This window comes from Massilia sp. MS-15 (genome assembly GCF_020176695.1).
In the GTDB taxonomy this organism is placed as follows: Bacteria; Pseudomonadota; Gammaproteobacteria; order Burkholderiales; family Burkholderiaceae_D; genus Telluria; species Telluria hydrophila.
Genome location: NZ_JAIWIA010000034.1, coordinates 55604 through 112612, shown reverse-complemented (window position 1 = coordinate 112612; position 57009 = coordinate 55604). Strand labels below are relative to the sequence as shown.

49 protein-coding genes, 1 tRNA gene and 1 pseudogene (2 of these 51 only partly in view) are annotated in these 57009 nt (G+C 68.1%); 23 read left to right on the top strand and 28 right to left on the bottom strand.

Going from position 1 to position 57009, the window contains the following annotated elements:
* The 3 genes from LCI23_RS14105 to LCI23_RS14095 form a co-directional block, all read right to left on the bottom strand.
* Positions 1-2033, bottom strand: partial view of a TonB-dependent receptor domain-containing protein gene (locus tag LCI23_RS14105; RefSeq protein WP_224947079.1) — the 5' portion only. It extends 817 nt beyond the left edge of the window; the window shows 2033 of its 2850 coding nt (coding positions 1-2033); its start codon is at positions 2031-2033; the stop codon falls past the left edge of the window.
* A 178-nt stretch (positions 2034-2211) separates the two neighbouring features.
* Positions 2212-4050, bottom strand: a complete 1839-nt coding sequence (locus tag LCI23_RS14100) for an ABC transporter substrate-binding protein (protein ID WP_224947078.1) — start codon at positions 4048-4050, stop codon at positions 2212-2214.
* Between the two features lie 28 nt (positions 4051-4078).
* Positions 4079-5638: a serine hydrolase gene (locus tag LCI23_RS14095; RefSeq protein ID WP_224947077.1), complete on the bottom strand. Its 1560-nt coding sequence runs from the start codon at positions 5636-5638 to the stop codon at positions 4079-4081.
* Between the two features lie 236 nt (positions 5639-5874).
* Here LCI23_RS14095 and LCI23_RS14090 point away from each other — a divergent pair, with 236 nt between their 5' ends.
* The 3 genes from LCI23_RS14090 to LCI23_RS14080 all read left to right on the top strand — a co-directional run bounded on the left by LCI23_RS14090 (position 5875) and on the right by LCI23_RS14080 (position 9275).
* Complete coding sequence (locus LCI23_RS14090; protein ID WP_224947076.1) at positions 5875-7113, top strand: nucleoside recognition domain-containing protein; 1239 nt, start codon at positions 5875-5877, stop codon at positions 7111-7113.
* Between the two features lie 9 nt (positions 7114-7122).
* Positions 7123-8640 carry a D-alanyl-D-alanine carboxypeptidase/D-alanyl-D-alanine-endopeptidase gene (dacB, locus tag LCI23_RS14085; protein WP_224947075.1) on the top strand — a complete coding sequence of 506 codons (1518 nt, stop codon included), beginning with the start codon at positions 7123-7125 and terminating at the stop codon, positions 8638-8640.
* Positions 8641-8801: 161 nt separating this feature from the next.
* A complete protein-coding gene (locus LCI23_RS14080) occupies positions 8802-9275 on the top strand; it encodes a cache domain-containing protein (protein WP_224947074.1) in 474 nt (157 codons plus the stop codon).
* Positions 9276-9307: 32 nt separating this feature from the next.
* On the opposite strand, the gene LCI23_RS14075 is transcribed toward LCI23_RS14080, so the two are convergent.
* From LCI23_RS14075 to LCI23_RS14030, 10 genes and pseudogenes are all read right to left on the bottom strand, one after another.
* Entirely contained in the window at positions 9308-10303 is a 996-nt protein-coding gene (locus LCI23_RS14075; protein ID WP_224947073.1) for an OmpA family protein, read from the bottom strand.
* A gap of 96 nt (positions 10304-10399) precedes the next feature.
* Positions 10400-11011, bottom strand: a complete 612-nt coding sequence (locus tag LCI23_RS14070; protein ID WP_224947072.1) for a M15 family metallopeptidase — start codon at positions 11009-11011, stop codon at positions 10400-10402.
* Positions 11012-11025: 14 nt separating this feature from the next.
* Entirely contained in the window at positions 11026-11925 is a 900-nt protein-coding gene (locus tag LCI23_RS14065; protein ID WP_224947071.1) for a LysR family transcriptional regulator, read from the bottom strand.
* A 339-nt stretch (positions 11926-12264) separates the two neighbouring features.
* Positions 12265-13059 (bottom strand): annotated as a pseudogene (locus tag LCI23_RS14060) (N-acetylmuramoyl-L-alanine amidase); the annotation flags it as partial.
* Positions 13060-13078: 19 nt separating this feature from the next.
* Positions 13079-14011: an N-acetylglucosamine kinase gene (locus LCI23_RS14055; RefSeq protein ID WP_224947069.1), complete on the bottom strand. Its 933-nt coding sequence runs from the start codon at positions 14009-14011 to the stop codon at positions 13079-13081.
* 9 nt (positions 14012-14020) lie between these two features.
* Positions 14021-15619: a family 10 glycosylhydrolase gene (locus LCI23_RS14050; RefSeq protein ID WP_224947068.1), complete on the bottom strand. Its 1599-nt coding sequence runs from the start codon at positions 15617-15619 to the stop codon at positions 14021-14023.
* A gap of 19 nt (positions 15620-15638) precedes the next feature.
* On the bottom strand, positions 15639-16781 hold the full coding sequence (locus LCI23_RS14045) for an acyltransferase family protein (protein ID WP_224947067.1): 1143 nt from the start codon (positions 16779-16781) through the stop codon (positions 15639-15641).
* A 26-nt stretch (positions 16782-16807) separates the two neighbouring features.
* A complete protein-coding gene (locus tag LCI23_RS14040; protein WP_224947066.1) occupies positions 16808-18085 on the bottom strand; it encodes an MFS transporter in 1278 nt (425 codons plus the stop codon).
* A 53-nt stretch (positions 18086-18138) separates the two neighbouring features.
* Complete coding sequence (locus LCI23_RS14035; RefSeq protein WP_224947065.1) at positions 18139-19017, bottom strand: N-acetylmuramic acid 6-phosphate etherase; 879 nt, start codon at positions 19015-19017, stop codon at positions 18139-18141.
* A 97-nt stretch (positions 19018-19114) separates the two neighbouring features.
* A complete protein-coding gene (locus tag LCI23_RS14030) occupies positions 19115-19852 on the bottom strand; it encodes a GntR family transcriptional regulator (RefSeq protein ID WP_224947064.1) in 738 nt (245 codons plus the stop codon).
* A gap of 150 nt (positions 19853-20002) precedes the next feature.
* Here LCI23_RS14030 and LCI23_RS14025 point away from each other — a divergent pair, with 150 nt between their 5' ends.
* From LCI23_RS14025 to LCI23_RS13970, 12 genes are all read left to right on the top strand, one after another.
* A complete protein-coding gene (locus LCI23_RS14025; protein WP_224947063.1) occupies positions 20003-21391 on the top strand; it encodes a serine hydrolase in 1389 nt (462 codons plus the stop codon).
* A gap of 120 nt (positions 21392-21511) precedes the next feature.
* On the top strand, positions 21512-22747 hold the full coding sequence (locus LCI23_RS14020; protein ID WP_235584442.1) for a D-amino acid dehydrogenase: 1236 nt from the start codon (positions 21512-21514) through the stop codon (positions 22745-22747).
* A gap of 59 nt (positions 22748-22806) precedes the next feature.
* Positions 22807-23247 carry a YchJ family protein gene (locus LCI23_RS14015; RefSeq protein ID WP_224947062.1) on the top strand — a complete coding sequence of 147 codons (441 nt, stop codon included), beginning with the start codon at positions 22807-22809 and terminating at the stop codon, positions 23245-23247.
* A 30-nt stretch (positions 23248-23277) separates the two neighbouring features.
* On the top strand, positions 23278-24900 hold the full coding sequence (locus tag LCI23_RS14010; protein WP_224947061.1) for a carboxyl transferase domain-containing protein: 1623 nt from the start codon (positions 23278-23280) through the stop codon (positions 24898-24900).
* A 25-nt stretch (positions 24901-24925) separates the two neighbouring features.
* On the top strand, positions 24926-25711 hold the full coding sequence (locus LCI23_RS14005; RefSeq protein ID WP_224947060.1) for an enoyl-CoA hydratase/isomerase family protein: 786 nt from the start codon (positions 24926-24928) through the stop codon (positions 25709-25711).
* 9 nt (positions 25712-25720) lie between these two features.
* Positions 25721-27064, top strand: coding sequence for an adenosylmethionine--8-amino-7-oxononanoate transaminase (gene bioA, locus LCI23_RS14000; RefSeq protein ID WP_224947059.1), 1344 nt, complete (start codon positions 25721-25723; stop codon positions 27062-27064).
* Between the two features lies 1 nt (position 27065).
* A complete protein-coding gene (gene bioF, locus LCI23_RS13995) occupies positions 27066-28253 on the top strand; it encodes an 8-amino-7-oxononanoate synthase (RefSeq protein ID WP_224947058.1) in 1188 nt (395 codons plus the stop codon).
* Positions 28250-29086: a dethiobiotin synthase gene (gene bioD / locus LCI23_RS13990; RefSeq protein WP_374041173.1), complete on the top strand. Its 837-nt coding sequence runs from the start codon at positions 28250-28252 to the stop codon at positions 29084-29086. The genes bioF and bioD overlap by 4 nt, the downstream gene beginning before the upstream one ends.
* A gap of 12 nt (positions 29087-29098) precedes the next feature.
* The gene (gene bioB, locus LCI23_RS13985) at positions 29099-30145 is read left to right on the top strand and encodes a biotin synthase BioB (RefSeq protein ID WP_224947057.1); all 1047 of its coding nucleotides are present in this window, start codon (positions 29099-29101) and stop codon (positions 30143-30145) included.
* 42 nt (positions 30146-30187) lie between these two features.
* Positions 30188-32221, top strand: coding sequence for an acetyl/propionyl/methylcrotonyl-CoA carboxylase subunit alpha (locus LCI23_RS13980; protein ID WP_224947056.1), 2034 nt, complete (start codon positions 30188-30190; stop codon positions 32219-32221).
* A gap of 25 nt (positions 32222-32246) precedes the next feature.
* Positions 32247-33176 carry a glyoxylate/hydroxypyruvate reductase A gene (locus LCI23_RS13975; protein WP_224947055.1) on the top strand — a complete coding sequence of 310 codons (930 nt, stop codon included), beginning with the start codon at positions 32247-32249 and terminating at the stop codon, positions 33174-33176.
* Positions 33177-33181: 5 nt separating this feature from the next.
* Complete coding sequence (locus tag LCI23_RS13970) at positions 33182-34102, top strand: hydroxymethylglutaryl-CoA lyase (RefSeq protein WP_224947054.1); 921 nt, start codon at positions 33182-33184, stop codon at positions 34100-34102.
* An 84-nt stretch (positions 34103-34186) separates the two neighbouring features.
* Here LCI23_RS13970 and LCI23_RS13965 read toward each other — a convergent pair.
* A tRNA-Pro gene (locus tag LCI23_RS13965) sits at positions 34187-34263 on the bottom strand.
* A gap of 132 nt (positions 34264-34395) precedes the next feature.
* Between LCI23_RS13965 and LCI23_RS13960 the strand changes: the two genes are divergently transcribed.
* Complete coding sequence (locus tag LCI23_RS13960) at positions 34396-34593, top strand: hypothetical protein (RefSeq protein WP_224947053.1); 198 nt, start codon at positions 34396-34398, stop codon at positions 34591-34593.
* Positions 34594-34611: 18 nt separating this feature from the next.
* Here the strand turns inward: LCI23_RS13960 and LCI23_RS13955 are convergent, their stop codons facing one another.
* The 4 genes from LCI23_RS13955 to rsmI all read right to left on the bottom strand — a co-directional run bounded on the left by LCI23_RS13955 (position 34612) and on the right by rsmI (position 42312).
* Positions 34612-36231 carry a methyl-accepting chemotaxis protein gene (locus tag LCI23_RS13955; RefSeq protein ID WP_224947052.1) on the bottom strand — a complete coding sequence of 540 codons (1620 nt, stop codon included), beginning with the start codon at positions 36229-36231 and terminating at the stop codon, positions 34612-34614.
* 12 nt (positions 36232-36243) lie between these two features.
* A complete protein-coding gene (locus LCI23_RS13950; RefSeq protein WP_224947051.1) occupies positions 36244-38391 on the bottom strand; it encodes an EAL domain-containing protein in 2148 nt (715 codons plus the stop codon).
* Positions 38388-41012, bottom strand: a complete 2625-nt coding sequence (locus LCI23_RS13945; RefSeq protein ID WP_224947050.1) for an EAL domain-containing protein — start codon at positions 41010-41012, stop codon at positions 38388-38390. The genes LCI23_RS13950 and LCI23_RS13945 overlap by 4 nt, the downstream gene beginning before the upstream one ends.
* A gap of 394 nt (positions 41013-41406) precedes the next feature.
* Complete coding sequence (gene rsmI / locus LCI23_RS13940) at positions 41407-42312, bottom strand: 16S rRNA (cytidine(1402)-2'-O)-methyltransferase (protein WP_224947049.1); 906 nt, start codon at positions 42310-42312, stop codon at positions 41407-41409.
* Positions 42313-42410: 98 nt separating this feature from the next.
* On the opposite strand from rsmI, the gene LCI23_RS13935 reads away from it, so the two are divergent.
* From LCI23_RS13935 to LCI23_RS13915, 5 genes are read left to right on the top strand one after another with little or no spacing between them, the layout of a single operon-like run.
* Positions 42411-43601, top strand: coding sequence for a penicillin-binding protein activator (locus tag LCI23_RS13935; protein WP_224947048.1), 1191 nt, complete (start codon positions 42411-42413; stop codon positions 43599-43601).
* A 1-nt stretch (position 43602) separates the two neighbouring features.
* Positions 43603-43962 carry a YraN family protein gene (locus LCI23_RS13930; protein WP_224947047.1) on the top strand — a complete coding sequence of 120 codons (360 nt, stop codon included), beginning with the start codon at positions 43603-43605 and terminating at the stop codon, positions 43960-43962.
* A 56-nt stretch (positions 43963-44018) separates the two neighbouring features.
* Positions 44019-44612, top strand: coding sequence for a phosphoheptose isomerase (locus LCI23_RS13925; protein ID WP_224947046.1), 594 nt, complete (start codon positions 44019-44021; stop codon positions 44610-44612).
* Positions 44609-45241, top strand: coding sequence for a BON domain-containing protein (locus LCI23_RS13920; RefSeq protein WP_224947045.1), 633 nt, complete (start codon positions 44609-44611; stop codon positions 45239-45241). Before LCI23_RS13925 ends, LCI23_RS13920 begins: the two co-directional genes overlap by 4 nt.
* A 48-nt stretch (positions 45242-45289) precedes the next feature.
* On the top strand, positions 45290-45817 hold the full coding sequence (locus LCI23_RS13915) for a TlpA disulfide reductase family protein (protein ID WP_224947044.1): 528 nt from the start codon (positions 45290-45292) through the stop codon (positions 45815-45817).
* 6 nt (positions 45818-45823) lie between these two features.
* Here the strand turns inward: LCI23_RS13915 and LCI23_RS13910 are convergent, their stop codons facing one another.
* The 9 genes from LCI23_RS13910 to LCI23_RS13870 form a co-directional block, all read right to left on the bottom strand.
* A complete protein-coding gene (locus LCI23_RS13910) occupies positions 45824-46276 on the bottom strand; it encodes a PaaI family thioesterase (protein ID WP_374041172.1) in 453 nt (150 codons plus the stop codon).
* 39 nt (positions 46277-46315) lie between these two features.
* Entirely contained in the window at positions 46316-48310 is a 1995-nt protein-coding gene (locus LCI23_RS13905; protein ID WP_224947042.1) for a helicase-related protein, read from the bottom strand.
* A gap of 122 nt (positions 48311-48432) precedes the next feature.
* Positions 48433-49419 carry a lipoyl synthase gene (gene lipA / locus LCI23_RS13900; RefSeq protein WP_224947041.1) on the bottom strand — a complete coding sequence of 329 codons (987 nt, stop codon included), beginning with the start codon at positions 49417-49419 and terminating at the stop codon, positions 48433-48435.
* 26 nt (positions 49420-49445) lie between these two features.
* Entirely contained in the window at positions 49446-50135 is a 690-nt protein-coding gene (lipB, locus tag LCI23_RS13895; protein WP_224947040.1) for a lipoyl(octanoyl) transferase LipB, read from the bottom strand.
* 78 nt (positions 50136-50213) lie between these two features.
* Positions 50214-50480 carry a DUF493 family protein gene (locus LCI23_RS13890; protein ID WP_224947039.1) on the bottom strand — a complete coding sequence of 89 codons (267 nt, stop codon included), beginning with the start codon at positions 50478-50480 and terminating at the stop codon, positions 50214-50216.
* Positions 50481-50810: 330 nt separating this feature from the next.
* Positions 50811-53039: a DUF6600 domain-containing protein gene (locus LCI23_RS13885; protein ID WP_224947038.1), complete on the bottom strand. Its 2229-nt coding sequence runs from the start codon at positions 53037-53039 to the stop codon at positions 50811-50813.
* 166 nt (positions 53040-53205) lie between these two features.
* Positions 53206-53853, bottom strand: coding sequence for a LysE family transporter (locus tag LCI23_RS13880; protein WP_224947037.1), 648 nt, complete (start codon positions 53851-53853; stop codon positions 53206-53208).
* 125 nt (positions 53854-53978) lie between these two features.
* The gene (locus LCI23_RS13875; protein ID WP_224947036.1) at positions 53979-54263 is read right to left on the bottom strand and encodes an HU family DNA-binding protein; all 285 of its coding nucleotides are present in this window, start codon (positions 54261-54263) and stop codon (positions 53979-53981) included.
* A 109-nt stretch (positions 54264-54372) separates the two neighbouring features.
* The gene (locus LCI23_RS13870) at positions 54373-54594 is read right to left on the bottom strand and encodes a BrnA antitoxin family protein (RefSeq protein ID WP_224947035.1); all 222 of its coding nucleotides are present in this window, start codon (positions 54592-54594) and stop codon (positions 54373-54375) included.
* A 199-nt stretch (positions 54595-54793) separates the two neighbouring features.
* Here LCI23_RS13870 and LCI23_RS13865 point away from each other — a divergent pair, with 199 nt between their 5' ends.
* Positions 54794-55729: a DUF808 domain-containing protein gene (locus LCI23_RS13865; protein ID WP_224947034.1), complete on the top strand. Its 936-nt coding sequence runs from the start codon at positions 54794-54796 to the stop codon at positions 55727-55729.
* Between the two features lie 87 nt (positions 55730-55816).
* Here LCI23_RS13865 and LCI23_RS13860 read toward each other — a convergent pair whose 3' ends face one another.
* Positions 55817-56284, bottom strand: coding sequence for a hypothetical protein (locus LCI23_RS13860; RefSeq protein ID WP_224947033.1), 468 nt, complete (start codon positions 56282-56284; stop codon positions 55817-55819).
* A gap of 43 nt (positions 56285-56327) precedes the next feature.
* Between LCI23_RS13860 and LCI23_RS13855 the strand changes: the two genes are divergently transcribed.
* Positions 56328-57009 carry the 5' portion of an SDR family oxidoreductase gene (locus LCI23_RS13855; RefSeq protein ID WP_224947032.1) on the top strand. 608 nt of this gene lie beyond the right edge of the window, so the window shows 682 of its 1290 coding nt (coding positions 1-682); its start codon is at positions 56328-56330; its stop codon lies off the right edge, out of view.

Genomic DNA, 57009 nt, shown 5'->3' with positions numbered 1-57009 from the left:
GTCGCGTCGACCAGGCCGGTCGGGCAGCGTGCCGGATCGACCAGGTCCTTGCCGGCATACGGCGATTCGGTGATGCCGTTGTACAGCTGGTTGAACGACGGGGCGCGGAAGCCTTCGTTGTACGAACCGCGCAGCAGCAGTTCAGGAATCGGCTGGTAGCGGAACGAGATCTTCGGGTTGGTGGTGCTGCCGATGCCGCTGTAGTGGTCGCGGCGGATTGCCAGCGTCACGTCCAGGTTCTTGACCACCGGGATCAGGAGTTCGGCATAGACCGCCTTGATATCGCGGTGCACGTTGTCCAGCGCGTTGGCGTCGTCGAACGGCGCGTTCAGGATCACCGGACGGGCGGCCGCGGCGCGCTTGTCGCCGTTGAACTTGTATTCCTCGCGACGCAGGTCGAAGCCGGCCGCGCCCATCACGACGCCGGCGGGCAGGCTGAACAGCTCGCCCGACAGCGCACCGTCGACCTGGGTCAGCACGGTCTTGCCGCCGTACAGGGTGACACCCGCGGCCGAGGTGCTGTTGATCAGGGCGATCGCTTCCGCCGACTGGGTCTGGCCCGGCAGCAGGAAGGGGTTGATCTTGCCGCTGCCGAGGGCGCTGGCGAGGGCGGCGGTGTAGTTGTAGCCGGTGCCCAGGCGCGATTCCGACTCGCTGAAGGCGCGCGAGGCGCCGACGCGGTAGTCGAAGCTGCGGCCGAACAGGTTGACCGGGCCATCGGCGCCGATCAGCAGGCGCGCGGCCTTCGATTCGGTCACGATCTCGCGGTTGCCGCACTCCATGCAGCGCCAGCGGTAGGCGATCGGCAGGCCATAGTTGGCGGCCACGGTCGGGAATACCTTGACCAGCGCGTTGTACACGGTGTCATAGGCCGCGCCGGTGCTCGGGTAGAAGGAAGTGGCGTTGAAGGTGCTGGTGCCCGGCGAGATCTGGTTCGGCGAGAAGCGCTTGGACACTTCGACGTTCGAGGCCACACCTTCGATGAAGAACTGGTGGTCGCCCGACTGGAAGGTGGCGCGCGCCAGCGCGTTGTTGTTCTCGACCGGCTGCTGCAGCACGGCCGCGCGGCCGGTATCCCAGGCGCAGCCATAGGCGGCGCCGGCGCTGTTCCACAGTTTCTCGTCGTACGGCCCCATGCCGTCGATGCTGGTGCAGCCAGCGCCGCCCGGCAGGTCGAGGATGCTGATGCCGCTATAGGTGGTGGTGCCGCCGCCCGGCAGGGTCGGGCCGGTGCCGGTGCGCGACAGCAGGGTCGGCGCGATGCTGGTGGCGAACACGTTCGCGTGCGGCGAGCCGCGGGTATCCACCGAGACGCCGCGGTCCGGCTGGAAGGTGTTCACGAAGTCGCGCTGGTCGCCGCGCAGGGCCTTGTTCTCGCTGCGCGCGAAGGTGGCCAGCACGTTCCAGCCGTCGGTCTGCAGGTCGCCCCAGCCGCCGGTGATCGAAGCGCGGCCGATCTCGCTGCCGCCCGCTTCGGTCACGTCGATGAAGGCCTGGGTTTCCAGACCCTTGTAGTTCTTCTTCAGGATGAAGTTGATCACGCCGCCAATCGCGTCGGTGCCGTAGATCGCGGAAGCGCCGTCCTTCAGCACTTCGACGCGCTCGACCGCCGCCATCGGGATCGAGTTCAGGTCGACCGCCGAACCCTTCATGCCGTGGGTCGCCACGCGGCGGCCGTTGAGCAGCACCAGGGTCGAATCCGAGCCCTGGCCGCGCAGGTTGGCCGAGGAAGCGCCGTTGTTGCCGCGCTGGGCGCCGGAAGTCACGTCGGCGTTCGAGGCCAGGTTGTCGGAACCGTTGCCATTCACGTTCAGGGTCGCGATCAGCTGCTCGGCGGTGACGATGCCCTGGTCCTGCAACTGCTTGGCCGTGATGGTCTCGACCGGCAGCGCGCCTTCCTTGGCAATGCGCTTGATGCTACTGCCGGTGATCTCGACACGCTGTATCTTGCCGGTGACAGGCAGGTCCTGTGCGACGACCGGGCCGACCGCTCCCATCAGGGCGATCAAATGGGCGAGCTTCTTTAACTTCACGCGTTTCTCCTAACGTTTTCCCTTGGCGGCCGGGGAAGTCCTGGCCGACTGCTCTTGTCGTAATGTGTAGCCATTACTTCATTTTTATGATTTCAGGGTATGCGCAGCCTTGTGCTGCTTTCCAATGAAATATCCGGAGGCAAGTATAACTAAGGGGAATGTTTAAATTAGGAAAAACTCACGGAAGCTCACGTGTCCCTCTGCCAGAGCGTGCCCTTTGCGCAACATCGATATCCAGATAGCGCCAGGTCGTGAATTCGACCGGGTGCCGTTTGTAGTTTTTCAGCCACGGATGACGCAGGTCACCCGACAGCACATGGGTCAAGGGCACCCAGGGGTTATAGGCATGGATCAGCTGGTTCAGCTCGAAGTACAGCTGCTGGCGCGCGGGTCCGTCGGCCAGTTGGCGCGCCTGCTCGTAGCGCACGTTATACGCCGGCAGGTTGAAGCGCGCATAGTTGGCGCGGCCGGCATTCGGGCCATACAGCAGCTGGTAGAAATTGTCGCCGTCCGGGAAGTCGGCAATCCAGTTACTCTCGAACATCTGCACCGTGCCAAGGCGCGAAGCCTTGATGATCTCGGTCTTCTTGTCCGACCTGAACACGACGCGCAGGCCGATCGCGTTCAGGCACTTGCGCCACAATTCGTCGCGCAGGCGGCCGCCCACCGTGGCCTCGCTATGCATGGTCAGGGTCAGGGGCACGGTGTCGCCGGGGCGCCCCGGCGCCGGCTGGCGCCGGAAGCCATCCGGGTCGCGCTTGCCGTAACCGTAGCGGTCCAGCAGGGCGTTGGCCAGCGCGGGGTCGTAGGGCACCGGGCTGCGGTAGGCCGGGTCGTAGCCCAGCACATTCGGCGGCAGCGGCGACTCGGCCCTGATCGCGAAGCCCTTCTTCAGGAGCGCGATGTCCTCGGCATTGTTGTAGGCGAGCGCGATCGCGCGGCGCAGCGCGACCCGCTCCTTGCCGTAGCCGCCCAGCACCGGATCCTCCATGTTCATCCACATGTAGTAGGTCTGCAGCACCGGGAAGCGCGACAGCACGATGCCGCGCGCCGCCAGTTCGGGTTTCAGCTGGCCGTCCCGCACCACCATGTCGGTCATCGATTCCGGGATCTGCTCCAGGTAATCGTATTCGCCGTTCAGGAAGCCCAGCATGCGGCCCTGGAATTCCTCGGCGATGCGCACCTCGACCCGGTCCACGCGCGGCAGGCGCTTGCCCGCCAGGGCGGCGGCGATGGCGCGGTCTTGCGCGCTGTAGCGCGCCTGCGCCTCGGGCGCGGCCTCGAACACGGCGCTCGAATCAGGATTCGCCAGCAGCACGATGCGGTCGCTGCGCTTCCACTCGCCTACCATGAAGGGACCGGTGCCGACCGGGTGGTTGCCGGCCTGGCCCGGATGGGCCTCGATCACTTCACGCGCTACCACGCCGCTGGCGGGAATGGCCAGGTAGAACAGGAAGTTCCGGTCCGGCGCGGTCAGGCGGATGCGCAGCGTATAGCGGTCGGGCGCCTGCAGGCCGGCCACCGGGCGGTCCACATCGTAGTCCTTCCTGAGCACCTCGTCGCCTGCGATCTTCCCTTCGAACATATAGGCCCAGGGCGACTTGAGGGCCGGGTCGTACAGGCGCTTGATGCTGTAGACGTAGTCCTGGGCCGTCATCTCGCGCCCCTTGCCAGTCCCGCTTCCGAAGGCCGGATGCGGCGTGAAGCGGATGCCGGGACGGATGCGGAAGGTGTAGGTCAGGCCGTCCGCGCTCACTTCCGGCATGGCGCTGGCGGTGTTCGGGCGCAGCTTCGCCGGGCGCGCCAGGTAGTCGTAGCGCAGCAGCGGGTCGAACAGGTTTTCCAGCAGCGACAGCGTGGCGTTGTCCGAGGCCACGGCCGGATCGAGCCCGGTTTCGCTGGTGGACAGGAACATGCGCAGGACTTTTTCCGGCGCCCTGGCCGGCGGCTGCGCGCTGGCGCTGGCGGCGCACAGCAGCGGGAACAGGAGTGACAAGGCGGTCAGGCGGAACAGCATAATCTCTTGAAAAAAACGGTGGACGGCCTCATTGCTTGACCGGCTGCAGCTCGAGCTCCTGCAGCTTCGGCTCGCGCTCGGGGGTGAGGGTAAAGCGGACCTTCACCGTGCCGCGCTCGCCGACCAGCGGGAAGCTGCCGCGCAGGGCATTCTCGGCCGTGATCGGACCGACCGAGCGGACCTTGCCGATCGGCGCCAGGGTTTCGCGCGCCTGCGCGATCCAGTCCTCGCGCGAGCGGTCGAGGAAGAAGTTGTCGGCCACGAGCGTGCTGCCCAGCGCTGCATCCCAGGACTGGACCAGCCGCGCCACCTGCTGCTGGCGCGCCGCCAGCACCGGCGACACCGCCACCGGCCGCGGGCCGAGATCGGCGCGCTCGGTCAGCATGATGAGCGTACGGTTGGTCAGCCCGTAGACGTTCCCGTAGCGCAGGTTGGAAAAGGCAAAGGTGCCGACCCCGTGTTCCGGCGCGAACCGGTACTGGCTGCCGAAGCCGGGCAGCCCACCCGCATGGCCCACGGTGACCAGGTCGCGGCTGTCGCGGGTCCAGTCCAGTCCGTAGTTGTAGAAGTGGACGCGCGGATTCAGCGTCTTGCGGTCGCTCATGGTGGCCTTCGCCGCCAGGCTCGCAAACGCCTGCGGCAGGTGCATTTCGCGCACCGAGGCGCGGCGCAGCGGTCCCTGGTCCGGGTCGTTGCGGGCCGGCCAGGCGTCCAGGTGGAAGGCGATATAGCGCGCAAAGTCGTCCGCCGTCGTGATCAGCCCGCCCATCGCGGCGCCGTCGCCGTCGGGCAGGATCGGTTCCGGCGCCCAGTGCCCGCGCTCCCGGCGGTAGCCGAGCGCGAGCTTGCCGGGAGCGGCCTGACGGTATTCCCAGCGCGTGTTGTGCATGCCCAGCGGCCGCAGGATCCGGTCGGTGACATAGTCCTGGAAGCGCATGCCCGCGGCCTTGCTCACTACCTTGCCCAGCAGGATGTAGCCGAGGTTGCTGTATTCGAAGGACTGCCCGGGCGCGCTCGAGAAGGACAGCCCGGCGCCGGCCAGCTGCTCGAACCAGGCGTTGGAACGCGCCATCTGGCGATCGCCCCAGGGATTGTCCTCGGGCAGGCCGCTCGACATGGTCATCAGGTGGCGGATCGTCAGCGCGGGCGAATCGGTGGTCGGCAGCTGTAGCTGGCGCAGTTCGGGCAGGTAGTCCGCAACCGGGTCGTCGAGGCGCAGCCTGCCTTCGTCGCGCAGCTTCAGCGCCGCCATCGCCACGAAGCTCTTGGTCATCGAGGCGATGCGGAATTCCGTGGAGCTGTCCACCGGGATCTTGCGCTCCACGTCGGCCAGGCCGAGCGAACGGACGTGCACCAGCTTGCCATCGAGGACCACGCCGTACACCAGCCCGGGCAGGTGTTCCTTGGCGGCAAGCTCCGCGTAGGACTTGTCGATCTCGGGCACCAGGGCGGCGACCCGTTCGGCGCGGCTGGCAGCCGGGGCTTGCTGCGCAGCCGGGGCCGGGGCGTCGGCATGGGCCTGGAGGGCGGCAAGGCTGCCCAGCACGTACACGAGGCTGCACAGGCTGGAACGGGATGGACGCTGCATGCTGGTCTCCGGTAAGCGTGGCGATAGGAAAAGATTATGCCCTGATTCTTCCTGCCATTAAAAGAATGAAGTCCCGCTCCGGCTCCGGGCGGCGCCCTGCCGGAAGCATCCTGCCCTATGAGAACCCATGCGCTCATAACTTTTGAACATGGCGCCGTTGCATTCTTTCATCCTTGCAGCTTATTCCCGGCCTATACTCTCGCTGCACAATCGTAGGACTCAGCGGCGGCAATCACATGGCACTCAATTACATCTGGACCGGTTTTTTCCTCGTCGGCTTCGTGGCGGCACTCGCGCAGTGGCTGTTCCTGGGCGACTCTGAAATCTTCAAGCGCATCATCGACGGCACCTTCTCGTCAGCCAAGATGGCGGTGATGGACATCGCCCTGCCGCTGGCCGGCGTCATGACGCTCTGGCTCGGCATCATGAACGTGGGTGAAAAGGCAGGCGCCATCAACCTGTTCGCGCGCGTCATCGCGCCCTTCTTCTCGCGCATCTTCCCCGGCGTGCCGAAGGACCACCCGGCCAACGGCCACATGGTGATGAACTTCTCGGCCAACATGCTGGGACTGGACAATGCCGCCACGCCGTTCGGCTTGAAGGCGATGGAAAGCCTGCAGACGCTCAACCCCAACAAGGATGAAGCCAGCGACGCCCAGATCATGTTCCTGGTGATTCAGACTTCCGGGCTGACCATCATCCCGCTGGCGATCATGGCCCAGCGCGCCATCTTGGGGGCGGCCAATCCCGCCGACGTTTTCATCCCGACCCTGATCGCCACCTACTGCTCGACCATGACCGGCATCATCGCGGTCAGCCTGCGCCAGCGCATCAACCTGCTGCACCCGGCCGTATTCGGCTGGATCGGCGGCCTGACGGCGCTGATCGGCGTGCTGGTCTGGTACTTCACGGTCTTCCTCGACAAGGCGCAGATCCAGCTGGTGTCGGTGGTCGCCGCCAACCTGATCCTGTTCTCGATCATCGCCGCCTTCATGGTCGGCGCGCTGGCAAAGAGGGTGAACGTGTTCGAGGCCTTCATCGAAGGCGCCAAGGGCGGCATCGAGACCTCGCTGCGCATCATCCCCTACCTGGTCGGGATGCTGGTGGCGATCAGCGTGGTACGCAACTCGGGCATCCTGGGGATCATCGTCAGCGGCTTCGCCTGGATCTGCACCGCGCTCGGCCTGCCCACCGACTTCGTCGGCGCGCTGCCGACCGCGCTCATGAAGCCGCTGTCGGGCAGCGGTTCGCGCGCCATGATGATCGATGCCATGACCACCTACGGAGTCGACTCCTTCGTCGGCCGCCTGGCCAGTATCCTGCAGGGCGCGGCCGACACCACCTTCTACGTCGTGGCCCTGTATTTCGGCTCGGTCGGCATCCGCAAGACGCGCTATGCGATCGGCTATGGTTTGCTGGCCGACCTGGCCGGCGTGATCGGGGCGATCTTCGTCGCCTACCTGTTCTTCGGTTAAGGAGTGTCCATGCTGCGCCGCCTCATTCTCGCCTCCCTGCTGTGCGCCGCGTTCGGCGCGGCCCATGCCCAGCTGCCGGCACCGGTAGCGCAGATGCTGGCCCAGCAGGGCTTGCCGGATGACGCCCTCGGGGTGCTGGTGCTCAAGGGCGACAGTGTGCTGCTGTCGCACGGGGCCGACCGGCCGATGCAGCCGGCATCGACCATGAAGCTGGTGACCACGCTGGTGAGCCTGGAACGCCTGGGCCCGGCCTTTCGCGCCCGCACCGAGCTGCGCACCAGCGGCCAGGTCGATGGCAGCGTGCTGCGCGGCGACCTGTTCCTGAAGGGCGGCGCCGACGCCGATTTTTCCGGCGAGGCCCTGGAAACCATGCTGCGCTCGCTGCGCTACCGGGGCATCCGCCGTATCGAGGGCAGGCTGGTACTGGACCGCAGCCTGTGGCAGCCGGCCCGCATGGATCTCGGCCAGCCCCCCTTCGACGAGTCGCCCGAGGCCTATTACAACGTGATCCCGGACGCGCTGCTGGTGAACAAGAACATGCTGCAGATCGACCTGCGCTCCACGGCCAAGCGCCTGCAGCTGCAGATGCAGCCGGCGCTGGACCGGGTCTCGATCGGATCGAGCATGACCCTGGTCGACGCCGACTGCGCCAAGTGGGAAGACGGCTGGAAGCTGCCGGAAGCGGTGCGCCAGCAGGATGGCCGGATCAAGGTGCTGCTGCACGGCACCTTCCCGAAGGACTGCGCGCGCAGCTACAGCATCAATGTGCTGGACCGCGACGACTACCTCGAGCGCCTGTTCCGCCAACAGTGGAAGGAGCTGGGTGGGAAGTTCAGCGGCACGGTGGTGGCCGGCAGTACGCCGGCGGATGCGACCCTGCTGGCCGAGCACAGCTCGCGCCTGCTGCCGGAGCTGGTGCGCGACACCAACAAGCCGTCCGACAACCTGCTGGCGCGCACCCTGTTCCTGAGCCTGGGCAACCTGGCGCCGGAAGCGCCGGCGGGCAGCGCCGTCCTGCCCGCGGAGGGCGAGACGAGCTTCGCGCGCGCCGACGCCGCGGTGCGCGGCTGGATGCGCGCCCAGCGCATCGACGATACCGGCTTCGTCATCGAAAACGGTTCGGGCCTGTCGCGCCTCGAGCGCATCACGCCCCAGCAGATGGCCTACCTGCTGCAGGCCGGCCTGCGCAGCCCGTGGATGCCGGAATTCCTGGCCAGCATGCCGATCGCGGGCATCGACGGCACCCTGCGCCGCCGCCTGCAGGGCGGCCCGGCGTCCGGACGCGCGCGCCTGAAGACCGGCACGCTGCGCAACGTGGTGGCGCTGGCCGGCTACGTGCCGGACGCGAACGGCGTGCAGAACGTGTTCGTTGCGATGGTCAACAGCGAGCAGGCCGGCAACGGACGCGGCCGCGCGGTGCTCGATGCGCTGGTGGACTGGGTGGCGCGTTCCGGCGCCGCGCCAGGGGCGGACGCGGTGCCTGTGTCCGCCATGCCTGCCGTACCAGCCACGGCCGCGGGGCGCTAACGAGCGAAAAACGAGCGAGAAGCGAGCGAGCACCTTCTCTCTATCCCGCGGCTCGCTGTCGAGCGGGTTATTGAAGTAACGCAACATTTTCTGATTTTGGTGTCATTGAGCAAGCATTCGACTGCACACTTGTCTTCCCGGAGAACGACACAGGAGCACACATGAAGCTTGCCAAGACTGCAGTACTGTTGGGACTGGTCCTTGCCGCGCATGCGGCCGGAACCGCGGCTGCGGCTGCCCAGGCAACCAAGAAAGAGGCGGTGGCGCTGGTCGAGAAAGGCGCCGCCGTGCTGCGCACCGAAGGCAAGGCGCGCATGATCGAGCGGATCAACGCCAAGGACCCGGCCTTTTATCTGAATGACGGCGCACTCTACCTGCACATGCGCGATGCGAAGACCGCGGTCATGCTGGCGCACCCGGCCAACCCGGCCCTGATCGGCAAGGACCTGCTCGACGCGCCCGACACCAACGGCAAGTACTACCGGCGCGAGATCGTCGAACTGGCCGCCACCAAGGGCAAGGGATGGGTCGACTACACCTACAAGAACCCGGCCTCCGGCAAGATCGAGCCAAAGACGACGTATATCCTGCGGGTGGGCGACGTGACGCTGGAAGCGGGAATCTACAAGAACTAGGCGTACATTGCCGGGCGGCCGCCCGCACGCCGCTATTGCTTCACCAGTTCGACGCGCCGGTTCTTCTCGCGGCCAGCTTCGTCATCGTTCGACGCGACGGGCGCATAGGCGCCCACGCCCTTGGCGCTCAGCCGCTTCGCGTCGATCCGGTATTCCGAGGCCAGGATGGCGACCACCGCTTCGGCACGCTTTTGCGACAGCTCGATGTTGTGCGCCGGCGCGCCCTGGTTGTCGGTATGGCCGACGATGTGCACCTTCAGCTTGCCGTCCTGCTGCAGCAGTCTGGCCATCTCGCCGAGCGCTTCCTTCGATGCCGGTTTCACCGCCGCCCGGTTGGTGTCGAAATACACGCCATACACGGCCGCCCGCCCTTGCGAGGCGATGCTGCGCGCCATCTCGTCCGCGCTCAGGGTGGCGGCTACCTTGCCGGTCTCCATCGGCTTGCCTTCGACGATCTGCAGCGACACGCCACCCAGGTCGCCACGCAGCGGCGGCGCGACCAGCAGCGCCACGTGAACGGTGGTTCCGTCGGGTTTCGCGCCTTTCGCCACCAGGTAGCGCGGTTCGGACAGGCCGGAATGGAAGGCATTGCGGAAGGTCGAGCTGTTCAGGAAGCCATCCCTCAGCAGATAGCTACCGTTGTAGTACGACCCCAGGTAGCCGCAGGCTTCCTTTTCACAGGTGTACACCACTTTCATGCCGGCCTTCGCCAGCGCTGCCTGGTAATTGCGGAACACCTCCAGGCCGGAACGGTCCGTTGGAAACACGTAAGCGATGCGCGTGTATTTTCCTTCGAGTTTCAGGGCCTGGTCGAGCAGCAGCTTGTTGCTCCTGAAGTAGGGGCGACCAGTGGGAAGCTCCGCCTCCTCGTACTGCATCTCGTTGTACCCCACCATGACCGATCCGCTGAAACGCGAGAGCAGCGGATGGTCCTTCCCGCCTTTCACGTCCTGGAACGCCAGCTGGGCAAGAGCGCCCGGCGCAATGGCGGCACTGCACAACAGGACCAGCAAGGGATGCATGCGCATAGTGATCTCCTATCAGTGAAAGAAATGGATTCTATTCACAAAGATGCAATATTTGCAATTCCCGGCGGGTAGGGGAATGATCGGGATTGTCGTGGATCAGAGCACGCGGCGGTAGGTGGCGCGCACCAGCTCCCGGTCGCCGCAATCGAAGTGCCACCATTCGGTATTGATGCCGACGAAGCCGGCCTGCAGCATCGCGCTGCGCAGCAGGCGCCGGTTGGCCAGCTGTTCATCGCTCAGTTCGCCAGTCAGGAGGAAACCTTCCTCCAGCGCCGGGTGCGACAGGTTGGTCATGTCGTCGAAACCGGTGCCCATGTCGAGCTCGCGGCCCGCCTCGTCCAGCAGGGTGATGTCGAGCGCCATGCCATACGAGTGGATCGAGCCGCGCGCCGGATTGGCCAGGTACATCTGCAGACCGGTGCCGGCCAGTGTGTCCCACAGCTGCTGCTGCACGCGCTGCGGGCGCAGGGCGTCCAGCACCAATGCCTTGACTCCGGGCCGGTGCCCGGCCAGCCAGGCCACCACCCGTTCCAGCGCGGCCGCCGCATCGCGGTGCAGCCAGGCGCAGTCGAAGGGGGAATACAGGTCGCGGCCGACGAAGTTGTTGCTGCTGGCGTAGCGCAGGTCGATCGCGATACCGGCGATGCTGGTGAGGTGGCGGAATTCAGGGCTGCCGGCGATGTCCTCGCTGGCGACGGTCAGGCTCATATGCAATCTTCGGTTCAGGCTTTGTCGAGACAGGCGCGCGCGGTCGCGCCGATGCAGTTGGCCAGCTCGCGCGCCCCGTGCGACAGGGGGGAATGGCTGGCGCTCAGCAGGTACAGGTGGACCGGCATGGTCGGCGACCAGGTGCGGCACTGGACCTTGCCCGGGTCGGCCGAGGCGGCCGTGAACGGATCGAGCACGGCCAGGCCGGCCCCGGCTTCCACCAGCGAGCGCGCGATCTGGTAGGTCTGCACCACCGTGTGGTAGACCGGCTGCACGCCTTGCGCTTCGCAGGCCGCCACCACGATCTCGCCCAGCGGGTCGCCGTCGTTCAGGCCGATCAGTTCCCCCCGCAGGCCGTCGGCGGTGAAGGGTTTGGCCAGTTCTTCCGCGCTCCAGGTGCCGGCGGGCGCCATCACGGTAAGGTTGCCGTGCGCAATCGGCTCGGCCACGATGCCCGGGTGGCGCGGATCCTGCAGCGACAGCGCCAGGTCGGCTTCGCCCAGGCGCAACGCGTTCACGATCTCGCTGGTGTGGTGGGTCGCCAGCTCGCAGCGCGCCTGCGGGAAGTCGCGCCGCCACACCGTCATCGCCTGCGGCAGCACGCTGATGGCGATGGTCGGTGTCGACACCAGGCGCACGGTCTCGACCGCGCGCCCCTTCAGGCTGGCGGCCAGGCGGCGGATGCCCTGCAGGTCGCGGTTCAGCTTCTCGGTTTCGGCGAACAGGCGGTGCGCCTCGGGCTTCGGATACAGCTTGCCGCGCACGCGCTCGAACAGCGGCATGCCCAGCTGCAGCTCGGCGTGCTGCAGCACCTTGGTCACCGCGGGCTGCGAGATGTGGAGAACCTGGGCGGCACCGCTGATGGTGCCGACCTGCATGATGGCGTGGAACACTTCGATATGACGCAGGCGCATCGCTTTATCCTTCAGTAGAGACTCCGCGCGCACGGCGCGGATTTTCCGAAGGATACAGGGAAAACACGGACGCGGCGACCGTCATGGGGTGTTCACGGCAGCCGGCGTGGCTGGCACGACGGCCGGCGCCGGGACTGGCGGCGTGGCCGGGGCCGGCACAGGCGCGGGTACAGGCGCGGGTGCGGGCAGGACCGCGGGCGGCACCGGCAGCGGCGCGGCCGGCGCCGGCGCCGTTTCGGGCACCACCGGCACTGGCGGCGTGGCGGGCGGCAGCGGCGGCACCGGCGCGGTGGTCACCGGCGTCGGCACCACCGGCAGCGGCGCATTGGCCGGCGTGGTCAGCACTTCGAGCAGGGCCGCGGTCTCGGCATCCGGATTGCCGGCGAAGTCGGAAGGCCGGTACTTCATCTGAAACGCGGACAGCACGGTGCGGGTCTGCTGGTCCAGCATCCCGGTCTGCTGGATCGCGAAGCCGTGGGTGGCCAGCTTGCGCTGGAACCAGAACAGGTCGGGCAGCGTCGCCTCAAAGATCGGGCGCACGGTGGCGACGCGGTTCGCGTCCGGCCACAGCACCAGGCCTTCCTGGGCCAGGCGCTGCCAGGGGAACAGCGGCCCCGGGTCCTGCTTGCGCAGCGGCGCGATGTCGCTGTGTCCGAGCACGTTCTCGGGCGCGATGCCGTGGCGCTGGACGATGTCCTTCAGCAGCGGCAACAGCACATCCATCTGCTCCTGCGGGAACGGATAGAACAGGCGCCCGCCTTCGGGCGTGCTGGTCCAGCCGGGGTTCACGATCTCGATGCCAATCGAGCTGTTGTTGAGCTGCGTGTAGTTCTTCCAGCTCGACACGCCGGCGTGGTAGGCGGCACGGTTCTCGTCCACCAGGCGATAGATCACCGGCTGCGGTCCGTTCGTGACCAGGTAGTGGGCGCTGACCTGCTGCTCGGTCAGGATCTTGATCGAGCTCGGGTTGTCCGACACCGTGTAGTGCAGCACCAGGAAGCGCGCGCGGCTCGACTGGCCCTTGGCCGTGTAGGTGGTGTCGATCTTCGGGCCGGGCGGCGCGAGCGGCGTCGGTGGCGTGGTGGCGCAGCCGGCCAGCAGGGCCAGGAGGGCGGGGACGAGCAGCTGTTTCATCGGATGAAATCCTGTGGGTTCATGGGTTCAGGGTGATGGATTCGGCCGCCAGGCGCGCGGCGGCGTAGTGGGCGCGCAGGCTGGCCTGTTCCAGCACCGTGTCGGGCGGCAGCGCCGCCCGCATGGTGGTGGCGATCAGCGGGTGCAGTTCGGCGGCGCGTCCGGCCAGCGCCACCGGGCGCGGGCCGAAACGCCCGATCAGGGCCTGCGCCAGGCGCGCCAGTTCGCGTCCCGCTTCCTGCAGGATGGCGGCGGCGGCCGGGTCGCGTCCGGCGGTGGCGGCCACCGCGATGGCCAGCTTGCCGACTTCGCCGCGCGCGCGGCCATAGATGAACTGGCGCGAGAACGACCAGTCGGCGCCGCCCACGTGCTGGAACACGGCATGCGCCATCGGCGAGGCTTCCCAGGCACCCGGGCATTCGTCCTCACGGCGCCAGATGTGGCGTAGCGCTTCGCGCGCGATCCAGAAGCCGCCGCCGCCATCGTCCAGCACCACCCCGCGCCCGCCGGCGCGATGAAAGCCATGGTGCTCGTCGATGTAGGCGCCGATCGAGCCGGTCCCGGCGTACACCAGGTAGCCCTGGCCGGGCCGGAAGCTGGCCAGGTAGGCGATCTCGATGTCGTTGCTCAGCACCACCGCGCCTGGCGCCAGGCCGAGCAGCTCGCCCAGGCAGCGCTGCAGCGCGCCGCCGTCCTCGCCAAAGCCGGTGATGCCGGCGCGCACCGCGGCCGGACGGCCGTGGGCCAGCACCGCGCGCGCGATCGTCTCGAACACGGTGCGCACGGCTTCGCGTCCCTCGGCACTGCCCATCTGCAGGGCCGACAGGCCGGACGCCGTGCCCTCGGCGCGGATGCGCCCGTCCGGGCCGGCCAGGGCCCAGCGGGTCTGGGTGCCGCCGGCATCGATGCCGAGGCCGAGGGGACTGTCTTGCTGCTGGTCGGGTGGATGCATGGCCAGATCTTACGACGGCTTGCGCCACGCGTGCACGCGCGCGCCCTCGTTGCCGAGGCGGTCGATGGCGCTCACCACCACCTGCTCGGCGGGACCGAGGCGGGCGTCGTCCGGCACCGTCCAGTCCACGCGCGCGGCCGGCACCACCGTGAAGCGCCATTGTCCGCCGTGGCGCGCCCAGACCGCATAGCGGGCCGTGGCCTTGCCGGCCTTGAGCCTGAGCGCGATGCCGTCCTTGCCGCGCGTGGCCGCGACCAGGGGCGTGCCGGGTCCCTCGGACTTGAGCCAGGGCGTGGCCGGCACCAGGGCCTGGCCCTGGTAGATATTGGCGCGCAGCTGGTCGCTGATGCCCTTGCGGTTCTGGCTCAAGGCCACCATGCTGAAGTGGACGTGGCCGCCCGCCCGCGGGCGCTGGCGCGTCAGCGCGATCTGTTCCACGATCTCCTGCGGCTCGTAGTTCACGGTCGGCGCCGGCGCGCCGATGCGGCTGGTGAACAGGCCCGGCCACATGTGGCGACCCAGCGGGTTCTGGGCGATCCAGTAGTCGAGCAGCACCGGATAGGACTGGGCGGTCTGGCGCACCGGCCAGTACAGCTGGGGCGTGAAGTAGTCCAGCCAGCCCTTCTCCAGCCACAGCTCGGCGTCCGCATACAGCTTGTCGTACTGCGAGAAGCCGGCGATGCCGGGCGGGCGCCGGTCCGGGCGGCCCAGGCCGAAGGGACTGATGCCGAAGCGCACCCAGCTCTTCTCGCGGTGGATGCCCTTGTACATGGCTTCGATCAGGCGGTTGACGTTGTCGCGCCGCCAGGACGCGCGATCGAGCTTGCCACCCCCTAGCAGGTAGCGTTCCCAGGCCGGGCCGTCCGGGAAATCGAGTTCCGCTTTTGCTGTGGGCTTGCCATCCAGCGCCTGGGCGTTGCCCGCCACGTCCGGCGCCTCGATCGGGTAGGGATAGAAGTAGTCGTCGATGTGCACGCCGTCGATGTCGTAGCGGCGCACCACGTCGAGGATCACGTCCATGGTCTGCTTCGAGGCCGCTTCCTCGCCCGGGTCCATCCACATGAACTTGCCGTAGCGCTTGACCGCGGACGGGTTGGTGTTGGTGATGTGGTTCGGCGCCGCCGGCGAACGCGCGTTGTCGTGACGCGCGCGGTAGGGGTTGAACCAGGCGTGCAGCTCGAGGCCGCGGGCATGCGCTTCCTTGACCCAGAACGCCAGCGGGTCGTACATCGGCACCGGCGGCTTGCCCTGGGCGCCGGTCAGGTATTCGGTCCAGGGTTCGATCTTCGACGGGTAGATGGCGTCGGCGGCCGGACGCACCTGCAGCACGATCGCGTTCAGGTTCAGCGCCAGCGCGCGGTCGAGGATGGCGAGCGCTTCCTGCTGCTGGACGGCGGCGGGCAGGCCCGGCTTGCTCGGCCAGTCGATATTCGCCACCGTGGAGACCCAGGCGGCGCGGAATTCGCGCGGCGCCGGCGGCGGCAGCTCGGCGGGGACCGGTTCGGACACGGTCGGCTGGGTGGTGCAGGCGCTGAGGAATCCGGCCAGCGCCAGCGCGCCACCGAGGGCGCCGAGCGTGAACGCGCGTTTGTTCAGGTTGGGCTTCACATGCGTTCCTTTGTACGTTCTAGACTTTGACGAACCACCGCTTGCGCCACATGGCATACGCGATCGCGAACATGCAGGCGTTGAAGACGATGGCATATAACAGGGAAGTATTGGCGGCGCCCAGCGGCAGCGCCTTGAGCGGCGCGTACAGCACCCGCCCCAGCGACAGCTGGCTGCCGTCCGGCTGCGCCAGCTTGATAAAGCCGAGCATCTTGGCGACGAAGCCGGAGAAGGCGAAGATGAACAGCGCATTCATGCCATAGATGACGAAGGGCCAGGCCCAGGCGGCAGCGCGGGCGCGCACGGCCGCATGCGGGTTGGCGTCGAGCAGCCAGTAGAACAGGCCGAAGGCGAGCAGCGCCCAGCCGTTCATCCACAGGCAGTAGGACACCGTCCACAGGCTTTTATTGATCGGCATGAGCAGCGCATCGAGGGTCGAGCCCAGCGCCAGGAACACCAGGCCGGCGCACAGCATCCACGCCGTCTGCTCGCTGCGCGGCAGCGGCGCCGCCAGCACCCGACCGGCCAGCACGCCCAACAGCTGGCTGCACAGGGCCGGCAAGGTGCTGACCAGGCCTTCCGGGTCCCAGGTTTTACTCTGCACCCACAAGTGGCCATCGAGCAGCAGCCGGTCGACCCAGGCGCCGAAGTCCTGGCCCGGCTCCAGCACGCCGGCCCCGATGCCGGGTACCGGCACCCATAGCATCAGTACCGAATACAGCGCCAGCAGCAGGGCGATCACGGCCAGCTGCGCGCGCCAGCCGAGGTAGACCACGATCGGCGCGGCCAATAGCGTGCACAGGGCGATGCGCTGCAGCACGCCCGGAATGCGCACGTGCTCGAAGTCGAAGCGCGGGACCAGGTTGAGCAGGAAGCCGATCAGGAAGATCAGGGCGGCGCGTTTCGCCAGCTTGGCCAGCAGGCGCGGCTTGTCGGCGCCGGCGGCGGCCAGGCGCCCCAGCGAAAGCGTCATGGCGACGCCGCCGATGAACAGGAAGAAGGGGAAGATGCAGTCGGTGAAGGTCCAGCCATGCCACCTGGCGTGGGCCAGCTGCGGGTGCAGATTGCCCCAGTCGCCCGGATTATTCACGAGCACCATGGCGGCGATGGTGAAGCCGCGGAAGGCGTCGAGCGAGGTCAGGCGCACAGGTGCGTCGGGCATTGCTGGGGCATCGCTTTCGTTCAAGCCTACTTCTTGCCGAATTCAGGGTCGATCTTCACCAGCGCGGCCATGATGAAGGCGGGGATGGTCGACAGGCAGGCCCAGATGAAGAAGTTCTTGTAGCCGAGGTATTCCTGCAGGTCGCCGCTCCACATGCCCGGCACCATCATGCCAAGCGCCATCAGGCCGGTGCAGATCGCGTAGTGGGCCGTCTTGTGCTCGCCCTCGCAGACCATGATCATGTACAGCATCATGGCGGTGAAGCCGAAGCCGTAGCCGAACTGCTCGACCGCGAGCGAGGCGCAGACCACGGCGAAGCTGGTCGGCTGCGCCTGCGACAGGTAGACGAAGACCAGGTCCGGCAGGTGCACCGCGAACACCATCAGCCACAGGCAGCGCTTCAGGCCCAGGCGCGAGATCAGGTAGCCGCCGGCCAGTCCGCCCATGGTCAGGAAGGCGATGCCGATGGTGCCGTAGGCGATGCCGTACTGCTCGGTGGTGAGGCCCAGCCCGCCCTCGACGAGGGGGTCCTTCAGGAAGGGTGCCACCAGCTTGAGCAGCTGGGCCTCGCCCAGGCGAAAGGTGAGAATGAAACCGAGGATCAGCCAGATGTCGCGCTTGCGGAAGAACAGCGCGAAGGTGACGAAGAAGTCGCGCAGCGGGTTGCTGCTCCCGCGCACCTTGTGGTCGCTGTCCGGCCGCGGCAGGACCAGGCCGTGCCACAGGAAGGCGGCGAAGAACAGCGCGGCCAGCACGAAGAACACGATAGACCAGGCCTGGTTGACGTCGCCCAGCTGGGTAGCCAGGTAGCCGGCCAGCACCACCAGCGGCCCCTGGCCGGCCAGCGTGGCCAGGCGATAGAAGGTGGAGCGCACGCCGACGAAGGCCGCCTGCTGCTGCTGGCGCAAGCCGAGCATGTAGAAGCCGTCGGCCGAGATGTCGTGGGTGGCGGAGCTGAAGGCCATCAGCCACATCACGGCCAGGCTGGCGACGAAGAAGTTCGGCAGGTGCAGCGACAGGCCCACCGCGACCAGCGCGGCCGCCACCGCCAGCTGCAGCAGCACGGTCCAGCGGCGCTTGGTGCCGAACATGTCGACCACGGGCGACCACAGGGGCTTGATCACCCAGGGCAGGTACAGCAGGCTGGTATAGAAGGCGATGTCGGCGTTCGACACCCCCATGTCCTTGTACATGACGACAGACAGGCTCATCACCACCACATAGGGGATGGCCTGGGCGAAGTACAGGGACGGCACCCACATCCAGGGCCTGGCGGCATGCGTCGGGCTTTTCGAAGTCTGCATAGTTCTTTCGTGGCCGGCAGGTGCGCTGCAAGGACGTCAGCGCAGGCGGATGCTTACGCGATGGCGTCGCGCACGCTGCCGTGCGCCGCCTCCAGGAGGGCCTGTGCCTGCTCGACACTGGTTTGTTTGGCCAAGGCCACCACCGCCGTCTTGACGTGGTAGCCGCACTGTTCCAGCACCGCCTGGGCCGCTGCTTCCTCGGCACCGGTGGCGAACACGGTCAGTCGGATGGCGCGCCGCACCAGCTTGGCGTTGGTAGCCTTCAAGTCTACCATCAGGTTGCCGTAGACTTTGTTCAAACGCACCATCAGCGCGCTGGAAAAAGTGTTCAGCGCGATCTTCTGCGAGGTGCCGGCCTTCAGGCGGGTCGAGCCGGAGATGACTTCCGGGCCGGTGTCGAGCGTGATGCCGATCTCGGCGTCGGTGGCCACCGGCGCGCCGGGATTGTTGGCGAAGCCGATCGTCAGCGCGCCGATCTCGCGCGCCGCGCCCAGCGCGCCCAGCACGTAGGGCGTGTGGCCGGAAGCCGCGACCAGCAGCACCACGTCATGGGCGTCCACGCCCGCCCCCTTGAGGTCGGCCGCGCCCTGCGCGAAATCGTCCTCGGCGCCTTCGACCGCGACGAACATCGCATCCTGGCCGCCGGCCAGCAGCGCCAGCGCGCGCTCGTGCGGCCAGGAGAAGGTCGGGTACAGCTCGACGCTGTCGAGCACGCCGAGGCGGCCCGAGGTGCCGGCGCCGACATAGACCAGGCGTCCGCCCGCCTGCACGCGCGGCAGCGCGGCGCCGACGGCGGCCGCGATGGCGGGCGCGGCGGCGCGCACCGCGTTGACCGCGCCCAGCTGGTCGTCGACCAGGACATTGACCAGCTCCGCGGTCGGATACTGGTCGAGGGAAGCATGGTCCCCGGCCGGGGTTTCGGTTTTCAGCATTGCCGTATCTTCTAATGCAAAGTCATCGATAAAACCAGTGTAATACCAATTGCGGCAGCCGGCTCATGAAAGCTGCACCCGTCATCATGCCGAAAAGTTATGCAGGGCGGCGCAGTTCTGCGACGAAGTCGTAGTGGTCGCTCAGGCAGTAGGAATGGGTCAGCTCCACCGGCTCGCCCGATTCCAGGTAGCCGACGCGGGTAATGAACAGCACCGCCCGTCCTTCCGGCACGGCCAGGTAGGCCGCCAGCCAGGCCGGCGCGTTCATTGCGCGCAGGTGCTGCAGCGCGCGCACCGGCTGGTGTCCGCTCCTGGCCAGGTGGGCGTACAGCGAGCCGCCGACCTGCTCGGGGCGCGCCAGCACGCTGGCGGGAATCACGCTCACCTCATAGGCCATCACCACGCCGTCGGCCAGGCGCAGGCGCTCCAGGCGCGCCACCCGGCTGTTGGGCGACAGGCCGAGCGAGAGCTGCTCGTCGGCGTCGGCCAGCACGATCTCGCGCCGCAGCCAGTGGCTGCCCGGCGTGTAGCCGCGCTGCTGCAGCTGTTCGGAAAAGCTCGACAGGTCGGACAGCGGCTGCTCGATGCGCGGCGCGATGTAGTTGCCGGAGCCGCGCCGGCGCACCACCAGGCCCTGCTCGACCAGCTGGTCGATGGCCTTGCGCGCGGTCACGCGCGAGACGTCGAGCTGCTCGGACAGCGTGCGTTCGGAGGGCAGGGCCTGGTCGGCCTGGTAGCGCCCGTCGCGCACGTCCTGCGCGAGCTTGCGCGCCAGCTGCATGTACAGGGGCGAATTGTCGTCCAGGTCGACCTGGAAGGCGGGGCGGCTTGTCATGCGCGTGAGCATACCACTTGATACCAATATCAATGGGTTATGCCACGAGCACCGCTATTCATTTGGCAAGCCTTCCGCTCACTCCGTATGCTGGTCCGGGTGCGACCTATTTTTACCTATCACCAGCCACCGGGCGACGAGGAGACCGCGATGAACGAGCGCAGGCGCAGCCTGCTGGGCATGGCCCTGCTGGGCACGGTCCAGCCACTGTTCGCGGCTGCCCACTCTTGCGCAGCTTCCTCCGCCGCGGCCTCGACCGGTCCGGGCCGCGGCACGTACGGGGCGCTCGATGCCGAACTGGCCGCCATCGTGGACGATCCGTCCATGCAGCTGGCCAGCCTGTCGGTGCTGGCCGTGCGCGGCGGCCAGCCGGTCTATGAACAGGCCTTCGGACGGCGCTGGATCGGCAATGGCGCCCTGCCCGACCAGCCGGCCACGCCGGACACCCTGTTCCGCATCGCCTCGGTATCGAAGATGGTCACCACGCTGGGCCTGATGCGCCTGGTGGAAGCGGGCCGGCTGGCGCTCGACGCCGACGTCTCGGACTACCTCGGCTTCACCCTGCGCAACCCGCACTTCCCGGACCATGCCATCACGCTGCGCAGCCTGCTCACCCATACCTCCTCGCTGCGCGACGAGGGTGGCTACTCCTGGCCGCTGGAGACGGCGCTGCGCGACGTGCTGGTGCCGGGCGCTCCGCTGTACGGCAATGGCGCGATGTGGTCGCCGCGCGCCGCGCCGGGCGCCTATTTCACCTACTGTAATCTCGGCTGGGGCGTGATCGGCACCTTGATGGAGCGCGCCGGCGGCGAACGCTTCGACCTCCTGATGCAGCGCCTGCTGCTGCTGCCGCTCGGCCTGGCGGCCGGCTACCTGCCCGCGGCACTGCCGCCGGCGGCGCTGGCGCGGCTGGCCACCCTGTACCGCAAGCGCAGCACCGACACCGAGGTCTGGAACGCCGCCGGTCCCTGGGTCGCCCAGGTCGACGACTACCATACCCGGCCGCCCGTCGCGCCGGCCGGCCTGGAACGCTACGTCCCCGGCACCAACGCCACGCCCTTCAGCCCGACCGGCGGCCTGCGCATCTCGGCGCGCGACCTGGGCGTCATCATGCGCATGCTGATCAACGGCGGCGTCCACGCGGGCACCCGCCTGTTCGGGCGCGCGACGCTGGAACACATGTTTGCGCGCCACTGGAGCCTGGATGCCGGCGGCACCGGCGGCGCCAATGGCGACTCGCTGGGCGGCTTCTTCAATGCCTGGGGCCTGGGCAACGCCCAGTTCCCGGACCGTCCGGGCATGGCGCTGGTGGACGGCGGAGGATTCGAAGCGGTGGGCCACCTGGGCGACGCCTATGGCCTGCGTTCCGTGTTCGCAACCGACCTCGCGCGCGGCGACGGCATGATCGTGCTGGCCGGCGGCAGCGCGGCCGACCCGGCACAGCAGAAGGGACGCTATTCGGCCCTGGCGCGCTACGAGGAGCGCATCCTCACGGCGCTGTACCGCCACGCCATTGTCGGCCAACGCCCGGCAACATGAAGCCAACGGACACCTATACCTGCGCATATACCTCGGTTATGGCGTGCGGCGCGACTTTCATTGGCCCCCATGCGGGCCTGCGCCTAAGCTCCATCCATCCTACAAGAAGAAGAGTTTAGAATGCAGCAAATCATCGTCATCGGTGGCGGCGTGGTCGGCCTGACCTCCGCCTGGTGGCTGGCGCAGGCCGGCTACCGCGTCACCGTCCTCGAACGCGCCGCGCAAGTCGGTAGCGGGGCGAGCTATGGCAATGGCGGACAGCTCAGCTACCGCTACGTATCGCCGCTGGCCGACCAGGGCGTGCCCCTGAAGGCCCTGCAATGGATGTTCCAGGAAACCGGGCCGCTGCATTTCCGTCCCGAGGCCGACCTGCGCCAGTACCGCTGGCTCCTCAGTTTTCTCGCGCACTGCCGCGCCGATGTCAACCGCAAGACCACGGCCAAGCTGCTGGAGCTGGGCGAACTGTCGCGCCAGGCCATGAAGCAGCTCGAAGTGACGGTGCCGCTCGAGGACTTCGACTGGCGCGATGCCGGCAAGCTGGTGGTGTACCGCTCGCGCGACCTGTTCCAGAAGGCGGCCGGCAAGGCCGGCGCCGGCGAGATCTGGTCGGCCGCCGAATGCGCCGCGCGCGAGCCGGCCCTGGCCGCGGCCGAGCCCCTGCTGGCCGGCGGCATCTACAACAGCGGCGAGGCAGTGGCCGACTGTCACGCCTTCTGCCTGGCGCTGGCCGCGCGCCTGCGCGAGCACCCGAACTTCCAGGGCTTCGTGCAGGGCGAGGCACGCCGCCTGCTGGCGGACAAGCGCGGCATCACCGGTGTCGAGCTCGATACGGGCCTGCTCCAGGCCGACAGCTACGTGCTGGCCGCCGGCATCCAGAGCCGCAGCCTGTCCGACAGCGTCGGCATCAGGCTGCCGCTGTATCCGCTCAAGGGCTACAGCCTGACCGCGCCGATCCGCGCCGACGACGTGGCGCCCGAGATCAGCGTCACCGACTTCGAGCGCAAGGTGCTGTACGCGCGCATTGGCGACAAGCTGCGGGTGGCGGCCATGGTCGACATGGTGGGAGAAGACCTGCGCCACGACGCAAAGCGGGTCGACGGCCTGACGCGCCAGGTGAGGGAAACCATGCCGCGCGCGGCCGACTATTCGCAGGTCTCGGTGTGGGCCGGCCTGCGCCCGGCCACCCCGAGCAGCGCCCCGATCATCGGCGCCACGCCCTACCGCAACCTGTGGCTGAACGTGGGCCACGGGCCGCTCGGCTTCACCTTCGCCTGCGGCAGCGCGAGCCTGCTGGCCGGTGCCATGCGCGGTGAAGCGCCGCCCTTCAGCCTGGACGGCCTGACGCTGCGCACCTGAATCCGCGCAGCTTACCCGCTACGCATTATCCGTCCGCCGAAATGGCGGATAATGCCGGCATGTCCAAAATGACCACCCCCGACGCCTGCCCCTGCGGCGGCCCGTCGCTGGCCGCCTGCTGCGGCCCCTTTATCGCAGGCAGCGCCCTGCCGCCCACGGCCGAGGCGCTGATGCGCTCGCGCTACACGGCCTATACGCAGAAGAACGGCGCCTACCTGCTGGCTACCTGGCACCCCAGCACCCGCCCGGCCGAGCCCATCCTCGATGAAAAAGAGCCGATCCGCTGGCTCGGACTTGAGGTAAAATCTGCTTTACGTTTACGTCAACGTAAAGTAGATTTGCCGGATGATCCAGATAGCGATACCGTCGAATTCGTCGCCCGATTCAAGCTGGGCGGACGTGCGCACCGGCTGCACGAAGTGAGCCGCTTCCGGCGCGAGCCCGACCCGGCCACCGGGGCGCCGCGCTGGTACTACGTGGACGGAAGTTTCCCGGAATAAACAAAAGTCAAGAGACCATAGAGGACGGCAATGCCCCAGATCGAGAGCAAACTCAACCCGCGCGGCGAGGATTTCAAGGCAAACGCGGCGGCCATGCAGCTGATCGTGGACGACCTGCGCGCCAAGGTGGCGCAGATGGCGCAAGGCGGCGGCGAAGCCGCGTCCAGCAAGCACGTCGCGCGCGGCAAGCTGCTGCCGCGCGACCGCGTGCAAATGCTGCTCGATCCGGGCACGCCCTTCCTCGAGTTCTCCCAACTGGCCGCCTACGAGATGTACGAGGGCGCGGCGCCGAGCGCCGGCATCATCACCGGCATCGGCAGGGTGAGCGGTCAGGAGTGCGTGATCGTCTGTAACGACGCCACCGTCAAGGGCGGCACCTACTACCCGATGACGGTGAAGAAGCACCTGCGCGCCCAGGAGATCGCCGAGCAGAACCACCTGCCCTGCATCTATCTGGTCGATTCGGGCGGCGCCAACCTGCCGAACCAGGACGACGTGTTCCCCGACCGCGACCACTTCGGACGCATCTTCTATAACCAGGCGAATCTTTCGGCAAAAGGCATCCCGCAGATCGCGGTGGTGATGGGTTCCTGCACCGCCGGCGGCGCCTACGTGCCCGCCATGAGCGACGAATCGATCATCGTCAAGGAACAGGGCACCATCTTCCTGGGCGGCCCGCCCCTGGTGAAGGCAGCCACCGGCGAAGTCGTCACCGCCGAGGACCTGGGCGGCGGCGACGTCCACACCCGCCTGTCGGGCGTGGCCGACCACCTGGCCAAGGACGACCTGCATGCGCTGTCGCTGGCGCGCACCATCGTCTCGAACCTGAACCGCGTGAAACCGGTGCAGGGCGCGCTGCGCGAAAGCGCCTCTCGTGGCCCGGTCGAGCCGAAGTACGCACCGGAAGAACTGTACGGCGTGATCCCGGTCGACACCCGCAAACCCTTCGACGTGCGCGAAGTGATCGCGCGCGTGGTCGATGGCAGCGAGTTCGACGAGTTCAAGGCGAGATACGGCACGACCCTGGTGTGCGGCTTCGCCCACATCTACGGCATGAAGGTCGGCATCATCGCCAACAACGGCATCCTGTTCTCGGAGTCGGCGCTGAAGGGCGCCCACTTCATCGAACTGTGCTGCCAGCGCAAGATCCCGCTGGTGTTCCTGCAGAACATCACCGGCTTCATGGTCGGGCGCAAGTACGAGAACGAAGGCATCGCCCGCAACGGCGCCAAGATGGTGACGGCAGTCGCCACCGCCTCGGTGCCGAAGTTCACCGTGATCATCGGCGGCTCTTTCGGCGCCGGCAACTACGGCATGTGCGGCCGCGCCTTCTCGCCGCGCTTCCTGTGGATGTGGCCGAACGCGCGCATTTCCGTGATGGGCGGCGACCAGGCCGCCTCGGTGCTGGCGACCGTCAAGCGCGACGGCATCGAAGCGCGCGGCGGCCAGTGGTCGCCCGAGGAAGAAGCCGCCTTCAAGCAGCCGATCAAGGAACAGTACGAGCACCAGGGCCACCCGTATTACGCCAGCGCGCGCCTGTGGGACGACGGCGTGATCGACCCGGCCGATACCCGCACCGTGCTGGGCCTGGGTTTATCAAGCGCGCTGAACGCGCCGATCGAAGAAACGAAGTTCGGCGTATTCCGCATGTAAGCGCGGATGTAAAGGATACTTGACAATGGAATACCAGACCCTCACCGTCTCCATCGACGACAAGGTGGCCGCCGTCACCCTGAACCGTCCGGACCTGCGCAATGCCTTCAACGAGCATGCCATCGCCGAACTGGCCCTGGCGTTCGAAGAACTCGGCCGCATGGAGACCGTGCGCGCCATCGTGCTGGCCGCGAACGGCCCGGCCTTCTGCGCCGGGGCCGACCTGAACTGGATGAAGAAGATGGCCGGCTATTCGCACAGCGAGAACCAGCAGGACGCCGCGCGCCTGGCCGACATGCTGCGCACCATCTACCTGTGCCCGAAGCCGGTCGTGGCCAAGGTGCAGGGCGACTGCTACGCCGGCGGCATGGGCCTGGTGGCGGCCTGCGACATCGTGGTCGCCAGCGAGCTGGCGCACTTCTGCCTGTCCGAAGTGAAGCTGGGCCTGATCCCGGCCACGATCTCTCCCTACGTCATCAAGGCGATGGGCGAGCAGGCGTCGCGCCGCTACTTCCTCACGGCCGAGCGCTTCGACGCGATCGAGGCGCGCCGCATCGGCTTCGCCCACGAAGTCGTGGCGCCGGAAGCGCTGGACGCCACCGTGGCCGGCATCGTCAAGGCCCTGGTGGGCAACAGCCCGAACGCCGTGCGCGAGGCGAAAAAGCTGGTGCGCGAGGTCGTGGGCCAGCCGGTGGACGACGCGCTGCTGCTTGACACCGCCGGCCGCATCGCGGAAATCCGCGCCTCGCTGGAGGGCCGCGAAGGCGTCGCTTCCTTCCTCGAGAAGCGCAAGCCGGGCTGGCTGAACTAGGACCGTACCATGCACAAGCCGCAGAGCTCTTCCGACTGGATCGCACGCAGCCTGCGCAGCGTGTGGCACCCGTGCACCCAGATGCAGCACCACGAAGAGGTGCCGCTGATCGCGGTCAGCCATGGCAAGGGCCCGTGGCTATACGACCATGAAGGCCGGCGCTACCTGGACGGCATCAGCTCCTGGTGGGTGAACCTGTTCGGCCACGCCAACCCGCGCATCAACGCGGCCCTGAAGGACCAGCTGGACAGGCTGGAGCACGCGATGCTGGCCGGCTTCACCCACGAGCCGGTGATCGCATTGTCGGAAAAGCTGGCCGCCCTCACCGGCTACAATCTCGGCCACGCCTTCTACGCCTCGGACGGCGCCTCGGCGGTCGAGATCGCGATGAAGATGAGCTTTCACTTCTGGCGCAACGGCGGCTATTCGGCCAAGCAGGAATTCGTCTGCCTGCAGGGCAGCTACCACGGCGAGACGATCGGCGCGCTGTCGGTCACCGACGTGCCCCTGTTCAAGGACGCCTATGGTCCGCTGCTGCGCGCCGCGCACGTGGTGCCGGCGCCGGACGCGCGCAATGCCCAGGAAGGCGAATCGGCCCAGGACGTGGCGCGCCGCGCGATCGGGGACGTGCGCAGCCTGTTCGAGCAGCGCGGCGACAGGATCGCGGCGATCATCGTCGAGCCGCTGGTGCAGTGCGCCACCGGCATGGCCATGTACGATCCGCTCTACCTGGAACTGCTGCGCGAACTGTGCGACCAGCATCACGTGCACCTGATCGCCGACGAGATCGCGGTCGGCTGCGGACGCACCGGCACCTTCTTCGCCTGCGAGCAGGCGGCCATCTGGCCCGACTTCCTGTGCCTGTCGAAAGGCATCAGCGGCGGCTACCTGCCACTGTCGCTGGTCTTGAGCAGCGACGCCGTCTACCAGGCGTTCTACAGCGAAGACATCACGCGCGGCTTCCTGCATTCGCACTCGTACACGGGCAATCCGCTGGCCTGCCGCGCGGCCCTGGCCACGCTCGACATCTTCGAGCAGGACGACGTCTTGAACCGCAACCGCGAGCTGGCCACGAAGCTGACCATCGCGCTGGCGCCGCTGGCCGAGCATGAGCGCGTCCGCCACTTCCGCCAGCGCGGCATGATCTTCGCGTTCGATGCGGTCGAGCCCGATGCCGCGCGCGCCTCCAGCTTCGCGCGGCGCTTCTTCACGGCCGCGGTGGAGCACGAACTGCTGCTGCGCCCGATCGGACGCACCGTCTACCTGATGCCGCCCTATGTGCTGGACGAGGAAGAAGTGGCCGGCCTGGCGGCGCGCACGCAAAAGGTGTTCGACACCGTGATCGCGCACTGAGATGAACCTGATCGACGCCGTCAACCGCAAGCTCGACACCCTGGCCGCGCACAGCCTCACGCGGCGCCGGCGCGTGGCCGACAGTCCCTGCGCGCCGCGCCAGGTGGTGGACGGCCGCCCGCTGCTGGCCTTCTGCAGCAACGACTACCTGGGCCTGGCTGCCCATCCGGCGGTGGTCGAGGCACTGCGCGAGGGTGCCGCGCGCTATGGCGCCGGCAGCGGCGCCTCGCACCTGGTGAGCGGCCATAGCCGCGCGCACGCGCTGCTGGAAGCGCGCTTCGGCGACTGGATGGCGCCCTACATCGAGCAGGCGCGCGCGCTCTACCTGTGCACCGGCTACATGGCCAACCTGGCCGTGTTGACCGCGCTCGGCGCGGACGCCGACGCGATGATCTTCTCGGAAGCGCTGAACCACGCCTCGCTGATCGACGGCGCGCGCCTGGCACGGGCCGGCGTCAGCATCTACCCGCACGGCGACCTGGACGCGCTCGATGCGCAGCTGGCCGCCAGCAGCGCCGCCACCAGAATCGTCGTCACCGACAGCGTGTTCAGCATGGACGGCAACCTGGCGCCGCTGCCGGCCCTGCTGGCCCTGTGCGAGCGCCACGGCGCCTGGCTGGTGGTGGACGACGCGCATGGCTTCGGCGTGCTGGGCGCAACCGGGCGCGGCGCCCTCGAGCACTTCGGCCTGCATTCACCGCAGCTGGTCTACATCGGCACCCTCGGCAAGGCGGCCGGCGTGGGCGGCGCTTTTGTTGCCGCGCATGCCAGCGTGATCGGACTGCTGGTGCAGCGCGCCCGCCCCTACATCTACACCACCGCCGCGCCGCCGGCGCTGGCGCATGCGCTGCAGGCCAGCCTCGACATCATCGGCGGTGCGGAAGGCGCGCAGCGCCGCGCCCACCTGGCGGCGCTGGTGGCGCACCTGCAGGACGCCCTGCGCCCGCGGCGCTGGCGGCTGCTGGCATCGGGCACCGCGATCCAGCCGCTCATCATCGGCGGCAACGACGATGCCTTGCGCGTGGCGGCCGGCCTGTACGAGCAGGGCCTGTGGGTGCCCGCGATCCGTCCGCCTACCGTGGCGGCGGGCACGGCGCGCCTGCGCGTGACCCTGTGCGCGGCGCATACCCACGACGAGGTCGCGCAGCTGGCGCGCGCGCTGAACGAACTGGAAAGGGCCACCGCATGAACAACCTGAACGAACCAGACCAGCCGGTCGCGCTGACGCCGATCGTGACGGCTCCGGCCACGACCGGCCCCGCGGACGCAGCGGCCACGGCGCCGCAGCCGGAGGCGCTGGCGGCCGATGGCATGCCCACGCGCTTCTGCTGTTTTGTCACCGGCACCGATACCGAGATCGGCAAGACCCTGGTCTCGGCCGCGATCCTGCACAAGCTGGCCGCCAGCGGCCGCCGCGCCTGCGGCATGAAGCCGGTCGCGGCCGGCGCCGCGCTGGTCGATGGCGAATTGCACAACGAGGACGCCGACCTGCTGCGCGCGGCCGGCAACGTGCACCTGCCCTCCAGCATCACCACGCCCTTCATGCTGAAGGAAGCGGCCGCGCCCCACATCGCCGCCGCGCTCGAGGGCGTGACCATCGAGCCGGTGCCGATCCTGGCCGCCTACACCGAGATCCAGGCGGCCTCGGATGCCGTCGTGGTCGAGGGCGTGGGGGGCTTTCGCGTGCCTTTCAACGACGACTTCGACAGCGCCGACCTGGCCGCGCAGCTGAACCTGCCGGTGATCCTGGTGGTGGGCCTGCGCCTGGGCTGCATCAGCCACGCGCTGCTGACCGTCGAGGCCATCGTGGCGCGCGGCCTGGTGCTGGCCGGCTGGGTCGCGAATACCGCCGATCCGGACATGCGCTTCGCGCGCGAAAACATCGAGGCGCTGGAACAACGCATTCCGGCGCCGCTGCTGGGCCATGTGCCCCGCCTGGAAAACCCGACGGCGCAAGCCGCCGCAGAATACATCGACCTCGCGGGATTGCCGGGCTGGCATTCTCCGCGCGTCCAGACCTGAGGAAGAACCGAGATGTCCCACACCAATACCGCCGCCCAGAACACGATCGCACTACATCGCCCGGTGAGCATCAAACAGCCCGACAACGCCACCTGGCCGTTGGCCGATGTGCTGGCCCTGTTCGAGCTGCCTTTCAATGAACTGATGCACCGCGCCCAGGAAGCGCACCGCGCCAGCTTCCCGGACGGCGACGTCGAACTGGCCACCCTGTTGTCGATCAAGACCGGCGGCTGCGAAGAGGACTGCGGCTACTGCCCGCAGGCCGCGCGCTACGACACCGGCGTGGAAGCGAAAAAAATCCTCGACCTGGACACCGTGCTGGACGCGGCGCGCCAGGCGAAAGCCAGCGGCGCCACCCGCTTCTGCATGGGCGCGGCCTGGCGCAGCCCGAAGGAGCGCGACATGGAGAAGGTCGAAACCATGGTGCGCGAAGTGAAGGCGCTGGGCATGGAAACCTGCGCCACCCTGGGCATGCTGGAAGAAGGCCAGGCCGAGCAGCTGAAGAACGCGGGCCTGGACTACTACAACCACAACATCGACACCGCGCCCGATTTCTACGACAACGTGATCTCGACCCGCGAATACCAGGACCGCCTGGATACCCTGGGCCGCGTGCGCAGCGCCGGCCTGAAGGTCTGCTGCGGCGGCATCGTCGGCATGGGCGAGACGCGCACCCAGCGCGCCGGCCTGATCGCCCAGCTGGCCAACCTGAACCCGTATCCGGAATCGGTCCCGGTGAACCACCTGGTGCAGGTGGAAGGCACGCCGCTGCACGGCATCGAGAAGCTCGACCCGATCGAATTCGTGCGCACCATCGCGGTGGCCCGCATCACCATGCCGCAGGCGCGGGTGCGCCTGTCGGCCGGCCGCCGCGAACTGGGCGAGGCGGTGCAGGCGATGTGCTTCATGGCCGGCGCCAATTCCATTTTCTACGGCGACAAGCTGCTCACCACCGGCAACCCGGAGGCGGACGACGACCGCGTGCTGCTCGAGAAGCTGGGCCTTAAGACGCGCGCCGCCACGCTCGACGCTGCGCCGAAGGCGGCCTGCGGCTGCTGATCACGCAAACCATTCGAACAACCAGAAGCGAAAGACCAACGCATGTTCACCAAGATCCTCATCGCCAACCGTGGCGAAATCGCCTGCCGTGTCGCCGCCACCGCGCGCCGCATGGGTATCCGCACCGTCGCCGTGTATTCGGAAGCCGACGCGGACTCGAAACACGTGGCGGTCTGTGATGAGGCGGTCCTGATCGGCCCGGCCGCCGCCAAGGACAGCTATTTGCGCGGGCAGAAGATCATCGCGGTGGCGCTGGCCACGGGCGCCCAGGCGATCCACCCGGGCTACGGTTTCCTGTCGGAGAACGCGGAGTTTGCGGAAGCCGTGCAGGCGGCCGGCCTGGTCTTCATCGGCCCGCCGGGTTCCTCGATGCGCGCGATGGGTTCGAAGTCGGCCGCCAAGCAGCTGATGGAAGGCGCCAACGTTCCCCTGGTGCCGGGCTACCACGGCGACAGGCAGGAACCCGCTTTCCTGCGCGAACAGGCCGACCGCATCGGCTATCCGGTGCTGCTCAAGGCCAGCGCCGGCGGCGGCGGCAAGGGCATGCGCGTGGTGGAGCGGTCGGAAGACTTCGAGGCCGCGCTGGCGTCCTGCAAGCGCGAAGCGATCAGCTCCTTCGGCGACGACAAGGTGCTGGTCGAGAAATACCTGATCCGCCCGCGCCACATCGAGATCCAGGTATTCGCCGACAGCCACGGCAACTGCGTCTACCTGCACGAGCGCGACTGCTCGGTGCAGCGCCGCCACCAGAAGGTGCTGGAAGAAGCGCCGGCGCCCGGCATGCCGCCGGAGCGCCGCGCCGCCATGGGCGAAGCGGCCGTGAACGCGGCGCGCGCGGTTGGCTACGTGGGCGCCGGCACCGTGGAATTCATCGCCAACCAGGACGGCTCCTTCTACTTCATGGAGATGAATACCCGCCTGCAGGTGGAACACCCGGTCACCGAAATGATCACCGGCACCGACCTGGTCGAGTGGCAGCTGCGCGTGGCCTTTGGCGAGCCGCTGCCGAAGCGGCAGCACGAGCTGGCGATCCACGGCCATGCGATCGAGGCGCGGGTGTACGCCGAAAATCCGGAAAAAGGCTTCCTGCCCTCGATCGGTACGCTGCGCCACATGGACGCGCCGCACGCGGTCGAGTTCGAGCTCGGTGCCGACGGCAGCCATCCCGCCGCCGTGCGGGTCGATTCCGGCGTGCGCGAAGGCGATGCGATTTCCCCTTTCTACGACCCCATGATCGCCAAGCTGATCGTCTGGGGCGCGGACCGCACCCAGGCCCTGGCGCGCCTGTCGCAGGCCCTGAGCGAGTTCCAGATCGTCGGCCTGGCCACCAACATCGCCTTCCTGAAGCGCCTGGTGGAAGGCGAGGCGTTTTCCAGCGCCGACCTGGACACCGGCCTGATCGAGCGCCATGGCGCCACCCTGTGCCCGGCGCCGAGTGCCGCCCCGCTGGGCGCGCTGGCGCTGGCCGCGCTGGCGCTGGCCAGCGCGGAAGCGGCGCCAGTCTCGGGCAACCCGGCCGATCCATGGGCCCGGGCCAGCGGCTGGCGCATGAACAGCGCCTACCGCCGCAGCCTGTCCTTCACCGATGAGTTCAGCGGCGCGCAGGGCTACCAGGTGGGCCTGGTGTACGGCGGCGCGGGCGCGCACGGCTGGCAGATCGACGTCAATGGCGAGCGCCAGCCGGTCACGCTGGTACGCCGCGCCGGCGCCGAACTGAGCATCCGGCTGGGCGAGACCGCGCTGCACGGCAGCGTGCGCCGCGACGGCGAGCTGTTCCACGTGTTCACGGGCGGCCGTCATTACACGCTGGCGTACAATGACCCGATGGCCCACGCCGGCGAGCTGGAAACGGCCGGCGGACGCCTGACCGCGCCGATGCCGGGCAAGGTGGTGGCGGTGCTGGCCTCGTCCGGCCAGGAGGTCAGGAAGGGCGAGCCGCTGGTGATCATGGAAGCGATGAAGATGGAGCACACGATTGCCGCGCCGAGCGACGGGCTGGTGGAAGACGTGCTGTACCAGGTCGGCGACCAGGTCGCGGACGGCGCGCCGCTGCTGGCGTTCAAGGCGGCGGCATAACAGCAACCGACAACAAGGGGGAGACATGCGCATACTCCTGTACCGCGGCGACGGCGTGATCGAGCCCTGGGCGCGCGAGTTCGCCGCCGCCATGCCGCAGGTCGACACCGTCGCCTGGCATGAAGGCGACAGCCTGCCGCGCTGCGACTACGCGGTGTTGTGGAGCCCCACCCCGGCCCTGCTCGACCAGCTGGCGCACGTGCGGGCGATCTTCCTGATGGGCGCCGGCGTCGATGCCCTGCTCAAGCTGGGCGATGCCCTGCCCCCGGTGCCGATCGTGCGCCTGGGCGACGCCGGCATGGGCGTGCAGATGGCGGAATACGTGGCGCACGCGGTACTGCGCTACTACCGCCACTTCGACGACTACGAGCAGCAGGCGCGCCACGGCGTGTGGGATCCGCTGCCGCTCACGCCCAAGCAGGATTTTTCGGTGGGAATCATGGGCCTGGGCCGGCTCGGCCTGCCGGTGGTCGAGGCGATGCGCCTGTTCGGCTTCCCGGTGCGCGGCTGGAGCCGCACGCCCAAGGACATCCCGGGCGTCGACTGCTTCCACGGCAACGACGGGCTGGATCCCTTCCTGCGCGCCACCCGGGTGCTGGTCTGCATGCTGCCGCTCACCCCCGAGACGGCCAACCTGCTCGACCGCCACAATCTGGGCAAGCTGCAGCCGGGCGCCTACCTGATCAACGTCTCGCGCGGGGCCATCCTGGCCGAGCCCGACCTGATGACCCTGATCCGCTCCGGCCACATCGCCGGCGCCACCCTGGACGTGTTCCGCCACGAACCGCTGCCGGCCCCGCATCCGTTCTGGAACGAGCCGCGCATCAGCATCACCCCGCACATCTCAGCGCTCACCGTGCGCCACGACGCCGTGCGCCAGATCCTGGACAAGATCAGGAAACTGGAGAGCGGCCAACCCATCGACGACGTCGTCGACCGCGACCTAGGATATTGAAAGCAATGACACAGCAAGCCAGCCTGCCGCAGCGGGTCAAGATCGTCGAAGTGGGGCCGCGCGACGGCCTGCAGAACGAGAAAGAGGCCTTGTCGGCCGATGTGAAAATCGAACTGGTGAACCGCCTGGCGCGCGCCGGCATGCCGAATGTCGAGGCGGCCTCGTTCGTGTCGCCCAAGTGGGTGCCGCAGATGGCCACCAGCCGCGAGGTCATGGCCGGCATCGAGCGCCTGCCGGGCACGATCTACTCGGCACTGACGCCGAACATGCAGGGCTTCGAGGCGGCACTGGCGGCGAAAGCCGACGAAGTCGTGATCTTCGGCTCGGCCTCGGAAGCCTTCTCGCAAAAGAACATCAACTGCTCGATCGCGGAATCGATCGCGCGCTTCGCGCCGGTGGCGCAGGCGGCCAAGGCCAGTGGCCTGCGCCTGCGCGGCTCGATCAGCACCGCCTTCGGCTGCCCCTACCAGGGCGAGGTGCCGCTCGATGCCGTGGCCGACGTGGTCAGCCGCATGCGCGAACTCGGTTGCGACGAGATCGACATCGCCGACACCATCGGCGTGGCGACCCCGCGCCAGACCCAGGCCGTGATGCTGCGCGCGGCGCAGGAATTCCCGCTGGCGCAGCTGTCGGGCCACTTCCACGACACCTATGGCCAGGCACTGGCGAACATCTACGCGGCGCTGGAAGTTGGCGTGGCGATCTTCCACTCCTCGGTATCGGGCCTGGGCGGCTGCCCGTATGCCAAGGGCGCGACCGGCAATGTCGCCACCGAGGACGTGCTGTACATGCTGAATGGCCTGGGCATCGAGACCGGCGTCGATCTCGACCAGGTGGTGGATGCGGGACAGTTCATTGCGCAGGCGCTGGGTCGCAAGGGCGCGAGCCGCGCCGGCAACGCATTGCTGGCCAAGCGCGCCGGCTGAACAGGGTGGACGGCTGGCGCCGTCCATGCACCTTCCACAAACGAAAAAAGCCGACAGCGTGGCTGTCGGCTTTTTCCTTGAAGCTGGTCGGAGTACAAGGATTCGAACCTTGGACCCTCTGGTCCCAAACCAGATGCGCTACCGGGCTGCGCTACACTCCGAGAAGAAAGATCATACCCTGCCGGGGTGACGCGGTCAAGGCTTACCGGCAAAATAAGCCCGGACGCCGCATTCTTCGGCACACACCGGGCGGCGGCTATAATCGCCACTACCCGCAACCACCAGGAACCCAGATGGCAAAGAAAGAAGAACTGGACGAAGAAACGCTGGCCTTCATCCAGTGGTGCACCGAAGTAGAAGGCTTCCTGGTCGCCGGCGGCGCCACCGTGCGCCAGGCCCAGGACCACATCGAGGAACAGGTCGAGTGGTTCATGGACCAGTTCTACGATGGCCTGACGCCCGAACAGGCCGCCAAGGAGGCGCTCGCCTGAGCCCTCCCCGGCGCGGGCTCAGGCCGGCGCCAGCAGCCTGACCGGGTTCTCGTTCGCTGCACCCTCGCCGGCCGCCGCCATCGTTCCCGGCACCCGCAGGCGGAACGTGCCTACCGCCTGCGCCAGGCTGTCCGCCTCTTCGCGCAGGGCCTGGGCCGCGGCCGAAGCCTGCTCGACCAGGGCCGCGTTCTGCTGGGTGGCGTGGTCCATCTGGATGATGGCCCGGTTCACCTGCTCGATGCCGGCGCTCTGTTCCTGGCTGGCCGCCAGGATCTCGCCCATGATGTCGGTGACGCGGCCGACGCTGCCCACGATCTCTTCCATGGTGGCGCCGGCCTGCTCGACCAGGGCCGAACCTTCGCCCACGGTGCGCACCGACGCGTCGACCAGCGCCTTGATTTCCTTGGCCGCGGCGGCGCTGCGCTGCGCCAGGCTGCGCACCTCGCTCGCCACCACCGCGAAGCCGCGCCCCTGCTCACCCGCGCGCGCGGCTTCCACCGCCGCGTTCAGGGCCAGGATATTGGTCTGGAACGCGATGCTGTCGATCACTCCCGTGATGTCGCCGATGCGCCCGGCCGAGGCATCGATCGCGGCCATGGTGTGCACCACCTGCGCCACCACCTGCCCGCCCTTGTCGGCCACCGCCGACGCCGACTGCGCCAGTTCGTTGGCCTGGCGCGCATTGTCGGCGTTCTGGCGCACGGTCGTGGTCAGCTCCTCCATCGACGCCGCGGTCTCTTCCAGCGAGGCGGCCTGCTGCTCGGTGCGCGCCGACAGGTCCAGGTTACCCGCCGCGATCTGGCTGGAAGCGGTGGCGATGGTGTCGGTGCCGCCGCGCACCCGGCCGACAATGGCCGCCAGGCCCGCGTTCATGTCGCTCAGGGCCTGCATCAGGCGGCCGGTTTCGTCGCTGCCGCCTATCCGGATCTCACGCGTCAGGTCGCCGTCGGCCACGGCGCCGGCGATGCGCACCGCCTGTTCCAGCGGCGCCACGATGCCGCGCACCAGCACGGCGCCGATGACGCCGGCCAGCAACAGGCCCAGGGCCATGCCGCCCAGGCAGACCACACGCACCAGTTCATAGCGCTGGCGCGAGGCCTCGTAGGAATGCCTGGCTTCTTCCAGGTGTAGCTGGATCAGCCCGTCGATGCCGGCCGCCGCGGGCCTGAACAGTTCGACCAGCGGACCGTGCACGAGCTGTTTCGCACGCTCCAGGTCGCCGGCACGCAAGGCCGCCACGGTTGGCTCCAGGCCGCGCTCGACGAAAGCGCTGCGGGCCTGCAGGAAGCGCTCGGCGGCTTCGCGCTCGCGTCCGGCGAGGCCGCCGGCGGTATACGCCGTCCATTGCGCATCGATCACGGCGCGGTTGCGCTCGACGTCCTCGAGCAGGGCCGGCACGGAGCCGGGATCGACGGTCAGGGCTTCGGTGACGTCGAACTGGTTGCGGTTCAGCCTGCGCACGACCTGGTCGAGCTGTCCCAGGCGCACCAGGCGGTCGCTGTACATGGCCTGCAGCGCGTCGTTGGCCTGCCCCAGGCTGAACAGGCCGACGGCGGCGCCGATGAGCAGCTCGGCCCCGAGCAGGCCGATGACGAGCAGGAGACGGACTTTGATGCTGAGTTGATTGAATAGACGCATGAGCATGTTGGACTAGGGTTGAACGACAGGATGGGGTGATGCGCTTGAACACACGCCCGGGGCCTGCGCCAGCAGGCGCGCGATCTCGTCGGGCCAGGCCGGCCGGCTGAAGTAGTAGCCCTGGACCTCGTCGCAGCCGTTCTCCTTCAGGAAGGCCACCTGCTCGGCCGTCTCGACCCCTTCCGCCACTGCCGACAGGCCGAGCGAATGGGCCAGGGTGATGATGGCGCGGACGATCGCCGCGCCGGTGGCGTCGCCATCCAGGTCGCGCACGAAGGCGCGGTCGATCTTCAGCACGTCGAGCGGAAAGCGCTTCAGATAGCTCAGCGAGGAATAGCCGGTGCCGAAGTCGTCGATCGACACGGTCACGCCCAGCGCGCGCAGCGAACGCAGCACGTCGGCAGCATCCTCGGTGTCGTGCATGACGGTGCTCTCGGTGATCTCGAGTTCGAGCGCGGCCGGCGCCAGGCCGCTGTCGGCCAGCACGGCGCGCACCCGCTGCGCCAGGCCCGGCTGCTGGAACTGGCGGGCCGACAGGTTGACCGACATGCGGCCGCTGAACAGGCCCTGCGCGCACCAGGCGGCGGCGCGGACGCAGGCTTCGCGCAAGACCCACATGTCGAGTTCGTTGATCAAGCCGCTTTCTTCGGCCAGCGGGATGAAGCGCCCCGGCGCCAGCAGGCCGAGCTCCGGATGGCGCCAGCGCACCAGGGCCTCGACCCCGACCATGCGCCCGTCCATCATGCCGATCCGCGGCTGGTACTGGAGCACGAATTCGCGGCGCGCGATCGCCTGGCACAGCATGGTTTCCATGCCGATGCGCTCGCGCATCGCTCCCCCCATGCGCGCCGTGTAGAAGCACAGGTGGGCCGGGCCCTCGTGGCGCGCGCTGGCGCTGGCCAGCTGCGCCATCTGCAGCAGCTGGCTGGCCTGGCAGGGTTCGGCGGGCAGCAGCGCGATGCCGGCGCTGGCCGACAGGAACACGCAGTGGCCGCCCGGCGCGAAGGGCAGGCGCATCGACTCCTGCAAGTCGCGCGCGAGCGCCGCCGCCTGCTCGCGGTCGGCCTGCCGGCACACGACGATGAATTCGTTGCCGCCCTGGTGCGCGAGCAGGTCGCCCGCCGCCAGCCGGGCCGACAGCCGCGCCACGCATTCGTGCAGCACCTGGTCGCCGCTGCCCCAGCCATGGTGGCTGTTGATCTTGCGGAAGCCGTTAATGTCGAGCACGATCACCGCCACCGAACCGCCGTCGCGGCGCGCGGCGGCGATGGCGCCGGCCAGCGCGTCCAGCGCACGATAGCGGTCCGGCAGCGCGGGACGCGGGGCCGGCGCCGACGCCGGCTTCGCGCGCTGCTGTTGCTCCTGCTGTTGCTCCTGCTGTGTTCCGGCGAACAGCGCCCGATGCAGGCACAGGAAAGCCAGCAGCTTGTACAGGTGGGCCAGCAGGTCCGATGGCGCGTCCGGCGCCGGATGCAGCGTGAAGCTGATGCCGCTCAGTGCCGTCACGGCCGCCGCCGCCGCCAGGTAGTACCAGAGGCGCGAACGATGGCGGCGTGCGCGCCGCGCCAGCAGCAGGGCGGCACCGAGGTCGACGCCCACCAGCGTGCATTCGAAGGCGCGGGCAAAGCCGGTCATGCCGATGCCGGCGATGAAGGTCGCCGGCAGCAGCCCGGGGCGCACCAGCGCCAGCCAGTAGCCCGCCGCCGCCACCGCGAAGGCACCCAGCATGCACAGGGCCTGCGTGGCGGGACCAGCGCTGCGACCTTCCGGCAGCAGGGCCGCGGCCAGCAGGACCAGCGCGCCCAGGCCATGCGCTACCAGCCAGAAGGCGGCACCGGCGTTGGCCGCGGCCAGCGTATCGCTCCCGGCCGGTGCCGGCACCGACAGCAGGTGGCCGATGCCGAGCAGCGCCAGCGCCAGCGCGGCGGACGACAGCAGCGCCAGGGTGGCCGGCATGCGCCCGCCCGCCCGGTGCGCGCCGAGCGCGAAAACCAGCAGCGCCAGCACGATCACGCATGCCTCGAGCACGGCGTGCAGCGGGGGATACCAGTGCGGCGACCAGGGCAGCAAGCGGGTACCACCCCAGGCCAGCGCCGCCAGCAGGACGACCGGAAGCGCCAGGCGCAGTGCGCCCGGCATGCGGTAGGGCAGCGTGTTCATGCCGCCGCGTCCACGCATCCCTGGCGCAGCATGCGTTCGATCTCGTCCGCCGGCACCGGCCGGCCGAAGCGGTAGCCCTGCATCCGATGGCAGCCATGCGCTTCCAGGAAGGCCTGCTGCGCCGCGGTTTCCACGCCCACCGCGACCACGTCGAGCTTCATCGAACCGGCCAGCGCGATCACGGCATGCACGATGGCGGCCGCGTCGTCGTCATCCGGGATGTCGGCGATGAAGGAACGGTCGATCTTGATGCCATGGATCGGGAAGCGCCTGAGGTTGGCCAGGCTCGAGTAGCCGGTGCAGAAATCGTCGATCGCCAGCTGGATGCCCAGGCGCGACAGGCGCGCCATCGTCTCGGCCGCGGCGCCGGGGCTTTCCATCAGGAGGGTCTCGGTGATCTCGAGCGTCAGCGCGCCCGGGTCGCAGCCGGTGTCCGCCAGCAGGCGCTCGACCCCGGCGGCGATGTCCTGCTGGTGGAACTGGCGCGCCGAGACGTTCACGCTCATGCGCAGCGGCGCCGGCGCCAGGCGCGCGAACGCCGCCAGCTGGCGCATCGCGGTCGCCAGCGCCCATTCGCCGATCGGCACGATCAGGCCGGTTTCCTCGGCCAGCGCGATGAACTCGGCGGCCGCCAGCGCCTCCCTGCCGCCGGCCTCCCAGCGCAGCAGGGCCTCGAGGCCGACGATGCGTCCGCTGGCGACGTCGAACTGGGGCTGGTAGTGCAGCCGCAGTTCGCCGCGCTGCAGCGCACGCTGCAGGCGCGCCTCGACGAGCAGGTGCTCCTCGGCACGCATGCCCAGGTCTTCGGTATAGAAGTGGAAATGGTTGCCGCCGTTGGCCTTGGAACGGTACATCGCCGTATCGGCCGCCTTCAGCAGCGCGGTCGGGTCCTGGCCGTCGCGCGGATAGATGGCGATGCCGATGCTCCCGGTCGGGAACAGCTCGTTCCCCGCCAGCATCAGCGGCTGGAACAGCTCGCCCAGCACCTTGCGCGCCACCATCGCCGCATCGTCGGCGCCGGCAAGGTCCGGCAGCACCACGACGAATTCGTCGCCGCCCTGGCGCGCCACGGTGTCGCTCTCGCGCAGGCTGCGGCTCAGGCGGCGCGCGATCTCGATGATCATCTGGTCGCCGGCCTCGTGCCCGAGGCTGTCGTTGACGTGCTTGAAGCGGTCGAGGTCGATGAACATCACGCCCACCAGGCGCCCGTTGCGCTGGGCCTGGGCGATCGCATGCGACAGCCGGTCCTGCAGCAGGATGCGGTTCGGCAGCCCGGTCAGCGCGTCGTGGTTGGCCATGCGCAGCAGGGCTTCCTCGGCCTGCTTGCGGCGCGAGATGTCCTCCACCGCGATGATCAGGCGCAGCTCGCCGCTGAGGGCTTCGCGCATGGCAGAGGCGCTGACCGTGACCCAGATCGGACTGCCGCGCTTGGAGACGAAGCGCGTCTCGCGCCGGAAGTCGCGGATCTCGCCATCGATCAGCTGGCGCAGCAGGGCGCGGTCTTCCAGCAGGTCGTTCTGGTAGGTGATCTGGTGCACGAAGCGCTGCAGCAGTTCGATCTCGGTATAGCCGACGATCTGGGTCAGCTTGCGGTTGACCCGCACGAAGCGCCCTTCGCGCGACAGCAGGGCGATCCCGACCGCGGCCTGGGTGAAGGTGAGGCGGAAGAATTCCTCGCTTTCCTGCAGGCGCAGGCGCGCCTGGCGCCTGAAGGTGATGTCGTGCCCGATCAGCAGCAGGATCTGCTCGTCGGCCTGGCGCGTGCGGCGGATATTGAATTCGAAGTAGCGCACGCCGTCGGCATGGCCATCGACGGTGATCACTACCCCATCCTGTGGCGCGCCGGATGCCAGCGCCGCCTCCATGCGCTCGGCCAGCTCGGGAGACGGCAACAGCGCGTCGAGCGCGGGCTGTCCAGCCAGCGCGTCGTCCGGGATGCCGAGCATGTCGCGCATCGTCTGGTTGATCGAGCGCACCCGTCCGCCGCCGTCGGTGACGATCAGCCCGGCGGGCATGCCGCCGATGATCTGTTCCAGGTAGTTCTGGTGCTGCACCACGCTGCGCTGGTCGGCATGGGCATAGGTGTCCAGGGCCAGGCCCATGTCGAGGCACACGACTTTCAGCACGCAGTCGCACATGGCGCGAAAACGCGCGGGGTCGGCATGGAAGTGCGACCACAACAGGTCGAACATGCCGGACACGTACTTGCGGTAGGCCCCGATGTACCACTTCGGCTCCAGCCCGATGCGCTGGTGTACCAGGCCGACCCGCAGGCGGTCGCGGATGTAGCCGCCGTCGTAGTCGCCCGCGGTCAGGCTGCGGAAATACGCCGCCTGGGCGTGCTTCAGGCGCTGGATGGTGCTGTCGTCCCCGACCAGGCCGCGCAGCTGGGGAAAGGCCAGGATGTGCTCGTAGAAGCCGTCGGAAAAGGTGTCGCTGTCCTGCTCCGCCAGCGCATGCAGTTCGCGCAGCAGGACCAGGTCGTCCGGACGCAGTTCGAGGAAGGCCATGCGTTCGGCCACCTCCTGCTGGTCGAGTCCGATTTCACGTCCGATCGTGTCGACCGTTTCATCGAGTGTGGTGGCCGGGATCGGACTCTCAAGCTGCGCGTGCTGCACCATGGCGGTTACCCGTCGTCGTTGATTGAACTGCTGCCGGCTGGCATGGCGAACGAACGCCAGGGCCACCAGGTCCCTGATTACTCAGCAATCGGTCCGGAACGGTGCTCGGACGAGCGGGGCTTGCCTGCGAAAGACATACGGTAACGATGTTGAGTTCTCATTGCGACACACTCACCAATAATTCCCTTGGGATACTTAAGTGAATGCAAGGCAATATTGTAGGCATGGCATTTATGCCAATCAAACCAATTACTTGATCTGAATCAAAAACTCATTAACTAAATCGTCATCAAGTTAAAGATGTGACAAGCCGTCACGCTGCTGGCACGGCGTCAACAGAAACAGGAGTCGTCGCGCCATGTGGTCAGCGGGCGCGACGGGACAGGCGGGCGGCTTATTCGCCCTTGATCTGCAGTGCGCGCTCGTACAGCGCGTTCTTCTTGCGGCCGGTGATCTGCGCCGCCAGGCCGGCCGCCTGCTTGACCGAGCACTCCGTCAGCAGGATCTGCAGGATGCGTTCCGCTTCCGCATCCTCGGCATCGGTCGCGCGCAGCGCACCTTCGACCAGCACCACGAATTCGCCGCGCTCGCGGTGCTGGTCGGCCTTCACCCAGGCCAGCGCCTCGCCCAGCGGGCAGCGGTGCACTTCCTCGAACATCTTGCTCAGCTCACGCGCGAACACCACCTGGCGCGTCGGCTCGAACACGCTCGTCAAGCCCTCCACGCACTCGACGATGCGGTGCGGCGCTTCGTACAGCACCAGGGTCGAGGTCTCGCGCACCAGCGCTGCCAGCGCGCTCTCGCGCTGCTTCGGCTTGGCCGGCAGGAAGCCGACGAAGTGGAAGCGGTCGTTCACCAGGCCACTGGCCGACAGCGCCGCGATCGCCGCCGACGGTCCCGGCAGCGGCACCACGTTCAGGCCCGCCGCGCGCACCGCGTCCACGATGCGCGCGCCGGGGTCGGACACGGCCGGCGTGCCCGCATCCGACACCAGCGCCACCCGCTGGCCCGCCCGCAGGCGCTCGACGATCTTGTCGGCCACCTCGCGCTCGTTGTGCATGTGGGCGGCGATGGTCTGCTTGTTCAGCCCGAAGCGTTGGAGGAGCGCGCCGGTCTTGCGCGTGTCTTCGCAGGCGACGACATCGGCCAGCGCCAGCAGGTGCAGGGCGCGCAGCGTGATGTCGGTGACGTTGCCGATCGGTGTAGCCACGACATACAGCGTTGCGGTAGGATAGGATTGCTGGGCCGCTTCGCCCATGACGGGAAGCCGGGCGATGTCGATGGTCTGCTGTTCTGTCATAAGGGGTTCCGATGCTGAAGAAGAATATCCGGGCACTGCTGGCAAGCGCCACACTTGGCCTGTTGGTGGGCAGCTTGTCTGCCTGTAGCAGTACACCTTTGCCGCCAGACACTGGCTGCGGCGTACCGGGCGGATTTTGCGCGCCCGCCGCGCCGAGTGCAAGCCCGGCGCCGGCCGAACCGGGCTACGTGCCGCCGCCGCCGGCCGCCCCGGTGGTCACCAACCCGATCGACCTGCCGCCCTCCGCCGATGGCCGCCCGCTTGCCGCCGACCCGCAGCGCAGCGGTCCTGCCACCCGCATCGCCCTGCTGCTGCCGCTGCAGTCCGATGCGCTGGGCCAGCCGGCCGAAGCGCTGCGCGCCGGCTTCATGGCCGCCTATGAGCGCGAGCGCGGCGGCGTGACCGTCAACGTGATTCCCACCGGCGACTCGGCCCAAGCCACGCTCGACGCCTACGCCCGCGCCGCAGAGCAGAATGACATCGTGGTCGGCCCGCTGGCCCGCCCTGCCGTGGCGGCACTTGCCACCAGCGGCGCCGTCACCCGGCCGACCATCGCCCTGAACCATCCGCAGACCGGCGGTCCGCTACCGCGCCAGATGCTGGTCATCGGGCTCTCGCTCGAGGACGAGGCGCACCAGGTGGCCGACTGGGCCGCGGCGGAACAGCCGGCCGGCCGCGCCCTGGTCCTGACCGGCAAGGCGGCCTGGCAGCAGCGCCTGTCCGGCGCCTTCGCTGCGCGCTGGTCGCAGCTGGGCCTGAATCATTCGACCGTCGAGCTGCCCAGCAGCGGCGGCTACGTGGACGGCAATGCGCTGGCCGAGCTGCGTGCGCGCCTGCAGGTCGATCCGCCGCAGCTGGTGTTCGCCGCCCTCGACGCGGCCCAGCTGCGCCAGGTGCGCAGCGCCCTCGGCACCTCGCTGCCGACCTATGGCACGGCTTCGGTCAACCCGGGCCGGGACCCGGCCGCCCTCGCCCCGGAGCTGAGCGGCGTGCGCATCCTCGACCTGCCCTGGACGGTGCAGCCCGACCATCCGCTGGTGGCCAGCTACCCGCGCTGGGACGATGCCGGCGGTGGCTTCGACATGCAGCGCCTGTACGCGCTCGGCATCGACGCTTTCCGCATCGCGCGCGAGCTGGCGCTGCGCCCGGGCGGCGCCTTCGAGCTGGACGGCGTCACGGGCCGCCTGTCGGTGGACATGGGCGTGGGCAGCACGGCCGCGTTCCGCCGCGTCGAGACCGGTTCGGTCTACCGCGACGGCATGTTCGAAGCGGTGGCCTTCGGGCGCTGACATGTGGCCCGTGCGCCTGTCCACCAGGCAGGCCCAGGGCCGCGACTGGGAGCAGGTCGCCCTGCTCCACCTGCAAGGCCAGGGCCTGCGGCTGGTCGAGGAGAATTTCCGCTGCAAGGGCGGCGAGATCGACCTCGTCATGCGCGATGGCGAGACCCTGGTCTTCGTCGAGGTGCGCCAGCGCGCCGACAGCGCCCACGGCGGCGCGGCCGCCAGCATCACGCCCGCCAAGATCCGGCGCCTGGTGCGCGCCGCGCAATACTATCTGCTGCGCTTTCCCGCCCTGCCCCCCTGCCGCTTCGACGTGGTCGCCATCGATGGCGAGGCGCTCAGCTGGCTGCAGGATGTGATTGAAGTGTAAGCAATATTTTCCGTCCTTGCCCGACCCCGGATGCCACTGCACTATAATCCTCGCCTATGAATACTCAACGCATCCTCGCTCACTTCCAGGAGAGCGCCGATCTCAAGATGAAATCGGCCGCCAGCCTGGCGCAACCCATTTCGCAGGCCGTCGAACTGATGTTCCATGCCCTGTCCAACGGCAACAAGATCCTCGCTTGCGGCAATGGCGGTTCCGCCGCCGACTGCCAGCACTTCGCTGCCGAGCTGGTCGGACGCTTCGAACGCGAGCGCTTCCCGCTGCCGGCCATTGCGCTCACCACCGACACCTCGATCATGACGGCGGTTGGCAACGACTACAGCTTCAAGGAAATCTTCTCGAAGCAGGTGCAGGCCTTCGGCCAGGCCGGCGACGTGCTGCTGGCGATTTCGACCTCGGGCAACTCGGCCAATGTGCTGGCCGCTGTGGAAGCGGCGCTGGAGCGCGAGATGCGCATCGTGGCATTCACCGGCAAGGACGGCGGCGCCCTGGCCAAGCTCCTGACCGACGCCGACATCCATATCAACGTGCCGCACGCACGTACCGCGCGCATCCAGGAAGTCCACCTGTGCGCGATTCACTGTATCTGCGACGGCATCGACGTCGCACTGTTCGGAGGAGAAGAGGAATGATGAATACGCGCCCGCTGACCGGCCTGATGTCGAAAATCGTACTGGGCACCGCACTGGCGGCTTCGCTCTCGGGCTGCGTGGCCATGGCCGTGGGCGGCGCCGCCACGGCGGTGCTGTCGGCGAATGACCGCCGCACCCTCGGCATGCAGACCGAGGACAAGGCGATCAACGTCAAGGCCGAGATCAAGATGCAGCAGCTCACCGGCGAGAATGGCCACGTCAACGTCACCAGCTACAACCGCAAGGTACTGCTGACGGGCGAAGTGCGCGACGAGGCCATGAAGCAGGCCGCCGAGCGCGAAGTGCGCGCCATCGACAACGTGGTCTCGGTGATCAACGAACTGGAAATCGCCGGCCCGTCGAGCTATACCTCGCGCTCGAACGACGCCCTGATCACCACCAAGGTCAAGGCCAGCCTGGTCGACAAGAAGACGGTGTCGGCCACCGCCTTCAAGGTCACCACCGAGCGCGGCGTGGTCTACCTGCAGGGTCTCGTCACCCAGCGCGAGGGCAATATCGCGGCCGACGTCGCCAAGGGCGTCGCCGGCGTGAACCGTGTCGTCAAGATCTTCGAATACATCGCCGAAGAAGACCCGCGTGCCAGCCAGCCCGCACCGAGCCAGAGTTAATGCCAACGGCGGGACTGCGGTCCTGCCGTTTTTTTATGCCCTTGCGACATGACCGCTTCCACCGACTCCCCACGCTCCCGCCCCTGGATCAAGCCGGCCGCCGCCTGCGCGCTGGTGCTGGCCCTGGCCGGCATCGGCTACACCGTCTTCGACAGCGGCACGCCGGCGCCGAACGTCACCTTCATCAGCATCGCCGGCGACAAGATCAGTACCGAGTCCCTGCGCGGCAAGGTGGTGATGGTGAACTTCTGGGCCACGTCGTGCACCACCTGCGTGAAGGAGATGCCGCAGATGGTCGAGACCTATAACAAGTACAAGGCACAAGGCCTGGAATTCGTGGCGGTGGCGATGCAGTACGACCCGCCCAACTACGTGCTGAACTTCACCGAGACGCGCAAGCTGCCGTTCACGGTGGCGATCGACTCGGCCGGCGACATCGCCAGGCAGTTCGGCGACGTCACCCTGACCCCGACCACCTTCGTGATCGACAAGCAGGGCAGGATCATCAAGCGCTACGTGGGCGAGCCGGCCTTCCCCGAGCTGCACAAGCTGCTCGAGAAAGAGCTGGCTTCCTGAAGCCGCTCAGGCCTTCGGATACAGGATCATCTGGGTGCAGCGGAACAGGGCGATGGTCTTGCCGCTGTCCTTGTCCGTCACCGTCGCATCCCATACCTGCGTGGTGCGGCCCAGGTGCACGGCGCTGGCCACCACCGCGATCGTGCCCTGGCGCGCGGTGCCCAGGTGGTTCGACTTCAGTTCGACGGTGGTGAAATTGCTGGCCCCTTCCGGCAGGTGGGCCACGCAGGCATAGCCGGCCGCGGTATCGGCCAGGGTGACCACGCTGCCCGCGTGCAGGTAGCCGTTCGGCGCCAGCAGGTGCGGCAGCACCGGCAGTTCGGCGCACACGCGGCCTTCGGCCACTTCGGTGATCTCGATGCCGAGGTGGCCGGGCAGGAAAGCCTTGCCGAATGCGTTGAAGGAGTCTGGGGTGTACTTGGGATTCACGGTGCGTCGCCTTACTGGAAAAGGCGGCATCGTACACCCTGCGCCCGGATCCTGCAGCGCTGCGTGGAGTCAGCGGCGGCGCTTGCCGCTCCGTGCGCCGCCTGAGCCACCTGAGCCGCCGCGCTGGCGCGCCGCCGTGTTCTGCTGCTGCAGGATCGCATCCACCCGTTCCGACGCTTCGCGCGCCAGCTGCTGCGCTTCGGCGATGCTCGGGAAGTATTCCGGCTCGCGGTAGCCCAGCCAGGCATAGGCCGAATACATGCGGCAGGTGTCTTCCACCTCCTGCAGGTTCATGTAGAACAGCTCCTGCGGGTGCGGCTGCAGCCTGCACACCTTCTTCTTGGCCAGCGACAGCGCCCAATGTTCCCAGGCGCTTTGCAGCACCGGCACCCGGCTCGAGATCGGCACCAGGGACAGCATGAACTTCTCCGCCACCGACAGCGGCAGCGTGTCGAGCCATTCGGCGCGTTCGTTCTGCTCTTCGGTGATGCGCGGATAGAAGAAGCCGTCCGGCACGTCGATGTTGTGCACGAAGCGTTTCAGGAGCTTCACCAGCGAGGTCTCGCCGGTCACCGAGGAGATGCGGTGCAGCTGTTCCAGCGAAGGCGCGACCGCGAAGCCGGTAGCCGCCACGGGCGCGATCTTTTCCTTCATCAGCGCACGCATCACCTGGTGCGTGTCCTCGTCGTAGCCGGCGACAAAGCCTTCCTCGTGCACGCCGTAGCGCCCTGCCCGGCCCGCGATCTGCTTGGCCAGCGCAGCGGAAATCTCTTCTTCCTCGACCCCGTTGTACTTGACGGTGGTGGTCATCACGATGCGCGCGATCGGCATGTTCAGGCCCATCGCCAGCGCGTCGGTGCCGACCACGATGTCGGCCTGGCCCTCGCGGAAGCGCTCGGCCTGGGCACGCCGCACTTCCGGCGACAGGTTGCCGTACACGGTGGCCACCGACAGTCCCTTCTCGGTGATCATGTCGCGCCACATCAGGACGTCGCGCCGCGAGAAGGCGATCACGGCGTCGCCGCGGCGCAGGTTGCCGAGCTTGCGCACCGGCGCGGGCTCCATCGCCAGCGGCGCCATGCGTTTCAATACGTGCACTTCGAGCGGCACCTCGAGCCGCTCGGCCAGCGCCTCGATCGCACGCCGTGCTTCCGGCGCGCCGACCAGGAACACGGTGGCGGCAGGCGCGCCGCACACGGCGGCGGTCCAGGCGGCGCCGCGGTCGCGGTCGGCCAGCATCTGGATCTCGTCGATGACGGCCACTTCCACCGCGGTTTTCGTATCCAGCATCTCGACGGTGCTGGCGACGTGGGTCGCGTCCTCGGCGATGCGGCGCTCTTCGCCGGTGATCAGGCTGACCTTGATCTCTTTTCCGTGCGGGCGCGCGTTCTGCAGGCGCTCGTAGTTTTCCAGCGCCAGCAGGCGCAGCGGCGCAAGATAGACCCCGCTGGCGGCCTTGGCCAGCGCTTCCATCGCGCGGTGGGTTTTACCTGAATTCGTCGGGCCGAGCAGCGCGATGAACTTGCGCTGCATCTTGCTGGCGACCTCGAAGGATTCGGGGTACTCGGCCAGGTTGATGCTTTCCTTGGTGCGGGCGGCGTGGCGCTCTTCCTGCTCGCGCTCGACGGCGTGCGTCAGGCGCTGCGCGATGCGCTGGAACACGTATTCGGCCGGCTCCGAGGTTTCCAGCTCGTCGAGCACCTGCAGGAACAGCATCGGGTCCCAGCCGAAGTCGTCGGCCTGTTCCGCGATGTCGCGCACGAAATCCTCGGCCTCGGTCTGCAGTTGCTCGATGGCGTCCGGGGTGGCGCGCTCTGCCAGCAGGTTGCGCCGCGCCAGCATGTCCATCTTGCGCCACTTGCTGGGCTTGGCCAGCACGCCGCGCGACGGGACCAGGCAGTAGGGCACGCGCAGGCCTTCGTAGCGCACCTCGCCCGAGAAGCGCAGGAAGACGCGGCCTTCCATCTTGACCAGTTCGATGCCGCGTTCCGCGAAGTCGAGTTCGCGCTCGAGGAAGGCGTCGTCGTGTTCGGTGTCGTCCGGAGGGGTTGGATTGTGATTCATGCTTGCTTGCGCGATGTCTGGTTGCCATCAACTATATCGCGGAAGCGGCGCACGCACTGTTCGGGTATGCGCGGGACACGCACGCGGGACAGCGGCGGCGCCGTCCCGCGCGCTCAAGCGGATCAGGCGGCGACGCCTGCTTCGTGCGCCTGCTGGTCGGCGTGGTAGGACGAACGCACCATCGCGCCCACGGCGGCGTGCACGAAGCCCATCTCGTAGGCCTTCTCTTCGAACATCTTGAAGGTATCCGGATGCACGTAGCGGCGCACCGGCAGGTGCGAGTTCGACGGGGCCAGATACTGGCCGATGGTCAGCATGTCGATATCGTGCGCCCGCATGTCGCGCATCACTTCCAGGATCTCTTCGTCGGTCTCGCCCAGGCCCACCATCAGGCCCGACTTGGTGACCGCGTTCGGGTACTTCTTCTTGAAGTCGCGCAGCAGCACCAGCGAGTGCTGGTAGTCGGCGCCCGGGCGTGCTTCCTTGTACAGGCGCGGCACGGTTTCCAGGTTGTGGTTCATCACGTCGGGCAGGCCGTCGGCGAAGATGTCCAGCGCCTTTTCCAGGCGGCCGCGGAAGTCCGGCACCAGCACCTCGATCTTGGTGTTGGGCGACAGCGCGCGGGTCTTCTGGATGCACTCGACGAAGTGGCCGGCGCCGCCGTCACGCAGGTCGTCGCGGTCCACCGAGGTGATCACGACATACGACAGGCGCAGGTCGGCGATGGTCTTGGCCAGCTTGCCCGGCTCGTTGACGTCGAGCGGGTCCGGGCGGCCGTGGCCGACGTCGCAGAACGGGCAGCGGCGGGTGCACTTGTCGCCCATGATCATGAAGGTCGCGGTGCCCTTGCCGAAGCATTCGCCGATGTTCGGGCAGCTCGCCTCCTCGCACACGGTCACGAGATTGTTGGCGCGCAGGATGTCCTTGATCTCGTAGAAGCGCGAGGAGGCCGTGGCGGCCTTCACGCGGATCCAGTCCGGCTTCTTGAGGCGCTCGGTATCGGCGATCGGGACGATCTTGATCGGGATGCGCGAGGTCTTGCTGGCGCCCTTCTGCTTTTCGGTGGCGTCGTAGGCGGCGGCAGTGCCGGTAGTCGTTTCGGTAGTCATTGGCTCGGGCCCTGGCGGGCTTCCATTCAGAGGTTGTTCGGTTCCGGCACGGCCGCTTCGGCCGTCGCCAGTTGGCGCACGAGTTCCTGCGCCAGCGCCTGCTGGACATCCTCCAGCGGGGCGTCCACTCCCACCGCGCGCATGTCGACCGTGGCCAGGCCGGCGTAACCGCACGGGTTGATCCAGGTGAACGGGGACAGGTCCATCGCCACGTTCAGCGACACGCCATGGTAGGTGCAGCCGTTGCCGCGCACCTTGAGGCCGAGGGCAGCGATCTTCGCACCCTTCATTGGGCCGTCCGCCATGTAGATGCCGGGGGCTCCGGCCACGCGTTCGCCCGCCAGATTATACGCCGCCAGCACCTCGATCACCGCCTGTTCGATTTTCGCCACAAACTGGCGCGCGTACAGCTTGCCGCCCGGCTTGTTGCGGCGCAGGTCCATCAGCAGGTAGACCACCGCCTGGCCGGGACCGTGGAAGGTCACCTCGCCGCCGCGGTCGGTCTGGACCACGGGGATACCATGCGGGGCCAGCACATGGGCGCGGTCGGCGCCCAGGCCCAGGGTGTACACGGGAGGATGCTCGACGATCCACAGTTCGTCGCGCGTCTCGGGCGTGCGCGCGTCGGTGAAGGCGCGCATCGCGGCGAATGTGGGCTCATAGTCGACGCGGCCAAGCGCGCGGACCAGCGGCGGGACGGGACGGGATGCGGACATTGGGTATAGGGCGGGAATATGGACAGCCCTGTCATTATAAGCCAGCGCGATCTGTCGTGCCGGCCGGCTTCCAGGGACCTACAGGACCATCTTGACCATGTGGTGCGAGGACAGGGCGCGGTAGACGTCGTCCAGCATCTCGCGGCTGGTGGCGCGCACCGTCACCGTCAGGCCGGTGTAATTGCCCTTGGCCGAGGGACGGCTTTGTACCTTGCCGGCATGGAAGGTCGGGTCCAGCTGCATGACGACCTCGACGATCGTCGCCTCGAAGTCGGCGTGGGTAGCGCCCATCACCTTGATCGGGAAGTCGCTCGGGTATTCGATGAGGGAGTCTTTCGGGTCCATGGTTTCGTCCTGTGCAAAGCGGCATTGTAGCCGCTCCCAGATGGAGGCGCATGGGCGGAAAAAAAGAGGCCGGCGCTGTCGGCCGGCCTGAACTATTTCTATCAGCTAAAGAAATAGCGGGACATTCGGGCCGCTCGGAGCAGCGCTGCTGCCTGCGAGCGAGTGATGCCACTGTAGCGGTTTGCCGGCCATGGCGCGAACGGAATGTGACGAACGGTCGATTGGGGCGACAGACGACGCAAAGCGCGGATTGGACGGGGCAAGGGCAGGACGCACCAGAAAAAAGGGCCGGATACGGCATCCGGCCCCTTGCATCCAAGCTGTTTTTCGTCAACGCATCTTGTCAGGCCGCCGGTCGCCGTCCGGCGTTTCGGTCCGTTGCTCGAAGCGGCCCCGGCCCGGCGGCGGCGCCGACGGTGCCGTGGCGGGTGCCGGCATCGGCATGGCGCGCGGTGCCGGCGGCGCGATCGCCTGCGGCGCGGCCGGCACCTGCATGGCGGGCTGCGGCATCGGTGCCATCGGCTGTGGACGCTCGCGCCGGCCCTCGAAACGCTCAGTCCGGTCTGCCCGGTCTGCCCGCTCACCCCGGTCACCCCGGTCACCACGCATGCCGCGCTCGCCCTGGAAGCCGACGCCCGGCTGGCCCGGCTCTGGCCGCGGCTGGGCCGGCGGCGTCACGACAGGCGTGGGCAGCGCAGCTGGTGGCGTCACCACAGGAGGCTGGACCGGCGCTGCCACTACCGACGGACGCTCGCCACGCGCCGCGCGTTCGTCACGCCCGCGTTCGCGCCACTGGTTATTGCGCGCACCGTCGTGGCGCTCCGCCACGTTCGGGATGCCGTCGCCATCGCGATCACGGTCGAAACGGTTGCGGATGCCATCGGCATCGCGGTCGCCCCGGGTGCGGACGGGGGCATTGGCGCGCGCGTCGTCGCGGCTGTCGACCCGGTTCGGGATGCCGTCGCCTTCGCGATCACGGTCGAAACGGTTGCGGATGCCATCGGCATCGCGGTCGCCCCGGGTGCGGACGGGGGCATTGGCGCGCGCGTCGTCGCGGCTGTCGACCCGGTTCGGGATGCCGTCGCCGTCGCGATCACGGTCGAAGCGGTTGCGGATGCCATCGCCATCGCGATCGTCCCGGGTGCGGACGGGGGCATTGGCGCGCGCGTCGTCGCGGCTGTCGACCCGGTTCGGGATGCCGTCGCCATCGCGGTCACGGTCGACGCGGTCGGGGATGCCGTCGCGGTCGCGGTCGGCGATCGGCCGCGGATTGGCGCGTTCGCGCCAGCCCTGCGGCGCGCCCGGAGCGGTGCCCGGCGTGGCCGGCAGCGCCTGCGACGGCGTCGCACGCGGCGCGTTCGGCACCACCACCGAACCGCGCTGGCCGAAATGCGCCTGCGGCACCACGGTCAATCCCCGGTTGCGGTAATCCGGCCGCCCGTCGCCGTCGCGGTCACGGCGCCCGCGCCCCTCGCGCCAGCTCCAGCTATTCAGGCGGCGCAGGCGCTCGTCCGACAGGCGGTAGTGCGGGACGTAATGGTCGCGCGGGCCGAGCGGATACCAGCCGGTGGCCGGCCGCGTGCCGTGCTGGTGGAAGTTGACGCTCCAGCCGCTACCGCCGACCCAGCCGACCAGCGCCGGCGCCCACATCGGACGGCGCTCGACCCGGCCCGGCGCCCAGGCCCAGCGGTTCCTGACCTGCACCCAGCGCCCGTAGTGGAAGGGTGCATAGCCCCAGGGCGCGTTGTCGACCCAGGTCCAGCCCCAGGGCGAAATCCAGCTCCAGCGGCCGTCGCGGTAGGGCACCCAGCTCGTGGCCACCGACGGGATCCACAGCGGACCGTATTCGAGATCGTCCTGCCAGCTGCCGTAGCGGTCGAGTTCCTCGTAGCCGGTCATCTCGGTGCCGACGTAGCGCGCCGAACGGGCGCCGTCGAGCGCGCGGTCGCGCTCCAGCGCCCAGTCGTCGAAGCCGTCGCGCTGTGCCTGCAGGGTACGGACGTCGTCGTCGCGCAGTTCCGCGCTGCGGCCGGCGCGGATCGTCAGGCTGGCGCCGCCGCCCTCGACCCGGGCTTCGCCGTCGAACACGCTGACCACGCTGGTGTCGGCCACGCGCTCGGCATCCACCCGCAGGCGGCCGGGCCTGAGCATGCGCACCCGGCCCTGCGGCGTGCTCAGCTCGAATTCGGGCAGCACCTCGTCACTCAGGATGCGGATGCTGGCGCTGCCGTAGTGCAGGCGCAGGCGCAGGCTGTCGTCGTCGAGTTCCGTCACTTCCAGCGAGCTGTCGCCGTCGACGCGGATCGCGGTCGAGCCAACCCGCACTTCGGTGCGTCCGCCGGGCGCGGTGGTGATCAGGTTGCGGCTGGTGACCGGCCAGTTCACCAGGGCGTCGGTGGCGCTGTCGCCGCCGCCGCTGATGCTGACCTTGCCCTGGGCGAGCGCGACACGCCCCACCCGGCCGGGCGGCTCGCTGTCGAACGCATCCTGCGCCAGCGCGGCAGTGGAGAGGGCCGCGAGCGCGAGCATCACGGCGGTGTGGGCGAATCGCTTGTTCATGGAAGGCTCCGCAAGAGAGGGACGAGGGACGGCACGCTGATTACAACGCAGGCCGGGCTGCCGGACCACGCAAATTACAGAAAGTTTCAACTGCCGAGTGACAGTTACACGGCGCGCTACACGGGTGACTGCGCCGGTGACTGCGCGATAACCGCGCAGGCCCGCGTCAGGCGCGGCGGCCCGGCTCGACCAGGAACAGCAGGGAACCCATCAGCACCAGCACGGCGCCGAACACGCGGTTCTGGATCTTCACGGCGCGCACGTCGCGGAAGAAGCGCTGCATCGAGGAGGCCAGGGCGGCATAGCCGTGCATGACCAGCGAGTCGATGGTCACCATGGTCACGCCCAGGATCGCCAGCTGCGGCAGCAGCGGCGCTTCCTTGGCGATGAACTGCGGCAGCACCGCGACCATGAAGATGATGCCCTTCGGGTTGGTGGCATTGGTGAGGAAGCCGGTCATCACGCGCTTGCCGAAGCCCGGGTGCGCGGGCAGGCCGGCCGCCAGCGCGCCGGCGCCGGGCGCCGCTTCGATCTTTGCACGCCATTGGGCGATGCCGAGGTAGATCAGGTACAGCGCGCCGATGGTCTTGACGATGGTGAAGGCCAGCGCGGAAGCCAGCAGCAGCGAACCGACGCCGGCCCCCGCGATCACCAGCACCAGGATCAGGCCGAACTGCAGCCCCAGCACGGTGGCGCTGGCCTTCCTGAGGCCATAGGCCAGGCCGTGCGACATCGACAGCACAGCGCCGGAGCCGGGCGAAATGGCGATCAGCGAACCGGCGATGACGAAAGCAATCCAGGTGGTGAAGCTCATGCTGCGGCGAGAAAGGGGAAAGGAAGAGGAGGGGAGCGTGAGAGTGCGGCTGGAGAAGATAGCGTAGAACGGGCCAGCGCGCGCGTCCGGCAGACCGGAGCGCGGCGCGGGGCCTGGGGAAGCGCTTACTTCTTCTTCGGATTGACGGCGGCCTTCAGGGTGGCGCCGGCAGCGAAGCGTGGGCTCTTCGAGGCAGCGATCTTGATCACATCGCCGGTTGCCGGGTTGCGGCCCTTGCGCGCTGCGCGTTTGGTGACCGAGAAGGTGCCGAAGCCGGTGATGCCGACCGTGTCGCCCTTTTTCAGGCGCTCGGTGATGATCTCGATGATCGTGTTGACGGCGGTGTTGGCAGCCGCGCCCGACATCTCGGTGCGCTTCGCGAATTCCGCGATCAGTTCGCCTTTTTTCATAAGTCCCTCCGGGGTTAAAAGAGGAGGAAGATTAGCATAATTATTGCTCTATGTAATCTCGCTACCCGGAGGTGCAGGCAGGCGTGCCACAGGCGCGCCGTTGGCGGCGTCAGGCCAGGCTGGTTTCGGCGCCGGGCACCGCCAGGCGGTGGCGCAGGGCGGCGTTGATCAGGGTCTGGTAGCCGGTACCGCAGCGCTCCGACAGGTTGCGGAATTCGCTCAGCACTTCGTCGTCGAGGTAGATCGTGATACGGGTCTTGCGTTTCGGCGGGCGGGCGCGGCGCGCAGGTGCCGCAACCGGAATGGCTTGCAGGGTCGATTCGGTATTCATGGCATCTCCTTCGGTGGCGAGGCTGCAGTACCGCAGCCAACAGCCTCGCACTATACGTATGTGCAGGATGGGATGCCTGGCAAAAGCGACGAGATGCAGTTTTGCGCGACTGGAATGCAAAAAGTCGCGCTGAACCGTGTGACTGGCTTTCCAGCCTCAGGTAAGATGTGGACATCTTGACATGATTGGAGCATGAACAATGGCTGCAGGTAGTTTGCTGGCATTACTGGACGATATCGCCAGCGTCCTCGACGACGTTTCGGTCATGAGCAAGGTGGCGGTCAAGAAAACCGCCGGGGTACTGGGCGACGACCTGGCGCTCAACGCCCAGCAGGTGACCGGGGTCAATGCCGACCGCGAACTGCCGGTAGTGTGGGCGGTGGCCAAGGGTTCGTTCAAGAACAAGGCGATCCTGGTGCCGGCCGCGCTGGCCATCTCGGCCTTCGTGCCTTGGCTGATCACGCCGCTGCTGGTGATCGGCGGCGCCTTCCTGTGCTACGAGGGATTCGAGAAGCTCGCGCATAAATTCCTGCACAGCAAGGAAGAAGATGCCCAGCACAAGGCCGAGCACGTCGCCCACCTGGCGGCGACCGACACCGATATGTGCGCGCTGGAAAAGGACAAGATCAAGGGCGCGGTGCGCACTGACTTCATCCTGTCGGCGGAAATCATCGTGATCGCGCTCGGCACCGTGGAAAACGCTCCCTTCAGCCAGCAGGTAATGGTGCTGGTGGCGATCGCGCTCTTGATGACCATCGGCGTGTATGGCCTGGTCGCCGGCATCGTCAAGATGGACGACGCCGGCCTGTCCCTGAGCCGCAAGGCCGGCGGCCTGGCGCGCGGCACCGGCAGGCTGCTGCTGGCCACCGCGCCGCGCCTGATGAAATTCCTGTCGGTGGTGGGCACCGCGGCCATGTTCATGGTCGGCGGCGGCATCATCGCCCATGCCTGGGAACCGCTGCACCACTTTGCCGAGGAAGCGGCGCACATGACCGCCGGCGTGCCCGGCATCGGCGGGGTGCTGGCGGCGATCACCCCGACCGTGGTCGATGCGCTGGCCGGCGTGGTGGTGGGCGGCCTGGTGCTGGCGGTGGTGACGCTGGTGCAGCGCCTGCGCGGCAAGAAAGCGCACTGAGCGGCCGCCCGGGCCGGTGCCATCCTTCTTCCATTCGTCCCCGACGCCATGCACGCATGGCGTCACGTTTTTTCCGCCTGCACTAGACTAGCGGCGGCGGCTCAGCGCGGCCCCTGCCGCCAGTCCCAGTGCGAAGCCGGCATACACGATCGCCAGCGATGGTTTCGACAGGTGCTTTTCATAGCCCGGCTGCAGGCGCCTGGGCGTGAGCTTGTAGTCGGCGAAGCAGGCGAAGGCCGAGGTGGCCGCCGCCGCGCTCAGGTAGCCGGCCGGGGTCGTGCGGTCCAGGTAGCGGCCCGCGAAGCGCTCGAACAGCACCGACCAGAAGGTGGCGCTGGCGTGGTGGATCAGGTAGCCCGGGACGGTGTAGCGCAGCGACGGACCGCTGTGGCGCGCCGCCTTGTCGCCATGGATCCAGTGGCTGACCGCATTGGTGGGCGCATAGGCGCTGCCGACCTCCTTCTTGCCCAGCGCCGCCAGCGCGACCGTGGACAGGATGCTGGAGGCGGCGCCGGAGACGAGGCCGCGCTGTAGTGCAGTGTTCCAGTTCTCCATGGAGAAACCTCTTGATGGGCAGCGTACGTGAAAGGAAGCATGGATGCGCATCCTGCTGACGGGCGCCAGCGGCTTCATCGGCAGCCACCTGCTGCAAGCCCTGCTGGCCGAAGGCCACCATGTGGCGTGCGCGGTGCGCCGGACCCGGACCAGCAGCGATCCCCGCCTCGCATTCATCCATGCCGACTTCGCCCAAGATACCGGCAAATCCGCCTGGCTGGCGCGCATCAGGGACATCGACGTGGTGATCAACACGGTCGGCATCTTCCGTGAATCGGGCGCGCAGACCTTCGCCCGCCTGCACACCGAGGCCCCGCGCGCGCTGTTCGCCGCCTGCGCCGAATCGCACGAGGTGCAGATGGTGATCCAGCTGTCGGCGCTGGGCGCGGACGAGGGCGCCGATACCCGCTACCACCTGTCGAAGAAGGCGGCCGACGACTACCTGGCCATGCTGCCGCTGCGCGCCTACATCGTGCAGCCCTCGCTGGTGTACGGGCCGGAAGGCGCGAGCAGCAAGGCGTTCCGGACCCTGGCCAGCATGCCGCTGGGACTGCGCCTGGGCAGCGCGCCGCAGCTGGTGCAGCCGATCCACATCGACGACCTGGTGGCGGCCATCCTCGGCCTGCTGCGGCACCGGCTGCCGCTGCCTTCCGGCGCCGGCACCGCGCTGAGGGTGCCGCTGGTCGGCCCGCGCGCGATGCCCTTCACCGACTACCTGCAGGCCC

Bases quoted from the DNA above. Each gene is read 5' to 3' on its own strand.
- LCI23_RS14100 (WP_224947078.1), bottom strand. From the start codon at position 4,050: ATGCTGTTCCGCCTGACCGCCTTGTCACTCCTGTTCCCGCTGCTGTGC.
- LCI23_RS14095 (WP_224947077.1), bottom strand. From the start codon at position 5,638: ATGCAGCGTCCATCCCGTTCCAGCCTGTGCAGCCTCGTGTACGTGCTG.
- LCI23_RS14090 (WP_224947076.1), top strand. From the start codon at position 5,875: ATGGCACTCAATTACATCTGGACCGGTTTTTTCCTCGTCGGCTTCGTG.
- dacB (WP_224947075.1), top strand. From the start codon at position 7,123: ATGCTGCGCCGCCTCATTCTCGCCTCCCTGCTGTGCGCCGCGTTCGGC.
- LCI23_RS14080 (WP_224947074.1), top strand. From the start codon at position 8,802: ATGAAGCTTGCCAAGACTGCAGTACTGTTGGGACTGGTCCTTGCCGCG.
- LCI23_RS14075 (WP_224947073.1), bottom strand. From the start codon at position 10,303: ATGCGCATGCATCCCTTGCTGGTCCTGTTGTGCAGTGCCGCCATTGCG.
- LCI23_RS14070 (WP_224947072.1), bottom strand. From the start codon at position 11,011: ATGAGCCTGACCGTCGCCAGCGAGGACATCGCCGGCAGCCCTGAATTC.
- LCI23_RS14065 (WP_224947071.1), bottom strand. From the start codon at position 11,925: ATGCGCCTGCGTCATATCGAAGTGTTCCACGCCATCATGCAGGTCGGC.
- LCI23_RS14055 (WP_224947069.1), bottom strand. From the start codon at position 14,011: ATGCATCCACCCGACCAGCAGCAAGACAGTCCCCTCGGCCTCGGCATC.
- LCI23_RS14045 (WP_224947067.1), bottom strand. From the start codon at position 16,781: ATGCCCGACGCACCTGTGCGCCTGACCTCGCTCGACGCCTTCCGCGGC.
- LCI23_RS14040 (WP_224947066.1), bottom strand. From the start codon at position 18,085: ATGCAGACTTCGAAAAGCCCGACGCATGCCGCCAGGCCCTGGATGTGG.
- LCI23_RS14035 (WP_224947065.1), bottom strand. From the start codon at position 19,017: ATGCTGAAAACCGAAACCCCGGCCGGGGACCATGCTTCCCTCGACCAG.
- LCI23_RS14030 (WP_224947064.1), bottom strand. From the start codon at position 19,852: ATGACAAGCCGCCCCGCCTTCCAGGTCGACCTGGACGACAATTCGCCC.
- LCI23_RS14025 (WP_224947063.1), top strand. From the start codon at position 20,003: ATGAACGAGCGCAGGCGCAGCCTGCTGGGCATGGCCCTGCTGGGCACG.
- LCI23_RS14020 (WP_235584442.1), top strand. From the start codon at position 21,512: ATGCAGCAAATCATCGTCATCGGTGGCGGCGTGGTCGGCCTGACCTCC.
- LCI23_RS14015 (WP_224947062.1), top strand. From the start codon at position 22,807: ATGTCCAAAATGACCACCCCCGACGCCTGCCCCTGCGGCGGCCCGTCG.
- LCI23_RS14010 (WP_224947061.1), top strand. From the start codon at position 23,278: ATGCCCCAGATCGAGAGCAAACTCAACCCGCGCGGCGAGGATTTCAAG.
- LCI23_RS14005 (WP_224947060.1), top strand. From the start codon at position 24,926: ATGGAATACCAGACCCTCACCGTCTCCATCGACGACAAGGTGGCCGCC.
- bioA (WP_224947059.1), top strand. From the start codon at position 25,721: ATGCACAAGCCGCAGAGCTCTTCCGACTGGATCGCACGCAGCCTGCGC.
- bioF (WP_224947058.1), top strand. From the start codon at position 27,066: ATGAACCTGATCGACGCCGTCAACCGCAAGCTCGACACCCTGGCCGCG.
- bioD (WP_374041173.1), top strand. From the start codon at position 28,250: ATGAACAACCTGAACGAACCAGACCAGCCGGTCGCGCTGACGCCGATC.
- bioB (WP_224947057.1), top strand. From the start codon at position 29,099: ATGTCCCACACCAATACCGCCGCCCAGAACACGATCGCACTACATCGC.
- LCI23_RS13980 (WP_224947056.1), top strand. From the start codon at position 30,188: ATGTTCACCAAGATCCTCATCGCCAACCGTGGCGAAATCGCCTGCCGT.
- LCI23_RS13975 (WP_224947055.1), top strand. From the start codon at position 32,247: ATGCGCATACTCCTGTACCGCGGCGACGGCGTGATCGAGCCCTGGGCG.
- LCI23_RS13970 (WP_224947054.1), top strand. From the start codon at position 33,182: ATGACACAGCAAGCCAGCCTGCCGCAGCGGGTCAAGATCGTCGAAGTG.
- LCI23_RS13960 (WP_224947053.1), top strand. From the start codon at position 34,396: ATGGCAAAGAAAGAAGAACTGGACGAAGAAACGCTGGCCTTCATCCAG.
- LCI23_RS13955 (WP_224947052.1), bottom strand. From the start codon at position 36,231: ATGCGTCTATTCAATCAACTCAGCATCAAAGTCCGTCTCCTGCTCGTC.
- LCI23_RS13950 (WP_224947051.1), bottom strand. From the start codon at position 38,391: ATGAACACGCTGCCCTACCGCATGCCGGGCGCACTGCGCCTGGCGCTT.
- LCI23_RS13945 (WP_224947050.1), bottom strand. From the start codon at position 41,012: ATGGTGCAGCACGCGCAGCTTGAGAGTCCGATCCCGGCCACCACACTC.
- rsmI (WP_224947049.1), bottom strand. From the start codon at position 42,312: ATGACAGAACAGCAGACCATCGACATCGCCCGGCTTCCCGTCATGGGC.
- LCI23_RS13930 (WP_224947047.1), top strand. From the start codon at position 43,603: ATGTGGCCCGTGCGCCTGTCCACCAGGCAGGCCCAGGGCCGCGACTGG.
- LCI23_RS13925 (WP_224947046.1), top strand. From the start codon at position 44,019: ATGAATACTCAACGCATCCTCGCTCACTTCCAGGAGAGCGCCGATCTC.
- LCI23_RS13920 (WP_224947045.1), top strand. From the start codon at position 44,609: ATGATGAATACGCGCCCGCTGACCGGCCTGATGTCGAAAATCGTACTG.
- LCI23_RS13915 (WP_224947044.1), top strand. From the start codon at position 45,290: ATGACCGCTTCCACCGACTCCCCACGCTCCCGCCCCTGGATCAAGCCG.
- LCI23_RS13910 (WP_374041172.1), bottom strand. From the start codon at position 46,276: ATGCCGCCTTTTCCAGTAAGGCGACGCACCGTGAATCCCAAGTACACC.
- LCI23_RS13905 (WP_224947042.1), bottom strand. From the start codon at position 48,310: ATGAATCACAATCCAACCCCTCCGGACGACACCGAACACGACGACGCC.
- lipA (WP_224947041.1), bottom strand. From the start codon at position 49,419: ATGACTACCGAAACGACTACCGGCACTGCCGCCGCCTACGACGCCACC.
- lipB (WP_224947040.1), bottom strand. From the start codon at position 50,135: ATGTCCGCATCCCGTCCCGTCCCGCCGCTGGTCCGCGCGCTTGGCCGC.
- LCI23_RS13890 (WP_224947039.1), bottom strand. From the start codon at position 50,480: ATGGACCCGAAAGACTCCCTCATCGAATACCCGAGCGACTTCCCGATC.
- LCI23_RS13885 (WP_224947038.1), bottom strand. From the start codon at position 53,039: ATGAACAAGCGATTCGCCCACACCGCCGTGATGCTCGCGCTCGCGGCC.
- LCI23_RS13880 (WP_224947037.1), bottom strand. From the start codon at position 53,853: ATGAGCTTCACCACCTGGATTGCTTTCGTCATCGCCGGTTCGCTGATC.
- LCI23_RS13875 (WP_224947036.1), bottom strand. From the start codon at position 54,263: ATGAAAAAAGGCGAACTGATCGCGGAATTCGCGAAGCGCACCGAGATG.
- LCI23_RS13870 (WP_224947035.1), bottom strand. From the start codon at position 54,594: ATGAATACCGAATCGACCCTGCAAGCCATTCCGGTTGCGGCACCTGCG.
- LCI23_RS13865 (WP_224947034.1), top strand. From the start codon at position 54,794: ATGGCTGCAGGTAGTTTGCTGGCATTACTGGACGATATCGCCAGCGTC.
- LCI23_RS13860 (WP_224947033.1), bottom strand. From the start codon at position 56,284: ATGGAGAACTGGAACACTGCACTACAGCGCGGCCTCGTCTCCGGCGCC.